The 57671-nt window shown below is 42.8% G+C and carries 47 protein-coding genes and 1 pseudogene (1 of these 48 running past the window's edge); 26 read left to right on the top strand and 22 right to left on the bottom strand.

The features are described 5' to 3' along the window. A protein-coding gene (locus H7844_07410) for an Rrf2 family transcriptional regulator (GenBank protein ID MEO5357108.1) crosses the window boundary here: on the bottom strand, nucleotides 1–257 show its 5' portion. It extends 235 nt beyond the left edge of the window; 257 of the gene's 492 nt are visible here — the first part of the coding sequence; the start codon lies at nucleotides 255–257; its stop codon lies off the left edge, out of view. Nucleotides 258–510: 253 nt separating this feature from the next. Here H7844_07410 and H7844_07405 point away from each other — a divergent pair, with 253 nt between their 5' ends. Then, nucleotides 511–1518 carry a PstS family phosphate ABC transporter substrate-binding protein gene (locus H7844_07405; GenBank protein ID MEO5357107.1) on the top strand — a complete coding sequence of 336 codons (1008 nt, stop codon included), beginning with the start codon at nucleotides 511–513 and terminating at the stop codon, nucleotides 1516–1518. 71 nt (nucleotides 1519–1589) lie between these two features. Here the strand turns inward: H7844_07405 and H7844_07400 are convergent, their stop codons facing one another. From H7844_07400 to H7844_07375, 6 genes are all read right to left on the bottom strand, one after another. Next, nucleotides 1590–4076, bottom strand: a complete 2487-nt coding sequence (locus H7844_07400; GenBank protein MEO5357106.1) for a molybdopterin-dependent oxidoreductase — start codon at nucleotides 4074–4076, stop codon at nucleotides 1590–1592. A gap of 2 nt (nucleotides 4077–4078) precedes the next feature. Then, on the bottom strand, nucleotides 4079–5869 hold the full coding sequence (locus H7844_07395; GenBank protein MEO5357105.1) for a 4Fe-4S binding protein: 1791 nt from the start codon (nucleotides 5867–5869) through the stop codon (nucleotides 4079–4081). Nucleotides 5870–5967: 98 nt separating this feature from the next. Further along, a complete protein-coding gene (locus H7844_07390) occupies nucleotides 5968–6837 on the bottom strand; it encodes an NAD(P)H-dependent oxidoreductase subunit E (protein ID MEO5357104.1) in 870 nt (289 codons plus the stop codon). A gap of 22 nt (nucleotides 6838–6859) precedes the next feature. Beyond that, a complete protein-coding gene (locus H7844_07385; GenBank protein ID MEO5357103.1) occupies nucleotides 6860–7621 on the bottom strand; it encodes a response regulator in 762 nt (253 codons plus the stop codon). A 53-nt stretch (nucleotides 7622–7674) separates the two neighbouring features. Next, nucleotides 7675–8079 carry a response regulator gene (locus tag H7844_07380; protein ID MEO5357102.1) on the bottom strand — a complete coding sequence of 135 codons (405 nt, stop codon included), beginning with the start codon at nucleotides 8077–8079 and terminating at the stop codon, nucleotides 7675–7677. A gap of 285 nt (nucleotides 8080–8364) precedes the next feature. Next, nucleotides 8365–9783: a radical SAM protein gene (locus tag H7844_07375; protein ID MEO5357101.1), complete on the bottom strand. Its 1419-nt coding sequence runs from the start codon at nucleotides 9781–9783 to the stop codon at nucleotides 8365–8367. 91 nt (nucleotides 9784–9874) lie between these two features. Between H7844_07375 and typA the strand changes: the two genes are divergently transcribed. Further along, nucleotides 9875–11698, top strand: coding sequence for a translational GTPase TypA (gene typA / locus H7844_07370; protein ID MEO5357100.1), 1824 nt, complete (start codon nucleotides 9875–9877; stop codon nucleotides 11696–11698). Between the two features lie 54 nt (nucleotides 11699–11752). Here typA and H7844_07365 read toward each other — a convergent pair whose 3' ends face one another. From H7844_07365 to murQ, 13 genes are all read right to left on the bottom strand, one after another. Further along, nucleotides 11753–12655 (bottom strand): alpha-1,2-fucosyltransferase, encoded by a 903-nt coding sequence (locus H7844_07365; GenBank protein MEO5357099.1) that lies wholly within the window; start codon nucleotides 12653–12655, stop codon nucleotides 11753–11755. Further along, nucleotides 12652–13659 (bottom strand): hypothetical protein, encoded by a 1008-nt coding sequence (locus tag H7844_07360; protein ID MEO5357098.1) that lies wholly within the window; start codon nucleotides 13657–13659, stop codon nucleotides 12652–12654. The genes H7844_07365 and H7844_07360 overlap by 4 nt, the downstream gene beginning before the upstream one ends. Beyond that, entirely contained in the window at nucleotides 13638–15524 is a 1887-nt protein-coding gene (locus H7844_07355) for a glycosyltransferase family 4 protein (protein MEO5357097.1), read from the bottom strand. The genes H7844_07360 and H7844_07355 overlap by 22 nt, the downstream gene beginning before the upstream one ends. Continuing rightward, nucleotides 15521–16495, bottom strand: a complete 975-nt coding sequence (locus tag H7844_07350) for a hypothetical protein (protein ID MEO5357096.1) — start codon at nucleotides 16493–16495, stop codon at nucleotides 15521–15523. The genes H7844_07355 and H7844_07350 overlap by 4 nt, the downstream gene beginning before the upstream one ends. Next, nucleotides 16492–17445: a glycosyltransferase gene (locus tag H7844_07345; GenBank protein ID MEO5357095.1), complete on the bottom strand. Its 954-nt coding sequence runs from the start codon at nucleotides 17443–17445 to the stop codon at nucleotides 16492–16494. The genes H7844_07350 and H7844_07345 overlap by 4 nt, the downstream gene beginning before the upstream one ends. A 33-nt stretch (nucleotides 17446–17478) precedes the next feature. Further along, nucleotides 17479–18738: an ABC transporter ATP-binding protein gene (locus H7844_07340; protein ID MEO5357094.1), complete on the bottom strand. Its 1260-nt coding sequence runs from the start codon at nucleotides 18736–18738 to the stop codon at nucleotides 17479–17481. Beyond that, nucleotides 18735–19562, bottom strand: coding sequence for an ABC transporter permease (locus H7844_07335; protein ID MEO5357093.1), 828 nt, complete (start codon nucleotides 19560–19562; stop codon nucleotides 18735–18737). The genes H7844_07340 and H7844_07335 overlap by 4 nt, the downstream gene beginning before the upstream one ends. Before the next feature lie 326 nt (nucleotides 19563–19888). Further along, nucleotides 19889–20695: a molybdopterin-synthase adenylyltransferase MoeB gene (gene moeB, locus H7844_07330; GenBank protein MEO5357092.1), complete on the bottom strand. Its 807-nt coding sequence runs from the start codon at nucleotides 20693–20695 to the stop codon at nucleotides 19889–19891. Nucleotides 20696–20727: 32 nt separating this feature from the next. Beyond that, nucleotides 20728–20973, bottom strand: coding sequence for a sulfurtransferase TusA family protein (locus H7844_07325; GenBank protein ID MEO5357091.1), 246 nt, complete (start codon nucleotides 20971–20973; stop codon nucleotides 20728–20730). A gap of 22 nt (nucleotides 20974–20995) precedes the next feature. Next, a complete protein-coding gene (locus H7844_07320; protein MEO5357090.1) occupies nucleotides 20996–22285 on the bottom strand; it encodes a homoserine dehydrogenase in 1290 nt (429 codons plus the stop codon). Then, nucleotides 22282–23457, bottom strand: coding sequence for an aminotransferase class I/II-fold pyridoxal phosphate-dependent enzyme (locus H7844_07315; GenBank protein ID MEO5357089.1), 1176 nt, complete (start codon nucleotides 23455–23457; stop codon nucleotides 22282–22284). The genes H7844_07320 and H7844_07315 overlap by 4 nt, the downstream gene beginning before the upstream one ends. Before the next feature lie 220 nt (nucleotides 23458–23677). Beyond that, nucleotides 23678–24826 carry an anhydro-N-acetylmuramic acid kinase gene (locus H7844_07310; protein MEO5357088.1) on the bottom strand — a complete coding sequence of 383 codons (1149 nt, stop codon included), beginning with the start codon at nucleotides 24824–24826 and terminating at the stop codon, nucleotides 23678–23680. After that, the gene (murQ, locus tag H7844_07305; GenBank protein ID MEO5357087.1) at nucleotides 24820–25686 is read right to left on the bottom strand and encodes an N-acetylmuramic acid 6-phosphate etherase; all 867 of its coding nucleotides are present in this window, start codon (nucleotides 25684–25686) and stop codon (nucleotides 24820–24822) included. The genes H7844_07310 and murQ overlap by 7 nt, the downstream gene beginning before the upstream one ends. 144 nt (nucleotides 25687–25830) lie before the next feature. On the opposite strand from murQ, the gene H7844_07300 reads away from it, so the two are divergent. Next, a complete protein-coding gene (locus H7844_07300; GenBank protein ID MEO5357086.1) occupies nucleotides 25831–27069 on the top strand; it encodes an MltA domain-containing protein in 1239 nt (412 codons plus the stop codon). Between the two features lie 65 nt (nucleotides 27070–27134). Here H7844_07300 and H7844_07295 read toward each other — a convergent pair whose 3' ends face one another. Together H7844_07295 and H7844_07290 are read right to left on the bottom strand one after the other, a co-directional pair. Further along, complete coding sequence (locus H7844_07295; protein MEO5357085.1) at nucleotides 27135–27899, bottom strand: hypothetical protein; 765 nt, start codon at nucleotides 27897–27899, stop codon at nucleotides 27135–27137. A 148-nt stretch (nucleotides 27900–28047) separates the two neighbouring features. Beyond that, nucleotides 28048–28755 (bottom strand): class I SAM-dependent methyltransferase, encoded by a 708-nt coding sequence (locus H7844_07290; GenBank protein MEO5357084.1) that lies wholly within the window; start codon nucleotides 28753–28755, stop codon nucleotides 28048–28050. Nucleotides 28756–28869: 114 nt separating this feature from the next. On the opposite strand from H7844_07290, the gene H7844_07285 reads away from it, so the two are divergent. The 23 genes and pseudogenes from H7844_07285 to H7844_07175 all read left to right on the top strand — a co-directional run bounded on the left by H7844_07285 (nucleotide 28870) and on the right by H7844_07175 (nucleotide 57192). Beyond that, nucleotides 28870–30720, top strand: a complete 1851-nt coding sequence (locus H7844_07285; GenBank protein MEO5357083.1) for a HEAT repeat domain-containing protein — start codon at nucleotides 28870–28872, stop codon at nucleotides 30718–30720. Further along, nucleotides 30717–31538, top strand: a complete 822-nt coding sequence (locus H7844_07280; protein ID MEO5357082.1) for a protein-glutamate O-methyltransferase CheR — start codon at nucleotides 30717–30719, stop codon at nucleotides 31536–31538. The genes H7844_07285 and H7844_07280 overlap by 4 nt, the downstream gene beginning before the upstream one ends. A 15-nt stretch (nucleotides 31539–31553) precedes the next feature. Further along, on the top strand, nucleotides 31554–31919 hold the full coding sequence (locus H7844_07275) for a response regulator (protein ID MEO5357081.1): 366 nt from the start codon (nucleotides 31554–31556) through the stop codon (nucleotides 31917–31919). 18 nt (nucleotides 31920–31937) lie between these two features. Beyond that, nucleotides 31938–32330 carry a chemotaxis response regulator CheY gene (gene cheY / locus H7844_07270; protein ID MEO5357080.1) on the top strand — a complete coding sequence of 131 codons (393 nt, stop codon included), beginning with the start codon at nucleotides 31938–31940 and terminating at the stop codon, nucleotides 32328–32330. Nucleotides 32331–32349: 19 nt separating this feature from the next. Continuing rightward, entirely contained in the window at nucleotides 32350–33618 is a 1269-nt protein-coding gene (locus H7844_07265) for a protein phosphatase CheZ (protein ID MEO5357079.1), read from the top strand. 52 nt (nucleotides 33619–33670) lie between these two features. Beyond that, nucleotides 33671–35596, top strand: coding sequence for a chemotaxis protein CheA (locus H7844_07260; protein ID MEO5357078.1), 1926 nt, complete (start codon nucleotides 33671–33673; stop codon nucleotides 35594–35596). Nucleotides 35597–35606: 10 nt separating this feature from the next. Then, nucleotides 35607–36701 (top strand): chemotaxis response regulator protein-glutamate methylesterase, encoded by a 1095-nt coding sequence (locus H7844_07255; GenBank protein ID MEO5357077.1) that lies wholly within the window; start codon nucleotides 35607–35609, stop codon nucleotides 36699–36701. A gap of 121 nt (nucleotides 36702–36822) precedes the next feature. Continuing rightward, nucleotides 36823–37287, top strand: a complete 465-nt coding sequence (locus H7844_07250; protein MEO5357076.1) for a chemotaxis protein CheW — start codon at nucleotides 36823–36825, stop codon at nucleotides 37285–37287. A 9-nt stretch (nucleotides 37288–37296) separates the two neighbouring features. Next, nucleotides 37297–37389: pseudogene (locus H7844_07245) on the top strand (NADH peroxidase). An 8-nt stretch (nucleotides 37390–37397) separates the two neighbouring features. Further along, complete coding sequence (locus H7844_07240; GenBank protein MEO5357075.1) at nucleotides 37398–40079, top strand: ATP-binding protein; 2682 nt, start codon at nucleotides 37398–37400, stop codon at nucleotides 40077–40079. Then, nucleotides 40076–41188 (top strand): response regulator, encoded by a 1113-nt coding sequence (locus tag H7844_07235; GenBank protein MEO5357074.1) that lies wholly within the window; start codon nucleotides 40076–40078, stop codon nucleotides 41186–41188. The genes H7844_07240 and H7844_07235 overlap by 4 nt, the downstream gene beginning before the upstream one ends. 282 nt (nucleotides 41189–41470) lie before the next feature. After that, on the top strand, nucleotides 41471–43243 hold the full coding sequence (gene ftsH / locus H7844_07230) for an ATP-dependent zinc metalloprotease FtsH (GenBank protein ID MEO5357073.1): 1773 nt from the start codon (nucleotides 41471–41473) through the stop codon (nucleotides 43241–43243). Further along, nucleotides 43227–44069 (top strand): dihydropteroate synthase, encoded by an 843-nt coding sequence (gene folP, locus H7844_07225; GenBank protein ID MEO5357072.1) that lies wholly within the window; start codon nucleotides 43227–43229, stop codon nucleotides 44067–44069. Before ftsH ends, folP begins: the two co-directional genes overlap by 17 nt. After that, on the top strand, nucleotides 44066–44977 hold the full coding sequence (gene miaA, locus H7844_07220) for a tRNA (adenosine(37)-N6)-dimethylallyltransferase MiaA (protein MEO5357071.1): 912 nt from the start codon (nucleotides 44066–44068) through the stop codon (nucleotides 44975–44977). Before folP ends, miaA begins: the two co-directional genes overlap by 4 nt. Before the next feature lie 75 nt (nucleotides 44978–45052). After that, nucleotides 45053–45298, top strand: a complete 246-nt coding sequence (hfq, locus tag H7844_07215; GenBank protein MEO5357070.1) for an RNA chaperone Hfq — start codon at nucleotides 45053–45055, stop codon at nucleotides 45296–45298. Then, the gene (locus H7844_07210; protein ID MEO5357069.1) at nucleotides 45255–45683 is read left to right on the top strand and encodes an NUDIX hydrolase; all 429 of its coding nucleotides are present in this window, start codon (nucleotides 45255–45257) and stop codon (nucleotides 45681–45683) included. Before hfq ends, H7844_07210 begins: the two co-directional genes overlap by 44 nt. Nucleotides 45684–45704: 21 nt before the next feature. Then, nucleotides 45705–46376: a SurA N-terminal domain-containing protein gene (locus H7844_07205; GenBank protein ID MEO5357068.1), complete on the top strand. Its 672-nt coding sequence runs from the start codon at nucleotides 45705–45707 to the stop codon at nucleotides 46374–46376. A gap of 1138 nt (nucleotides 46377–47514) precedes the next feature. Then, nucleotides 47515–47985 (top strand): hypothetical protein, encoded by a 471-nt coding sequence (locus H7844_07200; protein MEO5357067.1) that lies wholly within the window; start codon nucleotides 47515–47517, stop codon nucleotides 47983–47985. Beyond that, nucleotides 47982–48155, top strand: a complete 174-nt coding sequence (locus H7844_07195; protein ID MEO5357066.1) for a hypothetical protein — start codon at nucleotides 47982–47984, stop codon at nucleotides 48153–48155. The genes H7844_07200 and H7844_07195 overlap by 4 nt, the downstream gene beginning before the upstream one ends. Next, on the top strand, nucleotides 48152–50569 hold the full coding sequence (locus H7844_07190; GenBank protein ID MEO5357065.1) for an AAA family ATPase: 2418 nt from the start codon (nucleotides 48152–48154) through the stop codon (nucleotides 50567–50569). Before H7844_07195 ends, H7844_07190 begins: the two co-directional genes overlap by 4 nt. A 67-nt stretch (nucleotides 50570–50636) precedes the next feature. Then, nucleotides 50637–52949: a site-specific DNA-methyltransferase gene (locus H7844_07185; GenBank protein ID MEO5357064.1), complete on the top strand. Its 2313-nt coding sequence runs from the start codon at nucleotides 50637–50639 to the stop codon at nucleotides 52947–52949. Then, entirely contained in the window at nucleotides 52946–54355 is a 1410-nt protein-coding gene (locus tag H7844_07180) for a putative DNA binding domain-containing protein (GenBank protein MEO5357063.1), read from the top strand. Before H7844_07185 ends, H7844_07180 begins: the two co-directional genes overlap by 4 nt. 158 nt (nucleotides 54356–54513) lie before the next feature. Then, the gene (locus tag H7844_07175; GenBank protein MEO5357062.1) at nucleotides 54514–57192 is read left to right on the top strand and encodes a DEAD/DEAH box helicase family protein; all 2679 of its coding nucleotides are present in this window, start codon (nucleotides 54514–54516) and stop codon (nucleotides 57190–57192) included. Nucleotides 57193–57671 lie beyond the last annotated feature (479 nt).

The raw sequence follows: 57671 nt of genomic DNA, 5'->3' as shown, positions 1-57671 counted from the left end.
GGGTCTTCTGAATTGGATGCGCACAGTGTGATAGCAAACGGCCCCTCCAGTGTTGTTAATATTTCGGCTATGGTAATATCCCCCGGTGTTTTTGTTAGCAAATAACCGCCCCCGGGGCCCTTTACACTCTTGATTAAACCCACCTTTCGCAGCCTGCCCAGGATTTGCTCTAAAAACGGCACTGATACATCCTGCCGCTCGGAAATTACACGTATAGTTATCGGATTATCGGGGTATCCGCGGGCTATCTCATACATTGCCCTTACGCCGTATTGGCATTTTGTTGACAATCTCAACATTATGTTATAATTTTAAAATACCATACTATTTTTGTCAAGTATTTTTTTGTTTATACCGGTTGATTTTCTTTCATAGACATATTTAATTGAAATGTAATATAAAGTTCATTTTGGTGTAACAATAGAAATGTTAGAATTTTTTAAAGCGAAAAAATTGATGCGGAAAAACCATATTAATGGTAAAACTAAAGCGGCAAAGGAGAGTATGAGAATGAAAGGGAAATCGGCAATTTTTTTAATTTTCATTTTTTTAGTTGTTTTAAGCGGGAAGGTATATGGTGAGACAGCGATAGTAAAGGTGGACGGCTCATCAACAGTGTTTCCTATAACAGAGGCGGTGGCTGAGGAATTTCAAAAAGCGGAGAAAGGTAAGATAAAAGTGACAGTTGGAATATCCGGCACAGGAGGAGGTTTTAAGAAGTTATGCAGGGGAGAGATAGACATCAGTGACGCCTCAAGACCGATTAAAACTTCTGAGGTGGAGCTCTGCAAAACCAACAATGTAAGTTACATAGAGATACCGGTAGGATATGATGGGATAGCGGTTTTGGTAAATCCTAAAAACACATGGGCCAAAGATATGACGGTAAAAGAGCTTAAGAAACTCTGGGAGCCGGAGGCTCAGAAAAAAATTATAAAATGGAGTCAAATAAGGGCGGGCTGGCCGGATAAAGAAATTCATCTTTTCGGCCCTGGTGTGGATTCAGGCACATTTGATTATTTCACTGAAGCGGTTGTCGGGAAAGAGCATTCCAGCAGAGGGGATTACACATCAAGTGAGGACGATAATGTCTTAGTGCAGGGTATTGCATCGGACCAGTACGCACTTGGGTATTTCGGTGTTGCTTATTATGAGCACAACACGGATAAAATGAAGGTTGTTGGGATAGATGACGAAAAGGATGACAATGGTAAAGGCCCCGTGCACCCAACCTATGACAACATAGTCAAAGGAGTGTATCAACCGCTTGCAAGACCAATTTTTATTTACGTAAGCATAAAGTCTTCAAATAAACCGGAGATTCAGAAATTTGTGGAATTTTACTTAAAAAATGCTGAAAAACTTGTAAAAGAGGTCGGCTATATTTCACTTCCGGCAGCGGCGTACCCTTTAGGGCTCAACAGATTTTCAAAAAAGATGGAAGGCTCTGTTTTCGGAGGCCACGGCTCACAGGTTGGCGTAAAAATAGAGGAACTGCTTAAGAAAGAGGCTAAATAGCAGGAGAGATTAGTAAGTGAGGGGTAGGGGAAGGACTCTGTCCTTCCCCTTTTGTTGATTGCAGCTTGGTATTACCCCACAGGCATTACTTTTACCGGTGTAAGCGGAGGTGAGTCATCTTCCGTTTCAAATGTAAGGGTATTAACCATTGCCCTTGAAAAGTGTATTGGAGCAAAGACCATTCCTTGGGGAATTTCATCAGTTATACGCACTTTTACAATCGTTTGCCCGTTTCTGGATTCCACACGTGCCTGTGCATCGTCTTTGAGACTGTACCTGATAGCATCTATTTGGTTTACCTGAATAAAGGCATCCGAGACAACATGACTGAGGCTCTTTGACATTGAGGAAAGTGCTCCCGAGTGCTGCATCAGGTTGCCCGTTACCATATAAAGCGGGTAATTGTTATCTGTCTCTGTCACTACTTTAAACGGCACACTTATGAATTTCCATTTTTGAGACTGCTCTTGCACCTTTATTGACGATATCTCATCCTGATAGGAATACAGACTGTCTGCGCCTACATTTTTGTGCATATATCTAGCTAAATTTCTCAGCACCTGCCAGTCGGGCATAGACTCGCCGGTTTGTGGAACCACCTTTCTGACCCTCTGGTCCAGCCCCATGAAGTTTGTAAATGTTCCATCCTTTTCAGACCAGCTTGATGCAGGCAGCACCACATCGGCCATAAGTGCCGTCTCAGAAAGCCGTATGTCCTGTACTATCAGAAAGTCTAGCCCTGAGAGCACCTCCTTTATCTTATTTGTATCGGGATATGTAACAATGGGGTCCTCACCCATCAGGTAAAGAAACTTAATTGTGCCCTTTTTGTAGAGCATTTCAAACAAATTCTTACCCGGTGTGCCGGTTATTTTCTTAAATCCGGGGAGATAATACGGAGAGACGCCCATTTTCAACATTCCAAGGGTGTTTGCCAAAAGAGGAGGCACCTGTAGTGAGGAGGGCCCGTCACCCAAAAACATAACAAGATTGGCTGCTGAAATAACGGTGTTTACACTCTTGGAGTTCTCACCGGCACCCGCTGTCATTGCAATCATGCGGCTTTCAGCATTCAGATAGTCGTCTGATATTTTGACAAAATCATCCCTGTCCATGCCCGTTATTTCACACACTTTCTCTGTTGTAAAGGAGCTCACCGCATCAACCAAAGCCTCAAAACCATCTATCCCCTGTGTCATTTCATTTTTTAAATGGAACCCGTCATCGTATGCCCGTTTAATTATTCCATAAAGGAGCGCTTGTGAGGTGCCTGGATTTATTTTTACCCACGTTGTGGCATGTCGTGAGAGTTTTGTCTCCCGCGGGTCCGCCACTATAAGCTTTTTACCCTTTCTTACAGCCTCTATGAATTTAAGTCCCCATATAGGATGTGTTGAGGTTATGTCAGACTCAAGAACAAGCGCTACAGCACTTTTAAGTGGAGCATCCATATCTACTGGATTGTACGTTATCCCAAATGTCCGCTCAAATGCCTTTTGCACCTTTGTAAAGCCAAAGCGTGATGATGAATCTAAGTTATCTGTCCCTACCACGGTTCTCATAAATTTCTGCAGCATGTGGTTGTCTTCATTTGTGCACCGTGGTGAGCCGATTGCACCTATTGCCTCAGGGCCGCCGTCAGCGAGCACAGACCTGATTTGTTTCGATATCAGTGCCATTACCTCTTCCCATGCCGCCTCTTTGAGACGCCCGTCTTTTCTTATTAACGGGGTTTTCAGCCTGTTATCGCTGTATATATAATCGTAGCCGTAACGGCCTTTTGTACACAGGTCACCTTTGTTGACGCCCTGGAAGTCAACTCCCCTGACATTTAGAATTCTACCCTCCGAAATATCAAGAGAAAGTGTGCAGCCCACGCTGCAGTACGGGCAGATGTTCTCCCTGTGCTCCAAAAACCATGCTCTTGAGCGGTGTTTGAATGTTTTGCTGCCAAGGGCCCCTACCGGACAGGCATCAACACACTGGCCGCAAAACTCACAGTTTAAACTCTCCTCAAACGGCGGGCTTACCTCAGTCCTAAAGCCCCGTCCTATAAAGTTAATCGCTCCCACCCCCTGATGTTCCCAGCAGACTCTCACACAGCGTCCGCATAAAATACACCTGTTGGGGTTTATTTCGATCAACGGATTTTCAAGGTCTTCTATTTCATGTTTTTTCTCCCCTCTGAATTTACTCTCCGAAGGGCCGTACTGATAAGCCAAATCCTGAAGTTTACACTCCCCTGCTTTGTCACACACGGGGCAGTCCAGCGGATGATGCACAAGCAGCAGATCCATAACCATCTGCCTTGCCTTAAGCACATTGGGAGTTTCCGTATGCACTACCATTGCATTTTCAGCAGGTGTTGAACAGGAGGTGAAGAGCCTCTCTCCGTGTCCCTCTATCTCAACCACGCATATACGGCAGCCGCCAAAGGGCGTTAACCTTCTGTCCCAGCACAAATGCGGTATGTATATGTCGTTTGCCATTGCGGCCTCAAGAATGGTTTTTCCGTTTTCCACAGTTACTTTAAGATCGTTTATCGTGAGCTCTATCATGGTTACGATGCCTCCCTGATACCGGTTTGTCGCCCCTGAATGCGGATGGAGCCAAAGGTGCATGTCTCAAAACAGGTTCTGCATTTAATGCATATAGACTGGTCTATCTGATGAGGTTTTTTCTTCTCTCCCGATATGGCATTAACAGGGCATTTGCGGGCACAAGATGTGCAACCTGTACAGATGCTTTCATCTATACTAAATGAGGAAAGAGCCTTACAGCGGCCTGTTGGACACCACTTCTCATTGATATGTTTTTCATACTCATCCCTGAAGTACTTTATCGTAGTGAGCACGGCAAGCGGGGAGGTCTGTCCCAGACCACACAATGTAGTGCGCTTTACCTCTGTTGCGATTTCCTGTAAAATCTCTATATCGCCCGGCTTCCCTCTACCCTCGGTTATATCCACAAACTTTTCGTACATTACAGTTGTCCCAATGCGGCATGGTGAACACTTGCCGCAAGACTCGCCCTTGCCAAATTCCATGGAAAACATTGCGGCATTTACCATGCACGTGTTGGTATCCATAACTATGATATTACCGGAGCCCATAATTGCACCGGTACTTACTATGCCCTCGTATGTGGCTGGAGTTTCGATAAGAGATTCAGGAATGAATCCGCCTGTGGGGCCGCCTATGTGAAGGGCTTTGAATTTCCGTTTTTTCTTCATCCCTCCCCCCAGGTCGTTTACGATATTTTTGAGGGGGGTGCCCATCGGCACCTCTATGAGGCCGTTGTTGATAACCTCTCCGGTTAACGTAAAAATCTTTGTCCCGGGGGATTTCTCCGTACCCACTGACCTGAACCAGTCGGCTCCGTTTAATATTATCAGGGGAACATTGGCAAATGTCTCGGCATTGTCAACAATTGTTGGCTTACCCCAGAGTCCCCTGACGGCAGGATAGGGCGGTTTAGGCCGTGGAAAGCCCCTTGTGCCCTCAAGAGAGCTTATCAGGGCTGTTTCCTCACCACAGATAAATGTGCCTGCCCCGGTTGCAACCTCCATGTCAAACTCAAAGCCGGTGCCTAAAATATTATTGCCGATGAGGCCGTATTCTTTAGCTTTTGCCACTGCATGATTCATTCTGGAGATTATAAATTTGTGCTCAGGCTCTCTTATGTAAATGTAGCCCTTTGATGCGCCGGCCGCTTTGGCCGCTATGAGCATTCCCTCTATGATGGAGTGAGGATCGGTGTCGGAGATGCTTCTTGATATGGGGCCTGCGTTACAAATCACGTATTTATCACGGCTGTCGGTGCCGCTGCCGGCTTTCCTGCAAATTTCCCACTTTAGCCCTGTGGGAAAGCCCCCCCCTCCGCGCCCTCTCAATCCGGAAGCCTTTAACTCGTTTATTACCATTGATGGGGTGGGACTGGTCAAAGCCTTAAGCAGGGCAAAGTAGCCGTCACTACCTATATAATCATCAATGCTGTTGGGGTCTGTAAGTCCTCTGTTTTTCAGCACTCTGGGGGTTTGAAACTTAAAAAAGGGGATATCCGAAAATGCGGGTATCGAGTCCTTTCCCAATGTGTAGAGACGTTTAGAGTGAAGTTCTCCTTTAAGTAAATGTTGCTCTATAATAGGAATAACATCATCCGGCGTTAGTGATTCGTAGAAAATACCGCCCGGGTAGAGGGTAAGAAGCGGGGCCTGGGTACAAAACCCGTTACAGCCGGTTACATAGATGGATACCTCAGAATCGAGATTCCTTTGTTTTAACTCCTGCTCAAAGGCCTCCTTTATCTTTAAACTTCCCCGTGCAGTGCAACTTGCGCCGCCACAGAGCATAATGGAGGCACGTGCTGCCCGTGCGGTAGGGTTTTTATGGGCAGCTTTGATGTTTTTTAGGTCATCTGCTGTTATCTGTGGCATTAGAAAAGCCCCCCTTAGTTATAATCTTTCAGAATTTCTGTTATTTTATCAGGATCCACTGTGCCGTGGCTGTCATGGTCAATCTCTATCACAGGGGCTGAGGCGCAGGCGCCAAGGCAGCGCACCTTTTCATATGAAAACTTCTTATCCCCGGTTATGTTGTCCTCGTTAAACTGGAGGTGCTCACAGAGCTTTTGAACTATTACATCAGCCCTTTTAGCGTAACAGGCGGCCCCTATACATACGCGTATGTTGTGCTTGCCGCGTGCTTTCATCGTGTAGCAGGGATAAAACGACACTACAGAGTGTACCTCACTTACGGGAATTCTGAGTCCCTTTGCTATTAATCTCTGGATGGCGGGAGGCAGATAGCCTATGATTTCCTGTGTCTTACTAAGCACTGTGATAAGAGAGCCCGGCACAGTTTTGTATTGTTTTATAAGGGCATTTACCGCATCTATCTTATAGCTTCCCTGTACGTCGTCCTCCTCGGTAATGGCAACTTGTGATTTCAGCTTCCTGACCAGGTTATTAACTCTTTCCACCGTATCTGTAAGGAGATTAGGTGAAAACGGCTTCTGCAGATAATCCAGAATGCCGTATTCAAGGGTATCCTTTATGGTCCCCTTTATAGAATATCCGGTCATGGCAATTATGCCGGTCTCCGGCTTTAGTTCCTTTGTGCGTTTTATGAGCTCAAAGCCATCAATTCCCGGCATTATCATGTCGGTTATTACAACGTCGTAGTTGTTAGCCTTGATCATTTCTACTGCTTCCCTGGGGTTGGTTGTACCGCTTACGTTATACTCCAGAGGCTCCAGGACACCTCTGCAACTTCTAATAATTATACTGTCATCATCAACAACCAGAATGTTACCTTTCATTATTATGCCTCCGGGATGATTTCTATACTTCCATAGGGATTACTCTGACAAGCCACAGCATCCAGCCCTCCGACAGATGTTCTTTGGCAAGAGAGGTTAACACGTCGTTGGCTTTGAGATTGAACTCCCTGATTTCACCGCTCATGGGGGATAACAACTCAACGACTCCTCCTGAGCTTGAAATAAGTCTTACAAATGGTTCGCCGCTTTTGACGGCATCGAGGTCCTGAATAAAATCCACATACATCATCTCCCCTGTGGCCATCTGGTCTCTGAGGTCACATCCCATCTCCCATAGTGTATCACCGACAGGGCGTGCCCATAGTCCTTCCTTATAATATACGTGCGGGTTTTCACCCCTCAGTGGCACTACGTACTCTTTAAACTCACTGATAAAAGACTGTCTCAGTACCCAACCCCTCTTGTCAAAAATCTTTTTAGCGATGTTTACCATAAACTCCGGTGTAAAGGGCTTTTCTATGTACTCAAAGGCTCCAAGCTTGATAGATTCCCTTGCATCCTGCATAGTAGGATAGCCGGTAATCATAACAACATCGGTTTTGGGCTGAATTATTTTGGACTCTTTAAGCACGGTAATCCCGTTTATGTCTGGAAGGCGGACGTCTGAGACAAAGAGGTCGAATTCATCTTTGCCGAGCTGGTTTAGTGCCTCTTTACCGGTGTTTGAAACCACAACGTCATAGCCCTCAGCGCCTAAGATTCTCTTACACGCCATTGTTATTACTGAGTCGTCATCTAAAACCAGAATTCGGCCTCTTTCCATGGCTTAAAACCTCCCTTCTTTTAAAAAAAAGTATGTGCATGAAATTAACAATACTACATATCCATAAAGTCATCGTTAAGGTAGAACTCCGTCTCGGCGTTACAGGCCGACAGGGTCGCACTTATGAGTTCCTCCGGTATAAAGGGCTTTTTTAAAAACTCTTTAGCGCCTAATTCCAGTGATTTCTGTGTTATCTCGACAGTGCCGTAACCGGTCATAACTACCACCCTTAATGACGGCCATCTGTTTTTTATTATTCCAAGAAACTCAAATCCGTCTGTGTCGGGCATTAATAAGTCAGTTATTACAACAGTGTAGTCTTCCAGCTCAAGGAGTTTTATCGCCTCAGTGACTGAGGAGGCAGTGCTGACGTCATATCCCTCGCCCTCTAAAACCCTCTTACAGCTTATACGGACTATTTCCTCATCGTCCAGCACAAGTATCTTGCTTTTTATCATAAATCAACTCATTCCCCTTAGTCCTGTTTTCAATACGCACTATTATATAAAGTTTGGGCGCTATTATGCCAATTATTTTTTTTAGAATGAAATATAATGTAATCCGCTTAAGGGGAGACGTCAAGGAGCTTTCGAGAAAGCCGACAAAGTTAGACGATTGAATGCTGCTTGGTATTAATCAGCCGGGGATGGGTTATGCGCTTTCTCAGCATCAACATCCAGGTTCAGGAGGATATTTCCAAGATAAATTGAGATATGAGCTTTCAGCGTGCCTCTGAGGCCGACTTATCGAATCGAGACATTTGGTTCGGAGAGGTTATTAGTTTCCAACATTTGGGTAATGAAATTAAGGTACTCTTTTGCTTCCACCAAAGCTTGTTTTACAGCCTGTTTTCCATAGAGCCCTACTGCAACATGGAAAAAGTCTAAATGTGCTATATGCCGGAAAATGTATTTCCATGAATAGAACTTTCCCATCGCTTTCAGCGTTTCCATGTGCAATGTTTGCGGGTTCATTATTTTTGGTTTAAAGACGACGTGGTGTGCGTCAAACCGTGCCCAGTCCTGATGAATCAACCTGCCGCTTGACAGCATATCATTGTAAAACGGCGTACCGGGCAACGGCGTTAATACCATCAACTGAATGGTATCTATTCCCTGCTCAATGGCAAAGTCAGCAGTTTGCCTTATCGTTGAAACGTCATCATTGTCCGCACCCATGACAAACATTCCGTGAATTAGTATCCCGTGCTCTTTTACCGCTTTTATACACTCTTTGATTTCCTGCAAACCCTGTCCCTTGTTGTATTCAACAAGTGTTTTAGGATTTATTGACTCAAATCCAATATATACGGTCTTACAATCGGACCTTGCCATCAGGTCAAGTAATTCGCGGTCCTTTGCTACATCTGTTCGTACCTGGGCATTGTAGCCGGTTTTCATGTTTTCATTTATCATTTCCTGCATTAGAATTTTAGATCTTTTCTTGCTTGCCGTAAAGTTATCATCAACGAAAAAAATATTTTTCTTTGGATGGCTGCTTGCTGAACGTATCTCCGCCAGAGAATTCTCTATTGATTTTGAACGGTAGCGTCTGCCAAAGACTCTTATTACCGAACAGAAGTTGCAGTTAAACGGGCAGCCTCTGGAGAGCGACACCGGATATATGCTGGATCTCTCGAAATCCTGAACCAGCGATACGTCAGGAATAGGCAACTCATCGAGAGAAGCAAGCAGTGGCCTGGATTCATTGTTTATGACAGTTCCGTCTTTATCTCTGTAAGAGAGCCCCTTAATGGTTTTAATGTCAGGAGAGCCTTTTTCGAGGTAGTTAAAAAGCTCCACTATTGCTTCATCACCCTCGCCCCTGATGACATAGTCACAATAGGACAGCGCCTCTTCCTGCATAAAAGAAACGTGCGCCCCGCCCATTACAACAGGTATTCCCAGGCTCTTTACTCTCTTAGCGTGTTTGTACGCCCTCGTTGCTGTGGGGGTTATTGTGGATATGCACACTATATCAGACTGCTCAACATACTGCCAGTCTATTTTGGCAAGGTCCTCTATGAATACCCTCACCTCATACCCTTGAGCCGTAAGGATGGTTGAAAGCAACACAGCCCCTACCCTGGGAACCGGATAACGTGTGTATATGTGGTTACCAGGCGCTTTGGACTCGATGAATGCTGCTTTTCTGATTTCCATCCTATATAAGTATATAACAAATTATTTTTTTTTGCAAGGGGGGAAAATATTTTTTTTACATTATTAATTAAAGTTTGTTATTATCCATGCTATGAAAAGAGATGATTTAAGAAATATAGCAATCATAGCCCATGTAGATCATGGGAAAACCACTTTGGTAGATGCGATGTTTAAACAGTCGGGGACCTTTCGTTTAACGGAGAGGCTTCAGGAGCGCATGATGGACAGCATAGACCTTGAGCGTGAGCGCGGCATAACCATAATGGCTAAAAACACGGCTGTCCATTTTAACGCAATTAAGATAAACATAGTGGACACACCGGGGCATGCCGACTTCGGGGGCGAGGTTGAGAGGACTCTTAAGATGGTCGATGGTGTTCTTCTGCTGGTTGACGCCTCAGAGGGGCCGCTTCCTCAGACAAGGTTTGTTCTGAAAAAAGCCCTCGACTTGAACCTGCCTCCAATAATCGTAATAAACAAGATAGACAGACAGGATGCCAGAATATCAGAGGTTCTCGATGAAATATACGACCTGTTTATAGACCTTGACGCAAAAGAGGAACAACTCGATTTCCCGATTATTTACACTAATGCCAAAAAAGGAGTGGCAAAGACTGATATCAACGACGATAGCACTGATCTGAAGGCACTTTTTGAGGCTATCGTCACAAGGATATCCCCCCCGGATGACAAAAGAACTGAAACGCTGCAAATACTCGTAACCAACATTGACTACAACGATTACGTCGGGAGGCTTGCAATCGGCCGTATTTTTTCCGGCACAATAAGAGTTGGAGATACTGTCTCAGTAATAAGAGCCCATGATGAGACGATGAAGACAAAAATAGTAACACTTTACACCTTTGACGGACTTAAGAGGGTGGATGCTGTAGAGTCCTGTTCGGGGGATATAATAGCGCTTTCCGGCATAGACGGTATTACCATAGGGGATACCGTAACGAGTGTTGACAACCCTAAGCCGCTGCCCCGTATAAAGGTGGATGAGCCTACGATTTCCATGTTGTTTTCCATAAACACGTCACCGTTTGCCGGTAAAGAGGGCAAGTTTGTAACATCGAGAAATCTCAGGGAGAGGCTCGAAAAAGAGCTTCTTTACAATGTCTCTATACGGGTAAATTTCTCGGCAATGGAGACGTTTGAGGTTATGGGCAGGGGGGAGCTGCAACTAGCCATTCTTATAGAGATGATGCGCCGCGAGGGGTATGAGCTTTCTGTGGCCATGCCCACGACAATTACAAAAGAAATAGACGGTAAGCTTCACGAGCCTATGGAAGTGCTGGTCATAGATGTGCCGGAGGACTATGTAGGCGTTATTACCAAACAAATAGGAATCCGTAAGGGGCGGATGCTTAAGATGCACAACAAGGGCTTTGGACGCGTGCGCCTTGAGTATAAAATACCCTCAAGGGGCCTTATCGGTTTTCGCTCGCAGTTCCTTACAGACACAAGAGGAACGGGTCTTTTAAATCACATTTTTGACGGCTATGAGCCATGGCAGGGGCCTATAAGCAAAAGACAAACAGGGGCCCTTGTTGCAGATAGACCCGGGCGCACAACCGGTTATGCTTTGTTTCATCTGCAGCCCAGGGGAACTCTCTTTATAACAGAAAATACTCAGGTCTATGAGGGAATGGTTATCGGGGAAAACTCCAGGGAAAACGATATAGACGTTAACATTACAAAAGAGAAAAAACTAACAAATATGCGGGCAAGCGGTTCCGATGATGCACTGTTGCTTGTGCCCCCTAAGATTATGAATCTTGACAATGCCCTTGAGTTTATCAAAGAGGACGAGCTTGTGGAAATTACTCCGCAGTCTATAAGGATTAGAAAAATGATACTGCAAGCCAATAAACGGCCTAAGAGAAAAACCGACTCAACAGAAGAGAAATAAAACAGACAGCCTCCGGCCTCTCCTGTAAGGAGCTTTCGACGATACCGGGCAAAGTTAATCGAATGAATGCAGCTTGGTATAAATAAGTTTCCATTTTGCGGGAATCAGGTCCCTTGTGTCATATTTGGTACTGCGAAACCAGCGGGCCGGGGCAATCACTTTTTTTTCAGCGTAATTACCCAGCCATGCGCCCCACCAGCTAAATGAACTGTTGGCTATAATGTGATGTTTACATGCCGACATCAGACGGAGGTCCTCGTAAGCACAATCAGGTGAATTTGCTTCTATAAAATGTACGGCGACATTAATTTTAAAATTCTCTTTGCACCACACAGGGTCATCACTGAATAAGAAAATATGCGGCTTTACTCCTTCACTTTCAAGGATTTCAACTCCCTTGCGGTAGTAATCCAGAGGAAGCACTCCAAACTCATTGTTAACTGATTTGCTTGTAACATAGTCTCCGCGTCTTATATGAACACTAACAGAGCCGGTCTCTGTTATCAGCGCATGAAGCTCTTTGTTTATGTTACTAAGCGGTGCTTTTACAGTAAAATCGTTTCTGATTACAGCCTCTATATCAGTGAAGTATTTTTCACTTTGAAAATATCCGTCAAGGTATAGCGGCACAGAATGCGTAAAGACCTCAGGGTCAAAGTGAAACGGTTGTTTCTCACAAAAATAAGAGGCCGGCATTTGTGCTTTTTTGCCCTGCAACCGGTTAAAGACTTTTTTAAAAATTCCCTTGTCTGAGAGGCTTAGACGTTTGATTTCATGAGCTGTGGCAAAGTGCTCTTCAATGGCAAATGCACCCAAAGAGTACTTCCTGCCGATATCGGTTTTGTAGATTTCGATATCAAACTTAAGGGGCACCTTATTGAGTAAAGAAAGCCGCCTCCCTATGGCATACTGAAACATTTGGTTGCCAATGCCGCCCCTTAATTTAACAACAATCACGCCTGCTCTCCACCATGAATTAACTTTGTCAGCTTTGCCGCACAAAGCTCATCCGACATGTTCTCTATCACCCACCTGCGGGCGTTAAAAGCGCCCGGGGAACTCTCCCACTCTGAGAAGACCTCTTTGAAACTTTCAAAATCCCTGAAAAACAACCCTGTCTCTGCGGTTAAATACGGTGCCGAGGAGACATTTACAGTTTTTGCCCTGCCGGTGTTCTCATATAACGTATAAACTCCCGGATTCCATACCAGTGTTGGAACATCGGAGGCCCATGCCTCGGCAAGTGCTATCCCCTGGCTCTCAGACCGGCTGAAAAAAACAGAGACTTTTGAATTTTGCAAATTCTCTGAGAACTCCCTGACGCTGTAACTTCCAAACCTAACCGTTAAGGTGCTGTACCCCGATGATCTTAAAAAGTCCTTACACTGCGCAATTAAATCCCCCGGCCCGTTTTTTTCATAAATCATTACGTACTTTCTCTCATCGGCAGGCTTTTTTGGGTTAAAGTACCCTGTATCCACTCCTGCCGGCCATATAGCGGTTTTTCCGGTTAACTCAGGACTGTCCTCTATGTAAACCTTTTCGTTCCACAGGCTGTTGACTATGCAAATATCCACTGCCGGGTCGGTTATCAGTTCCTTGCAATCGGAGGGCAGAATAAACAGATTAGGGCCGGCAAGAAGTTTTTTGATTTTCTGCTGATTCTTTAAAGTAATACACTGTTTTAGCGCCTCAGTGTTACTTAGCACCACAACATTTTCGTTTATACCACTAACACGTTTTGGGTTATAGTTGAAATCTGCGCCAAGTTTTTTCAACCCCTCCGTCAAACTTCGTGTAACTGCAAAATGACCGCCGTAGGGTTGCTTTTTGGGGGGAAGTACAAACGATGACTGCCCGCTTATCAGTCGCTTTAAGATAAATAATATGTGCTTTATATTTTTTATAAGCAGTTCTTTTTTAGTTAAAACCGGTTCGGTTAAAATCGTAATTTTGTCCATATTGGGTATAACCTCTCTTTTAAATCCCGTGATATGGGTATTTTTAATAACTTTTCAGCCAGATTCTTTATCGTTAATTTTGTATTTCTTATGGTTTTCTCTTTAAATGCCCGGAGATGAAGCTCACGCATTAAGCCGCTTTGCTTGTTTATACACATAATTGTATTTGAAAGGCTGTGAATATTTGTACAGTTGAATTTTCTATAAGACAACGACCGCTCGTCTGCTTCATATATATTATAACCAAAATCTTGTATTTTTATTAATGTACTTATAAGCACATCCATCAGTGGTTCAAAAGATGGTTCTATAAAAAATACCGGCTTGTGTTTCATTAAAATCACCTCCGCCTTGTCAATAACCATAAGGCCGGCTTTGTCATTTTTAACTTTCATAAATCCAATGTTACTAATATCGGTAAGGTCATCGGTAGAGCCATGCACTTGTACCGTGTCTTCCCAGTTATTTAAGCGAATTGTTTCATTTAAACAAGACAGCGCCTTTGCATTGGTTTCAAAGACATGCACTTTTTTGTTTTTGCTTGCAGCCAGTGCAAAATAGAAACTTCCCTCCGCTGCGACATCTACAACAGTGTCAACTTCTTTTAGCAGAAACACGGCTGCCATAAGTGGGAATTCATCGGAAATATTATCTGCTAAAATGTGTTTAAAACTGTTGGTTTTTTCAGGCTCTGTGGTGCTGTAGAGAAAACCGTACCGGCTGTAGTAATAAGGGATTTGGTTTTTTTTACTTTTCTTACTTTCCAGACCAAGGACTTTTTTATAAACACCTGTGAGATTTCTCACGGCGGATTGCAGGTTAAAGTAAGTTTCTGCATGAGGGAGTGCTTTAGCGGCAAGTTTTTTTCTGTATTGTTTGTCCTCAACGAGAGTTTGAAGTTTTTCGGTATAATCATCCACATCCATAGCAAAGAGACCCGAGGGACCCATAGTTTCAGGTTGGGCGTTTGCCCCAAAGGTGCTTAGATGTGAAATGCAGGGCTTGCCGTGAATTAAGGCCTCGGCAAGCACGGTGCCATATGTCTCGCCGTCTGCTCTGCCGTGGGCAAAGATGTCCAGAGTGTTGAGAAATTTGGATATTCTGAGTGAGTCACCGCTATGGCCTAAAAAATGGATATTTTCAATGCTGAGCCTCCCTGCCAGCTTTCTGTAGAAATCCCCGCCGCCCATTATAATAAACCAGCAGTCCTTTATATTGCGCAGACGGGAAAACGCTGTTAACGGAACAGGGCTTGCAATGTTGTTGTCAACCCTTTGGTGAAATCCCATAACAACAGCCCCTGGAGGGATGCCGAGCTCCTCCCTTAGGTTTTCCTCAGAGGCCGGTGGATATGATGGGATAGGAATCACGGAGCTCTTGCTCAGATTCCCACCCCACTTTGCCCACCTGATGCGCTGCCACTGTGACAGGTGTATGCTCCAGGCGATGTTTGGGCTCAGATCAACGCCTGCTAAAAGAGTTACGTATTCCACTACCGGTTTGTTAATTAAATAAAAAGGGTATTCCATGGGGCCGGCCTTAGCGCATTGGATTAAATCGTACAGGGTTTCATCAAAAATCTCCCGGAAATCAGTGTCAACCCACTGATGTGTTTCCGTTGTGAGGTCTTTAAAGCCTACGTGGAATTTACGTAAGTTTACCCCATGATCGAGCATAAATTTCAGCCTTTGCGGGTCAGTGTCCGGGTGAGTCCAATCAGAGCCGATATAAGGCGCACTATCGCAGTAGTAGAAATCTACAACAAAACGTTTGCGGGGCAGATTTGCAGCCATCATCTGAAGCCACCTCTCCGTGCCGCCTGTGGAAAGCCCCCCAAACTTTATAAAAGCCACCCGTATTTTCATATCTGCTTTCGAAAAATGCTTCTGACTTTTTTTAATTCATACCGTAACTTATCCTTCACAATTGTCGGGATATTGTGTGAGGTCACTGGTTTGGGTTCTCTGCCTGTATGTTTTATAAACTCGTTTTTCAATTCACTGATATGCCATATTTCAAGAGGTTCAAAAAACCTTATTCCATATGTTTCAAAAAAATTAAATATTTCATCAAGGTACCACCCTCCATGCAGGTTATTCATGTTTTCCGGTATATCCAGACAATCCAGCCAATCAGGAGGAACTGCCGTCAATTTTGCGTTGGGGTCATCTTTAGTTATTGCATAAACAGAATTAATTCTTACCGCCTCTTTAGGGCTCTCTATCAATTCCGAACATCTGTACCACGCCTGCTTTATCTGAAACCTTTCCCATGGTACAAACTGAAAATGAAATACAGCTCCCTCAGAGGGTGATATCTTTATCGTGTTTTCAGGTGTACACTTGCCGACAGTACGTCCTACTCCTAAGAATGCATAATCATGCTCTGATTTACGGTCATCACAAAACATAAAATCCTTAAAATTATTACTCCACACGCTTGTATCGTCCCTATAAAAAAAGGGGAATTTCCACAGTGCCAGCCACTGCATTAAAAACTTTTGTCCGGGATTTAGCATTTTTAGATAATATGGGATTTTTGCAGCAAAATTTCCGGTAAATGCCTCATCAGCATCAAGACATATAAAGTGAGTACCTCCTCTTTGTCTCCCATAGTGCAACAATTTGACTCTTATTGAATGCTCAGCCCATCCGGTTTTAACCTTTTCCTCGTTATCAAAGACCACTGCTCCGGCAGACAAAAGCATTTCCCTTGAACTATCAGTTGAATTATCGTCTATTGCAATTATTTCATCTACCACCGGTTTTATTGATGACAAATACGTTGGCAGTATCCATGCCTCATTTTTTACAGGCAGCAGGGCTATGATTTTCATTTAAATACGGCACCTCTATTATTAATTTTTGACCACATGCTTATGGCATACTGTTTAGCCTGCAGAGGCATACTCAGCAGTCTGTTTTTTTTACGGCAATGGTTTCTTATTCCTTTTTCAAACCATTTTTGACGCCTGTTATTTATGAAATTATCATAGTCGGGGACGAACTCTCCGGCATCTCTCCATACCCCTGCAATTAACAAGTGTTGTGTATCATATTTTAACGCCTCAGGCAGGTAATCGTAAAGAATTTTATCAAAAATTCCGTAACGCAAATCAATCACGGTTCGCTCTGTGGGCTGTATTATGCCGTCAGTGCTTAAGCCCCCCCCGCCGTCATAGTAGTATCCGAGGTTTTCTTTCACTCTTACTCCGGGGCCGCACAGTGCCAGGCGGATAGCAAAATCGAAATCCCCTCCACTTTTAAACTGTTCATCAAAGTACAGCCGGGCCGATGTGCCTCTGTCCGCCCTCCAGATAAAAAACGGTCCCAGTATCATACTTCTTGTAAACTCCTCCCTGTCATAGTCCATGGGTATGATAATTTTACCCTTGTTTGACGGAAATTTTCTGACAATCGTGAATGTCCCATAACAAAACAATGCTTCAGGGGAGCTCTCAAGCGCCCTCAGCTGCAGGTTGATACTCTCGGGAGTACGAATGTCATCAGCGTTGGCTATCCCGATATAATTACCTGTGGCTTCCCTGATTGCCCGGTTCCACGAACAGTACAGCGTCTCGCGCTCAACAAAAAGCACTTTCAGGCCGGATTTAAATCTACCGGCGTATTCGGAAATTATTTCTTTTTCTGTCTCACCGGCGTCGTTTAAGACAGTTATCAGCTCTATCTCATCCGGTGCACTTTGTGCTAATATGGAGTCCATAAATAATCTGAGATATGCCTCACTTTTATATGTTGAGAGTATGAGAGAAATTTTATTTTTCATAGATATTTGCTTGAAGCTCTGTAGCTTCCCTGTTTACTCCACTCCCATGCCTCTCCACCTCTGGTTGATAAACAGTGGCACATCAACGGCATTAATATCAAATCCTGTCTTGTACGGGTCACAGTGTGTAATAGTAAAGGAGACGGCGTGTGGCCAGATATCCCAGTGTTGCATACCCCATATTCCGGTAGTCAGCGTAATAAAATACTTGCCGGTTGTCAGAGGAAGCGCTCCTATGGTACAAACAAAGTACCGGTCTGTTTTGTTAAAAAAACAGCCGCACATGGGATTAGCCGTGCCGTAAGCCAACTTTTCACCGCCCTCTCCAAAGATATCAAACCCCACCGTGAAGTTATCTATCGGAGGTTCGCCCTCCGCCCATATGTGAAGCTCCATGCTCTGTCCCGTCTCAAATCTGTTGCCGGTATTGTTATCCATATCTCTTAACTGTACTCTTGAAATATAAAACAGGCTCTTTTGCGGTTTTCTCAGCACATCGGCAGGGGAGACCTCTGAGCCGTAGAGAGCATTTTGCTCATAAAACACTGTGGTTTCATTGACATTGCCATCTTTTAGAATTTTTCCCTCCGATATGACTATTGCTCTTTGGCATATTTGCCTCACACTGGACATATCGTGGCTGACAAATAAAATCGTCCGTCCGGTCTCAGTATTTATTTCCCTCATCCGCTGCATACACTTTTTTCTAAAGTTAATGTCTCCAACGGCCAAAACCTCATCAACAAGCAGGATGTCCGTGTCCATATGCGCCGATACTGCAAAGGCCAGCCGCACATACATCCCCGATGAGTATCTTTTAACAGGTGTATCGAGAAATTGCTCGATGCCTGCAAATTCCACAATTTTATCAAAATTTGCTTTTATCTCCTGTTTCTTCATTCCCAACACTGCACCGTTTAAGTAGATATTCTCACGGCCGGTTAATTCCTGATGAAATCCGGTTCCTACCTCAAGGAGACTGCCTACACGTCCTCTGAGAATTGCACGGCCCTGTGTAGGGGCAGTGATACGGCTTAAGATTTTAAGCAATGTGCTTTTCCCTGCGCCGTTTCGTCCTATAACACCTAACCTCTCACCGGCATTTACCTCTAAATTAATATCCCTTAGTGCCCATAACTCGGTGTCAGATTGACTATCGTCCTTTGATTTTTTGAAAATCCCCTTTATTGCATCAGAGGCCGACTCACGCAGGGTCTTATAGTTGCCTGCACCACGGTGTTTTATTATGTACCTTTTACCAAGATTTTCAACTGTAATTATTTGTGCCATCAGATTATATCTGCAAAGGACGATTCATTTTTATTAAAAAACCAAATGCCTGTCAGCAATATCAAAAAAGTGCAGGAAACCGACAGATAGATTCCCCCCGTGTATAGTTCAATGGAATTGCCCAATAACACCCACCTGAAACCGTCAACAATGCCAACCATTGGGTTTAGTGCGTATAGAAACTTCCACTTATCCGGCACAACGGCACTTGAAAACCCCACAGGGGTAACATAGAGGCCAACCTGCAGTGCAAATGGCACTATATATCGAAAGTCCCTGTATTTCACATTCAGGGCGGATATCCAGTAACCGATTCCCAGAGATAAAAAAACTAACAGCAAGAGATAAAGAGGAAAAAAGAGAAACCTTGAATTAAACCACATTTTATAATAGAGCATCATAGTGATTAAGATTGCAAAAGAAATAAAAAAGTCCAGCAAACTAACCATCATAGAGGAGGTAGGTATGATTATTTTTGGGAAATAGACCTTTGAGACCATGTTTTCATTTGCGATAAGGGAGTTACTGCTTTCAGCCACTGTGTTGGCGAAAAACTGCCACGGAAGCATGGCGGCAAAAACCAGTACAGGGTATGGTATGCCGTGTGAGGGCATATGAGCCAGGTTACCGAATATAAAAGTGAAAATCGCCATAGTCAGAACCGGTCTCATCACTGCCCATGCCACACCGAAGACGGTCTGTTTGTAGCGTACGAGGATATCCCTCAAAGAGAGAAATACCAAAAGCTCACGGTATTCATAGAGTTCATGAAAGAAGTTAGCCGTTCCTTTTTCCGGCTCTATTATTATTTGAACGGGTTTTTCCACTGCTGTGGTCAGTCTTCCCCTCTCTCAATTGAAGCTCCAACAAGGGGGCTTTTTTTATCTGTCATTGCAGCCTTTGAGCGACAATCCAGTTTTTTCCCCATTTTAAATATCTCTTCCGTTTGAGCAATCTTGTAGATTGCTCCACAACAGTTGGTAATAACGATAATCTATGTATTTCATGGGCATGTGGAGCGAGTGCATTAGGTTGGCGTTATCGAATAATTCCGGGCATTTTCTATATCCAAAACTGTACAAAGCAGTCTTGCAGATTGCTCCAACAGGGTAGTAATACAACACTTTAAGGCGGAGATTATGTCTTGCCCCGTCTAAATGTGGCAATAATCCCCGCCATAGGCCGCCCCGTCTAAAGAGGTAATCGTCGGATTTTTTCCACAAACCGCACAGTCCGGGTTTCTGGGTACTTTTACTTTCCTGAAAGTAGTCTTCAGAGCGTCAAAAATAAGTAGAGATTCCTTTAACACGTCTCCCTTGCCAAGTATTATCTTAAGAACCTCCATAGCTTGAAGACCGCCGATAATACCGGGCAGCACTCCCAGCACCCCAGCCTCCTGACATGAAGGCACAAGGCCCGGCGGGGGCATCTCTTCAAACAGGCAGCGGTAGCAGTGTCCCTCTCCTGGAATTATCGTTGTCACCTGCCCCTCAAATCTTAATATTGCAGCACTTGCCAGTGGTTTTCCCATCAACACGCAAGCATCATTTATAAGGTATCTGGTAGGAAAGTTGTCACTTCCATCCACCACGATGTCATAGTCTCCAATTAGTTCCATTATATTTTCAGCGGTAATTCTCTGCTTAAGCGCAATGAAATCAATATCAGGGTTGAGGGCCTCAAAGGTAGCCCTTGCGGAGTCCACCTTAGGCATTCCGATGGTGCGGGTGCTGTGGGCAATCTGTCTTTGCAGGTTACTTAACTCCACGTAGTCGTCATCAATCATTGCTATAGTGCCAACCCCTGCCGCAGTTAAAAAAAAGCCGACCGGACAGCCTAACCCGCCAGCTCCGATTATGAAGACCTTTGCTTTAGCTATTTTTGCCTGTCCTTTGCCACCTATCTCAGGCAGGATTATGTGTCTGCTGTAGCGAAGAATTTGCTCTTCTGTAAAATCCATTGCATCTCCTTAAATAACCTGTATATAAAAAACTATTCTTTTTCTTTTCGTATAAGAATTATCCAGTCTTTGTCGCTTATTTTTTCAACTCTTAAAACCTTATGGCCGTGGTCTTCCATAGACTTGGGGATGCTGTTTGAGGCCTCCTGATAATCAAGCAATATCTCCAGCACCTGTCCCAACTCCATTGCCTCTATGGTGAGTTTTGATCTGACAAAAGTATATGGGCACTTAAGCCCTCTTATATCTATTTTCTTATCCGGAAGGATTTCTTCCATTTTGATGCCTCCCCGGGGGGGATTATTCTCTACCCTCTACCCGTATAAATTTTGTTTTAGCGCAGACTATCGGCATAGTGTCTATTTCACTTATCGCTTTTGTAACATTACTCTCGATGGCCTTATGGGTTAAAACCACAAGAGGGACTGCCTCACCTGCACGACGTTCTTTTTGAATCACGGCGGAAATGCTGATGTTGTGTTGCCCTAATGTGCCGGATATTTTAGAGAGTACGCCGGGCTTGTCAAGAGCGGTAAAGCGAAAATAGTACATCGTCTCGGTGTCTTTTATGTCTTTTATTTTAAATTCCGTTCTTTGCGAACCTATAACCTGTGTAAGCGGGGCATTTGGGTTTTTGGCAATGTCCATTATGTCGCTTACAACGGCGCTTCCTGTGGGCATATCACCTGCGCCGCGCCCATAATACATAGTCTCACCGACAGCATCTCCGGTTACATAGACGGCATTTAGAACATCATCCACCTTGGATATCATAAAACTATCCGGTATCATGGTCGGATGCACGCGGAGTTCTATTTCACCTCCGGCAACTTTAGCTATGGCAAGCAGTTTTATTTTATATCCGAGCTCGGCGGCATATTGAATGTCCTCGGGGGTTATGGCGGTAATACCCTCTTTGTAAATACTGTCAAACGAAAGGGGGATACCATATGAGAGCGATGCTAAAAGTGTCAGCTTATGGGCGGTATCAATACCCTCTATGTCAAAAGTGGGGTCGGCCTCGGCATACCCAAGGCGTTGGGCCTCAGCAAGGGTTTTGGCAAACTCTGCACCCTCTTTAGTCATCTTTGTTAAAATGTAGTTGGATGTGCCGTTTATTATGCCGTATATGGATAGAATGTTATTAGCGGCAAGCCCTTCCCTTATCACCTTTATAATGGGGATGCCTCCGGCTACGGCGGCTTCAAATCCGACAATGCGTTTGTTTTCAGTAGCAGCTTCAAATATATCGGTTCCATGGGTCGCTAAAAGCGCTTTATTTGCTGTAACTACGTGCTTTCCATTTTTCAGCGCATCTATGATGAATTTTTTTGCGGGATTTATACCGCCTATGAGTTCCACTACAACGGATATTTCGGGGTCGTTGATTATTTCGTAGGCGTCTTTGGTCAGTATGCCCTCGGGAATGCTAAATCCGCGGTCTCTTTCGATATCCAGATCGGATATTTTCTTAAGGCGGATGTTTAAACCTAAGCGGCTTTGTATTAAAGCAGTATTGTTGAGGAGAATTTTAGCAGTGCCGCCTCCCACTGTACCAAGCCCGATAATGCCGACATTGAGGGTCATCATTTTGACAGAAACTTTTTAATTCCCTTTACGGCTTGCTTGATTCTCTGCTCATTTTCGACAAGGGCAAAACGTACGTAATCGTCCCCACCCTCTCCAAAACCAATTCCCGGTGACACCGCCACCTTAGCCTCCATCATTATCAGTTTTGAAAATTCAAGGGAACCAAGTTTTCTGAACTCTTCCGGTATCTGTGCCCAGACAAACATTGTAGCCTTCGGTGCGGGGATGTCCCAGCCGGCACGTTTAAGGCCGTCAATGAGTACGTTTCTGCGTTTTTCGTAGGTTTCCGCAATTTTATTAACACAGTCCTGTTTGCCTCTGAGGGCGACAATGGAGGCTATCTGAATCGGCTGAAATGTTCCGTAATCGAGATAACTTTTAATTTTAGTAAGTGCCCCCACAACTTCCTTGTTGCCGGAGCAAAAACCCATTCTCCAGCCGGCCATGGAGTAACTTTTTGTCATAGAGAAAAACTCAACTCCGACATCAAGTGCTCCCTTAACCTGTAAAAAGCTGGGAGCCTTATACCCGTCAAACACAAGGTCGGCATATGCAAGATCGTGTACCACAAGCAGTTTATTTTCTTTGGCAAAATCCACGACTTTTTCAAAGAAATCCAGTCCATCCACGACCTCAGTGGTGGGATTATGCGGGAAATTAATAATAAGCAGTTTAGGGCGGGGCCACGAATTTCTGTAGGCATTTTCCATCTCTTCAAAGAAATCGATTCCGGGGCCGATAGGTATATTTCTAACCTGCCCTCCGGCAATTATCACAGCGTAAGGATGGATAGGATATGCCGGTGTGGGAGTAAGAGCAACATCCCCGGGCTCTATTACAGCCAGAGCCAAATGGCTTAAGCCCTCTTTTGAGCCTATTGTAACAACAGTGTTTACATCAGGGTCGAGATAAACGTTATATCTTCTTTCATACCACTCGCAAATAGCCATTCTGAGTTGAGTTATGCCGCGTGAGGCCGAGTAACGGTGGTTTTTAGGGTTCTTGGATGACTCCCGCAGTTTGCTTACAATGTGGTCAGGGGTCGGCAAGTCGGGGTTGCCCATACCGAGGTCTATTATGTCCTCTCCGCGCCGTCTTGCTTCATATTTGAGGTTATTTACGATTGCAAAAACATACGGTGGCAGCCGTTTTATTCTTTTAAATTCAAACATCGTGCTATTATACAAAAATTAAAAAAATAAATCTATACTTTATATCGTTAAATTATTTACAAATAAATCTTTTTTTAAGTTCCGTCTCATCCACTATAATCTTTGTTTGCTAAGCTGCATTCAATCATCTAACTTCGTTGGCTTTAGGGGAGACGTCAAGGAGCTTGCGGCAAAGCCAACAAAGTTAATCGAATGAATGCAACTTGGTATCAAGTATTTCTTACGGCAGTGTAAGTTTACCAAGTATTGTACCACTCAGAGCGCCCGTTGCCGACGGTACGTTACCCGGCAGACCTTTGAGGGTTCTGTAGCCGATAATTGCAAAACTTACCGCCTCTTTAGCCTCCGGTGGTATCCCGTATTCAGATATGTTTTTAACATCCGCGCCCTCCGGCAAAAACATACTGCTTATTAGTTCCATCAGAAACTCGTTTCTAACGCCCCCTCCTGTCACTATAACCTCCACGGGCCGGTAGGGCTTGATGGAATTAAATATCGTTTTAGCTGTAAAATGGGTAAGAGTGGAGATGAGGTCATCGTACCGCAGGTCTCTGTAGCGGTTGCAAATATTCTCAGAAAGTGCTCTGCCGAAAGTTTCCCTGCCTGTGGATTTCGGAGGCTTTTTTCTTAAATACGGATGGCTCAAAAGTTCACTCAAAAGGCGTTTATCCGGAGTTCCATTTCTTGCAATGCCGCCGCCGTTATCAAAGCTGAGCTTACCGTTGGTTTTGAGCACTATCATCTCATCAATCAGGGAATTACCCGGCCCTGTGTCAAATGCTACCGTGTTTTCGATATTCCCATTTAAGATTGTGGCATTTGCCATTCCGCCGATATTTACCACAGCCCTCACAACACCCGGCTTACTAAAGAGCAGATAGTCAGCAATGGGCACAAGCGGGGCGCCCTGTCCCCCATAGGCCATGTCCTTTGGCCGGAAATCGGACACGACGGCTAAGCCCGTGCGTGCGGCGATTATTGAGGACTCTCCGATTTGAAGAGTGCTGCCGCCCTTTCCCCCAATGGGCGGTATATGATAGATGGTCTGCCCGTGTGAGGCAACAACGGCAATATCATCTTTTTTAATTCCACAGCCGGCAATCAACTGATTCACACAAAGCGCAAAGAACTCACCAAGCTCAAAGTTAAGCCTGCATATGGTTTCCGTATTGCCGCTAAAGGCGGCACGTATTTTTATCCGCAATTTTTCAGGATACTTTTTATGTATATGATAAAGCAAATCAGTTTTGAGTGCGTTGTCACCGGCGGTATCTGTAATCTCAACCACAGCGGCGTCCACCCCGTCATGGGAAGTGCCGGACATTAGGCCGATGATTTTTTTGCTCCCTGAGCCGCCCATATTCAGCATTTCAGTGCGGCTCTCAGTGATCCGCCGGAGTTTTGCAAGGCAATTGCGGCCTCTTCTTTGCTTAGCTTCCTGAGTTCCATTAAAACAGCGGTCTTAGGGTTTCCACCACTTTCTGAAATCAACCCGGCAGCCCGTTCTTTTGAGCAGCCCGTAATCTCCGAGATTATTCTTGCAGCCCGTTTTTTAAGCTTTTTGTTGGAGGGTATTACATCAACCATGTAACCGTCATACACTCTTCCCAGCTTAATCATAGTTATTGTTGAAATCATATTGAGTGCCATTTTAGTGGCAGTGCCTGCTTTAAGGCGGGTTGAGCCTGCGATAAGCTCAGGGCCGGTTACAATATTAATTACATCGGGGCAAAAATCACAGGTGCAATCGTTACAGGTCAGAAGCCATATTTTAGCGCCCCTGTGTTTTGCCTCTTTCAGGGCGGCAATGACATACGGCGCAGTGCCTGAGGCGGTTATTCCCAAAACCATATCATTTGCTGTGATCATTTTAACAGCCTCTGTGCCGGCCTCTGCGCTGTCCTCGGCTCCCTCAATGGGCATGGTCAGAGCATCGGCACCGCCGGCTATCACAGCCTGTATCATAGAGGGTGGGGCGCTAAATGTGGGAAACATCTCGGAGGCATCCAGCACACCAAGCCGCCCGCTGGTGCCTGCCCCGACATAGAGCAGCGTTCCTCCTGCCCTTATCGTATTATACGCATCCTCGATAGCTCTGCAAATTGGCTCCCTTGCCGCCTCTACCGCCCTTACCACAGCTGCATTGTCAGCACTCATCAAATCAAAAATGCCTGCAACCGGCTGACAGTCAAGCCCTTTGCACTTTTGATGTAAACTTTCCGTAATCACAGCAATATTCTAACATTTTTTACAGTTTGGTGCTCTCATTCACAACCGTACGATTTTTTCGTACACATCACTTACTTCTTTATTCAATCAGTTAGCTTAGTTTATAATATATGCAAGTAGAAAAATAGTATGGAGGGTACCTTTATGAAACTACTCAAGTTTAAATATAAACCGGTTATTTTAAGTTGTCTTTTTTTAACAGCGTTGTTTGGTTGTGTGGTTACTATGAGACCCCCTTATGAGGGGCCTCCTCAATTCCCTGTGGAGGGGGATGCGTTGATGCGTCTGGGACCGGAGCGTTTTCCGGGCTTTTCCGATGACTACTCCATGCAGTCCCTGAAAGAAGCCATAACCCGCTCCATCAAGTACCTGAGCAAGCTAAATGAAAACGACACGGTCAGGTATGCAAGGGATGTCTATACAATCAGGGAATTAAAAGAATCCCTGTCGTATTTTCTTACTTTGATAAATGAGACGGAAGGTGATTTTAATCTTCTAAACCGGCGTATAAAGGAGCACTTCGCCGTCTATGCAGCCACAGGGTCAGACGCCGGAGGTAGTATTTTTTTTACCGGATACTACTTGCCGGCATTAAAAGGCAGCAAGGTAAAAACCGCCCGCTACCGATACCCTCTCTATGCCACCCCGCCTGACCGTATAACAGCAGAGCTTAGTTCTTTTAAAGAACACTTCAAAGGAGAGACCATTGTCGGACGTGTTATCGGCACCAAAATGCTGCCCTACTATACAAACGGTGAAATAATGAAAGGCGCACTTGAGGGCAGAGGGTTAGAGCTGTTTTGGGTGGATGACAAGGTGGATTTGTTCTTTTTACAGGTTCAGGGTTCAGGAATAATAGAGTTTGAAGACGGCAAAAGTGTAAACGTTGGTTACAGCGGAGGAAACGGCCACGCATACAAAAGCATTGGAAAACTTCTTGCCGATGAGGGTAAGATTCCTTTAAGTGAGGTGACCGCTCAAGCCATCAAGAAGTATCTGAGGGAACATCCAGAAGAGACAGACCGCGTGATTTCCTATAATCCCAGCTATGTGTTTTTTAAGGAATCAAAAGAGCCTGCTGTTGGGGCTGCCGCAATGCCCCTTGTTGCAGGCAGAAACATAGCAGTTGATAAGTCGGTCTTTCCTCTTGGCTCTCTTGTCTTTGTATCATCTTATAAGGCACAATTCAGCTCAGACGGTAAAACAGCTACCGCAGTCCCGCTTATGCGGTTTGCCCTTTGTATGGACACAGGCGGGGCAATCAAAGGCCCGGGCAGGGCTGACTTTTTCTGGGGTGGGGGCAAAGAAGCCGAGGCACAAGCCGGTGTTATGAAAGACCACGGGATAATGTATGTTATCGTTAAGAAAAAAGCCGGAGATTAAACGGCAAACAATATCGCAAAGGCACCGTTAGAAGATTTTAAAGTACTTTATAATTATGTGTAGGTTTACTTAATCAGGAATTTGAAAATAGCAGCCATTGCTGCAAGCTGGCCGATCCAGAATAAAAACATCCATTTTATGTTTTCCCTGCCGGATTTTTCAATGTCTATACGCAGATTTCCCTCTAACTTTGCTATAGCCTCGCTTTGCCTGCCCTCTAACTGTGCCATGTCTTCTCTGACTTTACTTATAGCCTCAGTTTGCCTGCCCTCTGACTTTGTTATAGCCGCAAGAAGTCTGCCTTCCAACTGTGCCATATCCTCTCTGACTTTACTTATAGCCTCGTTTTGCCTAACCTCTAATTTTAATATAGCTTCAGTTTGCTTGCCTTCAAACAGTGCCATGTCCTCTCTCAACTTTGCCATAGCTTCAGTTTGCTTGCCTTCAAACAGTGCCATGTCCTCTCTCAACTTTGCCATAGCTTCAGTTTGCTTGCCTTCAAACTTTGCCATGTCTTCTCTGACTTTACTTATAGCCTCAGTTTGCCTGCCCTCCAATTTTAACAAAGCTTCATTCTGCCTGCCCTCTAATTTTAATAAAGCCTCAGTTTGCCTGCCCTCCAATTTTAACAAAGCTTCATTCTGCCTGCCCTCAAAACGCGCCATATCCTCTCTGACTTTCCCTATCTCTATGGTAAGTCTTCGTTCAAGGCGCTCTTCCGCTAAGGCCAGTGCATCTTTACGCGCTTCTATATTTACTTCATTGATTAATTCAGCCAGAGCTTTGCTTGCTTCATCTCCAAGCGTTCCTCTTAAAACTTCCGGCACCATCGTAACAGGCATAATTTAATTATAGCAAAATCATAAAAAAAAATCTACCGGACACCATGGCAGATAAAACAGAGTGCAATTTTTTCTGCAGAAGCCATAGAGAGGCTTATAGAAGGTGGTAATACGCTTGCGGTAACATAAGTGACCATCAGCACGTTGCTACTAATAAAACAAGCGGGGCATAACACTGCGGCACGCTTTCAACTGTAAAACCACAGAGCCTTAACATCTCTACCCATGTTTCAATCTCAGGCCTCGTTTTTGAAATCCTGTAAAAATCAGTGTTCAAGCGCTTTGTGATTATATCCGGCAGAAATTTTATGAAATAACTTATGATTTTTTTATTATAGAATTTTACTTTCTTTTTCTCTTTTATTCTTTCCGTGTGTCTGTTGTCAGGGACGGTTAAAATAAAAAATCCACCGGGTTTTAACAAACGAAATATCTCTTTGAAATAACTAACAGGGTCTTCTATGTACTCAAATACGCTTGAGGCTGTTACAGCGTCAAAGGTGCCGTCATCATATGGCAGCTTTTGTGTAAAGTCAGCGCCTGAGCATGTAAATATTATACCGGAAGATTCATATCTCTCACGTGCTCTTTTTATCATCATCTCTGAGAGATCATAGCCGTGCATCTGAAACCCCGCCTCCAGCAGGCAATTAGTCAAATCCCCGCTTCCACAACCAAAATCAAGCACAAGAGAGCCTGATGGCAGTCTTTCTGTGAGTGCTCCGGTAAATCTTCCTGCTCTTTCGGCCATTATTCCGTCCGCTTCATAGTTTCTCTCCCACTCCATAGAAAGACTGTTAAAGAAACTCTCTACTTTTTCTGCATGTCCTTTCTTATTTTTCATTTATATTGCCGATACATCCAAATTATTTTTGTAGATAAAGAGTAAAACAAAATAAACACAAAACAGCTATTTGATTTTACCACATATTGCATTATATAATACACAGGTATAAAAATGAACAAGGCGAAATTAGATAAATTAAAAGAACATCTCAACCATGCCGATGTATCCAAAAGGCGGCAGGCGGCCTCGATGCTTGGTGAGGGTGGTGAGTGTGCAATTTATCCGTTAATAAAGGCACTCTTTGACTCAAGCCTTGCAGTGCAAGACTCTGCAGCCCAGTCTTTAATAAAAATAGGCACTGAGGCAGTAGCTTATATGACCATACCGGTTTTACGAAAAGAGGCTTCTCAGAGAAATGCCGCTCTGTTAATTCTTAAAGACCTTGGCGAGATATCTGTACCGTTTCTATACGACCTCTTAACCGACAGTGACGACGACATGCGGAAGTTTGCCGTGGATTTGCTAGGTGATATAAGAACTGGAGTTGATTACAAGCTGTTAGTCCCTATGCTTAAAGATGAAAACGCAAATGTAAGAGCTGCCACGTGCCGCTCATTAGGCCTTTTAAACATAAAAGAGACGGTGAGGTATCTCGAGGAGGCGCTTTCAGATGAGGAGGAATGGGTAGCCTTCACCGCCCTTGAAGCCCTTGGCACTATGGAGCGTGAGGAAGCAGTGGCCTCTATCAGTAATCTCTGCAACAGCCCGTCTCAGGTGCTGAAGTTTGCAGCCTTTGAAACTCTCGGTAGAATTCCCTCAAAACAATCCAGGGAAGCCATTATTGAATGTACCCTCAATACCGACCCCATTACTAAATCAGTCGCTGTAAAAAGCCTGGTTAAGCTGGGGATAGAGCCTGAAATGGGTTTCCTTGCTCAAGACCTAAGAGAAATGCTGAGCAGTGATGACTGGGAGGATAAACTTGCCGCCATCTCAGGCCTCACTATAATAAAAGATAAAGACTCTTTGTATAATCTTTTGGATTTAGCCGGCTCTCTGGACACTTCCAATCCTGAAAATGAAGAACATGTTGCAATCATAAAAGATGCTGTTGTAAAGATAGCCGACTGCCCCACCCTGCTTTGTCTTCTTGATTACAATGGTTTTAAGTTCAGAGGCATGGCTATTTTATTGGAAACACTGGGGAAATTAAAATGTGTCGAGGCCGTTGCTCCCCTGGTGACACTACTTAGGAGAAGCTCTCTCAGAGATATTCGCAGGGAGGCGGCTCAGTCGCTGGTTGAAATAGCAGACGAGAGCTGTGTGGAACCGCTGATAGAGGCACTTTCCGATGATGACGGCCACGTCAGAAAACAGAGCATCTATGCACTGAGAAAACTGAAAGCCAAAAAAGCATTTTTACCTATACTTGAGCTGATAAGCAGGGAGACTTACGAGGACGTTGTTGACGAGGGCGTTAAGGCACTGTTGTCTATGGATTCATCCAAGTTTCTGCACAAAGCCTCCTCTTACCCTGACAATTTTAAAATTTATATCGCAAAATATACGCAGGAGCTGGAGCTGCTCCTTGACCTCTCTAAAGACAACAGTAAAAATGTTAAAATAGCGGCGGTTTCACGGCTTGGCTCGTTTAATCTAAGCGGCGCATTTGACAGGCTTGGTGAGCTGTTGGAGGACCCTGATGTGGAATTAAGGCGTTCGGCGGCAATGACTTTAAACCAGAACGCTGTTTTTATTGAAGGGCTGCTGAGGGCTGTTAAAGATAATGATATGTGGGTGAGGTTTTATGCGTTAAAGAGTCTTGCCGCTTCAAAGGGTGATGAGTTTACCGGTGTACTAACGGAGGCACTTAATGATCACGAAAATCTCGTTATAATGGGGGCAATTGACGCACTGGCCTCTTTGGGCGGCCATGTTGCTTATGAGGCACTTTATCCGTTAAAAGACCATACGGATGATGCTCTCAGGCAGCGTATTGAAGAGGTACTATCAGCTTTATGATTGCCCTTAAGGATGAAACTTTTAGAAACTTCAGAGACTTCATATATGAAAAAAGTGGCATATATATACCGGATACGAAGAAGTACTTTATAGAAAACAGATTAAGCAAGAGGGTTGAGGAAAATAAGCTGGCCAGTTTTGACGATTACCTGTATATGCTGAAATATAATAACAGCATCAGTGAACTTAATGTTCTTTTTGATAAAATAACAACAAATGAGACATTTTTTTTTAGAGAGCTGCAACAATTGGAGGTTTTAACGGGACAGATAATACCCAAAATACGGTCTGAGTCAAAGTCTGCAACTTTAAAAATCTGGTCGGCGGCCAGCTCTACCGGAGAGGAGCCCTATACAATAGCAATGATGCTGATGGAAAATCCTAAAACAGCCGGCATTAAATTTGAGGTATTGGCCTCAGATTTAAGTGAATCTGTGCTGCAAAAGGCCAGAGAGGCCACCTACGGACAGTACTCAACCAGAAATATTCCACCGAACTATTTAAAAAAATACTTTAAACAAGCAGATGGAAACGCTTATGCTTTAAATGCAGATGTCCGCTCAAAGGTGAAATTTGTCCAGATAAACCTTCTTGACGCATCTAAAATGAGAACCATACGGGATATAGATGTAGTTCTGTGTAGAAATGTGCTAATATATTTCGATAAAAAAGCGAAGGTCTCTGTAGTGACAAGTATCTATGAATCGCTGAAAAACGGCGGTTATTTTTTTATAGGAATGGCTGAGTCTCTGCATGATGTGACAAGGGCGTTTAAACCTGCAATTATAGATAAAACCGTGGTGTATCAAAAGGCATAGGAGGGAGGGCAGGGTATGAGGATAATGGTAGTGGATGACGATAAGACTACACGCAAGATACTAGGCCTCTATCTTAAAGGCGGCGGCCATCAATCCGTATTTGCTGAAAACGGCCTTGACGCTATAGAAAAACTCGCTGTCAATGAAGTGGATTTAATCCTGACTGACCTCAATATGCCGTTTATGGATGGGATAGAGCTGATAAAAACGCTTAAAGCGGATACTTCTTTTAGAGAGATTCCGGTTATAATGATAACCACGGAAAATGATGAGGTTGAAAAGAATAAAGCTGTGGCAGCAGGTGCAAACGGTTATATGGTAAAGCCGGTATCAGCGGATTCACTTAATAGAGCTGTCAAAAACTTTGTAAAAAAAACTTAATTTCTGGAGGTAATTTTAATGCCTTATGACAAAAACATGAGAATTCTGGTAGTGGATGATTTCTCAACAATGAGAAGAATTATTAAAAACATTTTAAAGCAGCTCGGGTACGAAAAAATTGAAGAGGCGGAGGACGGTGAACAGGCATTTACTAAACTCAAAAATGGAGATTTTGATTTTCTGATAACCGACTGGAATATGCCTAATGTTACAGGACTGGAATTACTGAAAAGAGTCAGGGCGGATGCTAAATTAAAAGCGCTCCCCGTGCTTCTGGTAACTGCCGAGGCGGAAAAAGAGCAGGTTATTGAGGCAGTCAAGGCCGGTGTAAATAATTACGTCATCAAACCTTTCACCTCGGATGTGCTTAAGGAAAAATTGGATAAAATATTTGAGAAGTTGAAAAAGTAATTCCGCCGCCGGAGGAGATATGGGTCAATACATAGGTTTTAACATTGGCAGGGAAGAGTATGTTATTCCCATACTGATTGTACAGGAAATAATGAAACCGGCGCAGACCACGGTTTTGCCCCACTGCAGGGACTTCGTGCTTGGTATAATCAGTTTGCGCGGTAAGACGATTACCATTATAGATTTAAGGCAAAAGCTGGGGCTCTTTGACACCGGCTCACATGGTGAGGGCAATGTAATAGTGGTAAACCTGGGACGCATTATCTTCGGCGTTAAGGTGGATTCCATAACCGGAGTAATGAACATAGATGAAGGGACTATCGTCAATGACGTGGGTTTTGTTGGAACAAACTCCGACGGATGCTTAAAGGGGGTGGCAAACCTTGGTGCCGGCAGAATGGTTCTGATGCTTGACCTTACTAAGTTATTAAGCTTAGAGGAGATTTCTCTGATTGGCGAGGACATAGTAAACTCCGAGTGTACCGCAGACGGTGATATTGTTGTCACAAAGAGAGTAACAACAATGGGTGGAGACTTTTTTGTAAAAGAGGTTCGTGATGCCATCCACAAGAGTACTGCAAACAAAGGACTTGATGAGGATTTGACTCTCAGATTGATGGAAAATGTCAATAAGCTGCTGGAATCGTTTGCCGGTGGAGATATAGAGTCTGCCGAGAAAGCGATTGAGGAACTTTCAAGCTTCGGAGATCGTGAAATGTTTTCAGAGATTGGAAAGATGACCCGCCGCCTGCATGATTCCATCAAAGAATTTAAATATTTACTAAATCCTAAGTTAAAAAATCTGGCTGAGGGTGAGATGTCGGAAGCCAGTGACAACCTTGAATGGGTAATAACCAAAACTGAAGACTCTGCAAACAGGACTATAAGTATCGCAGAGAAGAATCAGGCTAAAATAACAGAATTGCTTGCTGAGATAGATAGTTTTCAAAAATTACATCAAACAACCAACGTTAAAGATGAGAATAATGGTTTTCCTGCTTTTTTAAAACAGGAACTAAATGATATGAATAGTGATTTTCTTGAGATAATGCTGGCTCAGGAGTTTCAGGATTTGACGGGACAGATACTAAGAAAAGTTATAAGGCTTGTCAGAGACTTAGAGGATCAGTTGGTAAAGCTCGTTATGATGTTTGGGGTGAGGGTGGATGCAAAACAACCGGCGGCATCGCCTGTGGACAAACCTCACGGGCCGCACATAAAACCATCGGAAAGCATAGTGTCGGACCAGAGCGATGTGGATGCACTGCTTGCCGAGTTTGGGTTCTGATAAATATAATGCTCTTCAAAAATAAAAATAACACAAGGGGAGGGAATCTGGCTTGTCTGACGAAATGGATGAAATAATAAATGATTTTTTGATAGAGACAACGGAGCTTGTTGATGATTTAAATCAGAAATTTGTAGAACTTGAGTCTGCCAGAGACAATCAGGATTTGGTCAACAGTATATTCCGCTCCGTTCACACTATAAAGGGAGCTTCCGGGTTTTTAGGTTTTAACCAAATGGTGGATGTAACACACATAACGGAAAGCGTACTGAAAAAAATAAAAGACGGAGAGTTGCTCTTAGAACCCGACATTATGGATGTGATTCTTGAGTCTATAGACATGGTAAAGGTGCTTTTAGAGCATATCAAGCAAAAGGATGGAATGGAGGAGGATATAACCGATCTGGTCAGCCGTCTTAGCGTAATAAATGACGGAGCAGCTCATGGAGCGCCTGTGTCCTCTCAGTCAGGCCGTGATATACCCGATTCTGATGAGCCGGTGGTAATGGATGAGGATCTGCTGGCAGAGCTTGAATCAGAGCGCGCTGCCTCTTCAAGTGTTAAACAAGTGGGTGAAATCCTTATCGAACAGGGCATGATTACAGAGGATGACGTTGATGAGGCGCTCAAAATTCAGGAGCTGATCAAAGAGTCGGTAGATATTGGTGAGGTACCCAAAGTGGGAGAAATTTTAACTGCTACAGAGAGGACCTCTAAAGAGCAGGTAACGAGAGCTCTCAACAAACAAGCCCCGCCGCCGTCACCGGAGAGGTCAGACAAACCCCAACAGGTGGAGCAAACAATCAGGGTGGATGTTGAGCGGCTGGATAATGTGCTTAACCTTGTCGGTGAATTGGTTTTAGCAAGAAACAGGCTTATGAAAATATCAACCACGCTTGAACTAAAATATCAGGACAGCGAGGACTTTGCTCCTCTTACAGAGTTGACCTCTTTTATAAACCTTATAACTACCGACCTTCAGATAGCAGTAATGAAGACAAGGATGCAGCCCATAAAGAAGGTCTTTAACAGGTTTCCGCGTATGGTCAGGGACCTTGCCCGGCAGCTTAACAAAGATGTTGAGTTAAAGCTCTTTGGAGAGGACACTGAACTTGACAAGTCAATAATTGAGGAAATAGGCGACCCCCTTGTACATTTAATAAGAAACTCTGTAGATCACGGAATAGAGATGCCAAAAGTCAGAGAAGCCGCAGGAAAGCCAAAATCCGGCACTGTAATGCTTTCAGCATATCAGGAAGGCAATAACATAGTGCTGGCTATTGAGGACGATGGCAAGGGGATAGACCATGAAATGCTGAAAGAAAAAATTGTGGAAAAAGGCCTCTCAACGTACGATGAACTCGATAAACTCTCTATCAAGGAGATTTTGGATTTTATTCTTTTGCCGGGTTTTTCCACAGCCAAAGAGGTCTCAGACGTCTCCGGCAGAGGGGTCGGCATGGATGTGGTCAAGACCAATATAGATAAGTTAAACGGCGTAATCACAATAGATACGGAAAAAGGCAGGGGGTCACGCTTCTTAATACGGCTGCCCCTTACGCTTGCCATAATACAGGCACTTATGGTAGGAGTCGGCAAGGAGGTCTTTGCAATTCCGCTTGCCTCTGTTGTTGAAACGGTACGTTTAGCCGACAAGGATATTAAGACTATCAGAGGGCAGGAGACTGTCATTCTCAGGGATGAGATAGTGCCGGTGCATAGGCTTGCAGATAAGTTTTTCATAGAGCGCTCCTCTGATACTGAGGGAAAGATGTATCTGGTAGTCATATTAATCGGAGAGAGGAAGTATGGACTAATGGTGGATAAGCTTTATGGACAGGAAGAGGTGGTTATTAAATCAATAGAGGGATTTTCAGGAAGCGCAGATGGTGTAGCCGGGGCTACAATAACAGGAGATGGAAAGGTCGTTTTGATTTTGGACCCATCTGTGATGTTTAGCGGCGTTAAGCACGGTTAACAGTTTAAATATGATACAGGCCCCGGATAAAAAAATAAAAGTATTGATAGTGGATGATTCCGCCTTTATGCGAAACACCATAAAGAGCTTGATAGCCAGGGACCCGGAAATCCAGGTGGTAGGGACAGCTTCAGACGGCATAGAGGCGCTGGAAAAAATTGCCCTGTTGAAACCCGATATCATCACACTGGATGTAGAGATGCCGCGTATGAACGGCCTTGAGGCACTTAAAGCCATCATGGAGAGCAACCCTCTGCCTGTAATAATGGTAAGCTCTCTTACAACTGAGGGAGCTAAGACTACATTAGAGGCACTTGAGCTGGGTGCGGTGGATTTTATTCCAAAGAACCTCTCCGAACTTTCCGTCAACATAGTAAACATAAAAGACATGCTGCTGGATAAACTTAAGCAGATTGGCAGCAAAAAATTCAAAATACCGAGGAGATTACCACCTCTAAGGGCTGGAATTCCTGCATCGGGCAGAGCGGCTGCCACAGTGTCGGAGCCGGCAACCCATTCTGTGCAGTTTACGTCATCCAAACGTATCCAATTGGTTGCAATAGGTACCTCTACGGGAGGACCAAAGGCGCTTCAGACTATAGTGCCGCTTCTGCCCAAAAACTTCTCAGTGCCCGTGATAATATCTCAGCACATGCCGGCTAATTTCACAGGTCCTTTTGCCGAGCGGCTTTGTCAACTGAGCCGGCTGCCGGTAAAAGAAGCAAAGCACGGTGAAAAGATAGAAAACGGCGTAGTTTATGTAGCCCCCGGCACCGGCCACATGAGTATCACTAAGAGAGGATTTGACAAATTTGTCAGCATTGGGGAGGACCCTGCATATATTTATAAACCATCTGTTGACGTTATGATGTTAACCGCTAATGCTGCAATACCCGGGGCTTGTCTCGGTGTAATATTGACAGGCATGGGTAATGATGGATTTAAGGGTATGAAGGCTATCAAGGACTCAGGGGGAAGAACTCTGGCTCAGGATGAGGACACTTGTGTTGTCTTTGGTATGCCGAAATTTGTAGTTGAATCGGGGCTTGCCGATAAAGTAGTGCCTCTTTCAGAGATAGCAGGGGAGATTATTAATTCGATTTAAGCTTTTTCCCTTTTATTATTACAACCGGTTAATGTATAATGTTCAATATGGCGTGATTATATCTGTTTGGAATTTTGTGTTTTTTTGGTAAGATAATTAATCATACAGGGAGGCATAAATTATGGAGCCCTTTACAGCAACAGAAAACGTACTTCAGCTTGTCACCTTTACTCTGGGCACAGAGGAGTATGCGGTGGATATTTTGACGGTACAGGAAATCAACAGGATGACGTCAATAACGATGGTACCAAATGCCCCGCCGTTTGTGGAGGGAGTTATAAACCTGCGCGGCAAGGTTATACCGGTGGTGAATCTCCGTAAGAAATTCAGTATTCCTGACTTAGAAGACAGTGAAAACGCTAAAATAATGATTGTTGACTTAAAGGGAGTTACGATGGGATTGATAGTGGATGCTGTATCGGAGGTTCTGAGAGTGCCTGCAAACATTGTGGAACCCACGCCTCCAATGGCTACAGATATCAGCACCGAGTTTATTTATGGAATAGCAAAGCTGCAGGACAGGCTTATAATTATGCTGGACCTTGATAAGATGATAGACAGCTCTACCGAGTCGTTTAGTTTTTAGCTCCCGGCACGAGTCGATGCTGGATATGGCGCATGTAAAGGCAAAAAAGAGCTTGCAGCAAAAGCAAAACAATTAAATCTTGACGCTATTCATAACACCGTGTGACTAAAATGAGAATCAGCACAAAGATATTATTGTCACTTGCAGGGCTTTCACTGTTATCATTACTTCTTTTCAGCTATATAATATTGCACGGCATGGTTGAACTTAGTAATTTTACAAAGGCTGTAAATGCAGGTTTAGGGCAGCAGGCAGTACAGGACAGCATTGATAACCTCAGAAGTGAAGCGGAAAAACATCTCCTCCAAACGGCCCGTTACAGGGCACTCATAATAGACATGTTTCTGCAAAAGGTGGAGGATGGAGTAAATGTTATGTCTGGATATGCCACTGACCTATACAGCCTTAAGTCCCCAAAGGGCTGGAATATATCGTACTCTCAGTTTGAAAAACCGGTAGATATATACTCTGCATCGTCATATGCACTGTCGCCGGGTGTAAAACCGGAGGATGTAAACAGTGAGTTGAAGCTGACAAGCCATTTGGATGATATTTTTAAGTCTGTTTTTCCAACCAACCGCCATTTATTTTACATTTATATTGGAACAAAATCCGGGATAATACGTACATACCCCTGGGGTGACGGACTCCAACCGGCATATGACCACAGAGCCCGGTCGTGGTATCTGTCGGCGGCTGAGAAAAAAACAATCACATGGACCTTGCCCTACCTTGATGCCGGAACAAACGAGCTGATTATCACATGTGCTAAAGCGTTTTTTTACCCTGACGGCACCCTTGCAGGGGTGACAGGGGCTGACGTCACTATCCATGCACTAAATGATGATATAATAAACACCAGAGTCGGCGATGAGGGCTATTCGTTTCTCATAGACGGAAAGGACAAATTGGTCAGTTGGCCCGGCATGACGGTTACTAATAAGAAATGGAACGATGTGCTGATAAATGAGGATTTTACAAAAAATGGTGATGAGATTATAAAAACAATTATGAAGGAAATTAAAACGGAGGGTTCAGGGATAATCACTGCAATAATAGATTCAGAGGAGAAATACATTGCTTACTCCACGCTGAAAACCACAGGCTGGATACTGTGTGTGGTAATGCCGGTGGATGAGATAACCTCTGTAGCGTCAAAAACACGTGTTAAACTCTCAACCGGTATAGAGAAGGCGGCCACAGAGGTAAATATCCAGATGAAACATCTTCAGAGGATGATAGCCGCCGCAATTCCATTAATTCTGCTTATAGTGACACTTGCAGCATTGATTATATCAAGAAGAACAACAAAGCCGATAAAGTCCCTTATTGAGGGTATAAAGAGTGTCGCAGCCGGAAATCTTGACTACAGAATGAACATTGCAACCGGTGATGAAATCGAGGACCTTGCCGTAGCTTATAATAAAATGGCTGAAGAACTGCGAAAATATGATTCAAAACTTAAGGAGCAAACACAACAGCTCACAAACACAAACGAGGACCTTGTGAAAGAAATCTGGATTCGCATGGAAAAGGAAGACATTGCACTAAAAAGAAATACCGAGCAATTGCACTACAGGGATGCCCTGCTTTATTTGAGCCGTAAAGACCTTTCAGACTCTGACTCAGCATTTAAAACAATAACCCGACTTGTATCTGAGACTATCGGTGTTGCGCGTGTAAGTATATGGCTATTTGACAAGGATAAAACAGCAATACACTGCCACTGTCTTTATAAAGCGGATGAGGAAGCGTATGAGTCGGATTTCATCCTGAAATCTGTGGATTATCCTATTTATTTTAATGCGCTAAAGAACAACCGTATTATAAATGCCTCATATGCCCTCACAGACCCCCGTACCGCGGAATTCACAGAGAGTTACCTCAAACCCCTTAACATAGTGTCCATGATGGATGCCGGCATAAACCACAAGGGAGACATTGCCGGCGTTATCTGTTGCGAGCAAACAGAGACCCCTTTGGTGTGGAGCATGGAGGCACAGGAGTTTGTCTCATCGGTTTCGGATATGATCTCATTTGTTTTGGAGTCGGCACAGCGCACACAGACTGAACGTATGCTGATTCAACAGTCAAAACTTGCAGCCATGGGAGAGATGCTCTCTATGATAGCACACCAGTGGAGACAGCCCCTTTCCTCTATAAGCACCATTGTGGCCGACATGCAGGTGGCTTGTGCCATTGGGCGGCCTGATATAAACGAATTCAATGAATCCCTGGACAGAGTTAATGAACAGGCACAGTATCTGTCAAGCACGATTAATGATTTTAAAAATTTTTTCAGTCCGACAAAAAAGATGGAAACCGTTATGCCTGACTACATAATAGAGCAGGCTTTGAAAATTATTGGAAAATCCATCGAGTATAAAACCATAGAGGTACGCAGGGAGTACTCTTATAAAACCGCTATACTCACTTATCCTAACGAACTTATTCAGGTCATCTTAAATATTCTGAAAAATGCTCAGGACATTTTGATGGAGAAAGAGATACCAACTCCGACTATTGTAATAGGAGGGTATGAGGACAACGGCAACATTTTTATTGAGCTTTCCAACAATGCCGGCGGCATACCGGAGGATTTAACAGATAAGATATTCGAGCCGTACTTTACTACAAAAGAAGACTCAGGGGGCACGGGGCTAGGGCTTTATATGTCAAAAACGATTATAGAAAAACACTGCAGGGGCACTCTGACTGTGAAAAATATCAGAGACGGCGCATGTTTTACCATAAAACTTCCGTTAGAAAGAGAGGAGACTGATGACATATGATAGATGCAGAAAAGGTTAAAGAATTATCAGCACATGCAAAGGGCTTATCGGTACTGTATGTGGAGGATGACGTCCATCTTCAGAAGAACACAGTAAGACTACTGTCCAGATTTTTCGGAAAAATAGACACGGCGTCAAACGGCAGGGAAGGGTTGGACAAATTCGCCGCCGGTTCCTACGACCTTGTTATAACGGATATCAGAATGCCTGTTATGAACGGCATAGAAATGGCAACACGGATAAAGAAAATTCAAAGTACACAACCCATAATGGTTACCTCAGCCCATGATGAGTCACAGTTTCTTATAGACCTAATAAACATAAATATAAGCAACTTTGTTTTAAAACCCATTGACGCCGGCAAAATCATAGATGTTCTCAAAGACATTGTTGATAAGATTTGGGTTAGAAGATATGAAAATGACTACAAGAGACTCCTTGAGGAAGCGGTAAAGGACAAGACAAGGGAGCTTTCCGATGTTATAGAGCTGGTTACAAGTTTAGGTAACGAGTTAATGCAGCGGCTTGTGGCGGCAAGTGAGCAAAAGGACACAGACACCGGCAGCCACATTGTCAGAATCGGGCTCTACGCCGAGTGCCTTGCAAGGGAAATGGGTATGCCGGAGGACTTTATAAGTTCCATTGCATTTGGCGCCCAGTTGCACGATATAGGGAAAATCGGAATAAAAGACAGCATTCTTTTAAAGTCCGGCCCGCTTACTCACGAGGAGTTTGAGACTATGAAGTCACACACCGAAATTGGAGCTAGAATTCTTGCCGGTTCAAAATACGCAAGAATCCAAATGGCTGAAGATATAGCCTACTGCCACCACGAAAAATGGGACGGTACCGGCTACCCCAGAGCTCTCAAAGGTACTGATATACCACTTGAGGCACGAATTGTCATCATCTGCGACCAGTACGACGCTTTGGCCATGAAACGCCCCTACAAACCACCCCTTGAGCATAATGAAGTTGTCAGAATAATCACGGAAGGTGACGGCAGAACACTCCCTCAGCACTTTGACCCCGATGTTCTGAATGTCTTTGCAAAGGTCTCTGATAATTTCAATCAAATATATGAGCTCAATAACTCCGCCGGTTTGTAGAAAGGGGGAAGGAGAGGCATATTACCGGACTGAGGTGATGTAAAATAGATTATCCTTATTAAACAAGAACTTGGAGAGAGTTTCTTAACAACAGTGCTGACAACGTGACGATTTCAGTCATAAAAAAGATCAACTGAATTTTGCACATTGCAGTAATATAAAAAAATTTTAAAAAATAAGATGAAATTAATTGATAAGTTGTGATAAACTCTCTATAACGGAGGATGATAATTGAACAATACCTATAAAAATATATTTGTTTGGCTTGTAATAGGGGCCCTGATGATAGTTCTGTTTAATATGTTGAGTTTTCAGAAGCCGCCACAGGAAGAGATGATTTTTTCGGAGTTTTTGGAGAAACTTGAGACCTCTGCGCTGGAAGAGGTCGTTATCAGGGAAAATGAGCTAAACGGCAAGTTAAAAGACGGCAAGGTTTTCCGTACGTATGCCATTGAGTACCCTGATCTGATAAAAGAATTAAGGGCTAAAGGAGTCAGGATAACAGTAAAGCCTCCAACTCAAAACCCGTGGTATGTGAATTTCTTTTTTTCGTGGGGGCCGATAATTTTCCTTGCCCTAATTTGGGTGTTTTTCATGAGGCAGATGCAGGTAGGGGGCAATAAAGCCATGTCATTTGGCAAGTCTCGTGCCCGCCTTGTTTCAGATAAGACCAACAAGGTGACATTTAAGGATGTTGCAGGGGTGGAGGAGGCAAAAAACGAGGTTCAGGAGATAATAGAATTTTTAAAGGATCCTCAGAAATTTACAAAACTGGGCGGTCGAATTCCCCGCGGCGTTTTGCTGGTGGGGCCGCCGGGTACGGGTAAGACCCTTCTTGCCAGAGCAATAGCCGGTGAGGCGGACGTTCCTTTTTACTCTATATCAGGCTCTGATTTTGTGGAAATGTTTGTAGGTGTGGGAGCATCGAGGGTAAGGGATTTATTTGAGCAGGCTAAGAAAAATGCGCCGTGTCTGATATTTATAGACGAAATAGATGCAGTGGGTCGTCACAGAGGAGCAGGGCTGGGTGGAGGGCACGATGAAAGAGAGCAGACTCTTAACCAGCTGCTTGTGGAGATGGACGGATTTGAAGGAAAAGAAGGCCGGATAGTGATAGCCGCAACAAACAGGCCGGACGTGCTTGACCCTGCGCTTTTAAGGCCTGGAAGATTTGACAGACAGGTGATTGTTTCGCACCCGGATGTAAAGGGACGTGAGGAGATACTTAAGGTGCATACAAAATCCATCCCCATATCGCCTGATGTGGTGTTGGCCGTTATCGCAAGGGGTACACCGGGATTTACCGGAGCAGACCTGGCAAACCTGGTAAACGAGGCTGCATTGCTTGCGGCAAGAGATTCAAAAGAAACAGTGGATATGACTGACTTTGACCACGCCAAGGATAAGGTGCTCATGGGGGTGGAAAGAAGAAGCATGATAATCAATGACGAGGAAAAGAGAAATACCGCCTATCATGAATCAGGCCATGCGCTTGTGGCAAAGCTTACCCCCGGGACCGACCCTGTGCACAAGGTCAGCATAATACCTAGGGGGCGCGCACTGGGTGTTACACAGCAGCTTCCCATTGATGACAGATACACGTACTCTAAGGAGTTTTTAGTAAACACACTGAAAGTGCTTCTGGGTGGAAGGGCGGCGGAGGAGCTTGCCCTCAATCACATGACTACAGGGGCCGGCAATGATCTGGAGCGGGCTACCGAGCTGTCAAGAAAAATGGTGACTGAATGGGGCATGTCGGACAAGCTGGGGCCGCTGACATTTGGTAAAAAAGAAGAGCAGATTTTCCTTGGCCGTGAAATAGCAAAACACAGAGACTACAGTGAAAGGACAGCCGAGTTGATAGATGAGGAGGTTCAGTCCCTTGTGTTTAATGCCTACCAGGAAAGCAAGGAAACACTAAGAACAAACTACGATATGCTTGAATCAATGGCAAAATTGCTCCTTGAGAAAGAAACTATCGAAAATACCGAAATAGAACAACTGATAGATGAGGTTAAGCGTCAGAGAAATCCTAACCTTGAAAGTAGTTCTTAAAAACCACATACTGGATTTATCGCAAAAAACACTCATAATGGGTGTGCTCAACGTAACCCCTGATTCATTTTCAGACGGCGGGGTTTATTTTGAGATAAATCGGGCAATAGAGGGCGCCCTTCAAATGACACAAGACGGTGCAGATATTATAGATGTCGGGGGGGAGTCAACCCGTCCCGGCTCTGAGCCGGTTACAGTCTATGATGAACTCAAACGTGTAATTCCAGTTATAGAGGCACTAAGTGAACAACTTACCGTGCCGGTCTCTGTTGATACGTATAAGGCTGAGGTGGCTGCGGAGGCACTAAACTCAGGGGCCGCTATGGTTAATGACATAAGCGGTCTCAGATTTGACAAGGATATGGCTAAAACTGTAGCCGCAGGCGGCGGAGCAATCTGTATTATGCACATAATGGGTACCCCAAAAGACATGCAAAACAACCCTGTGTATGATGATTTATTTGCACAGATAAGCGGATTTCTGAAAGAGGGAATAGATATGGCGGTAGCTGCCGGCATCAGGGAAGACAGCATTGTGGTTGATCCCGGCATTGGTTTTGGTAAGACCCTCAACCATAATCTTCAGATATTAAAAGGGCTAAGCAGATTTAAGCAACTGGGCAAACCTGTACTTATCGGCACTTCCCGTAAATCTTTTATCGGGCGGATTCTCGGCGGCCGGCCGGCCGGCGGCAGACTTATGGGCACAGCGGCAACCGTGGCTGTTGCCGTTTGTAACGGTGCATCCATAGTAAGAGTGCACGATGTTAAGGAGATGGCAGAGGTGGTGGCGGTAACAGATGCTATAGGACACGCATTGGTTTGAAAGCATATGTTGTCATGGGCCCTACGTGTGTAGGTAAAAGCGACTCCTCGGCATTGCTTGCGGGTACGCTGGGCAGTGAAATCATAAGTGCTGATTCTATGCAAGTCTATAAGTATATGAATATCGGTACGGCTAAACCCTCAGCCGAGACATTAAAAAGCGTGCCACACCACATGATAGACATAGTTTTACCAACGTCAGAGTTTAGCGCCGGCAGGTTTGTTACAGAGGCGGCTCCTATAGTGGAGGGGCTTTGCAGCTTAGGTAAAACTCCGGTTATAACTGGAGGCACAGGGCTGTACATCAGGGCACTGTCAGAAGGACTTTTTAACGGCCCTGAGGCTAATTGGCAATTACGGCAGCAACTAATAAATGCTGAGAACGAATCTGAGGGCTGTTTGTATGATCTGCTTAGCCATTTTGACCCCGTCACTGCAGTAAAGACTAAACGAGGTGATAAGAGGCGTATAGTACGGGCTCTTGAGGTGACTCTAACGCTTGGGCTGCCTATATCTGAGGCTCATCAGAGGACAGCCGGTGCTGTAAATTGCAGCTTTGTAAAAGTCTGCCTGAGCAGGGAGCGTACAGAGCTCTACGCAATGATAGAACAGAGGGTGGATACGATGATAAAGGACGGGCTTTTTGAGGAGGCGAGGGCACTTTTTGATATGCCTCTTTCACGAACGCCGCTTCAGGCAATAGGGTATAAGGAGGCCTTTTCCCATTTCAGAGCTGAAGTGAGCTTTGATGAGGCTGTATCAAATATAAAACAGGCCACAAGGCGTTATGCAAAACGCCAACTGACGTGGTTTAGGGCGGAAAAAGACATTAAATGGCTTGACGTAACAGGTATTTTTGATCCTAAAAAAATCCACGATAAAATAATTTCGTTATTAAGCATTAATTAGCTTGAATTATTAGCCGGAATTCTTTATTGTATAGAGGACAGCCTGTTATTTTAAACCACGTAAAGGAGACTAAGGATGGGTGGCGTAAAAACGACAAGCCTGCAGGATGCTTTCCTTAATCAGTTAAGGAAAGATAAGATGCCAGTTGTGGTGTATTTGACAAACGGCGTGAGGCTAAAGGGAACAGTTAAGGCGTTTGATAACTTTGTTATAATATTGAAAGACGCCAGGCAGCAGTTGATCTATAAACATTCCATCTCATCTATAGTACCGGAAGATGACGTCAGCGTTAAGTATGACGAACCTCAGCAAGACCAATAAGTCCCCTGTACCAACGGTTGACATAATCATAAGGTATCAGGGAGGGATTGTGCTGATTAAAAGAAAGAACGAACCCCATGGGTGGGCACTGCCCGGAGGGTTCGTAGATTACGGGGAATCTCTTGAGAGTGCTGCACAGAGAGAGGCTAAGGAGGAAACAGGTCTTGATGTAAGTCTCCTCAGCCAGTTTCATACGTATTCCGGCCCGGAAAGAGACAAGAGACTGCACACCATAACCACAGTGTATGTGGCTGAGGCTCAGGGGCAGGCTAAGGCCGGTGATGACGCCGCCGATTATGGCGTATTTACTCAATCATCACTGCCCTTCCCGATAGTGTTTGACCACAAGGGAATTATTGAGGACTATTTCAATCAGAGATATTAGATTAACCACCGGAGGGTTTTGATGATAAAATTTATGCACAAACATGCCAAATTCTTTTATGTATTTTTCTTTTTGATTATTATATCTTTTATATTTTTCTATGTGGGACCGATAGATAAATCAAGCTCTGTGGCACTTATTGAAATCGGTAATAAGAAAATCTATTCTGAAGAGTACTGGAGGGTTTACGACAATATAAGAAACTATTATTCAAGCGTTCTCAAAGAGAAATTCAACTCTGAGATGGAAAAAACGTTAAATCTTAAGAAGATAGCGCTTGATGCCATAGTTGAGCACGAATTTATGCTTGAGGCTGCAAGGATGCTTGGAATCAGCGTATCGGACGGCGAGTTAAGCCAGGGGATATTAAATGACCCGACTTTTTCACGGGATGGGGCTTTCAGACAGGATATTTACATGAGATACATTGAACTAAACCGTATGACGCCTGCGTATTTTGAAGCTAAGAAGAGAGAGGATATCATAGTCTCTAAGGTAAGAGCACTTATTGAGCTCTCGGCAGGTAAACTTGAGGAACCCTCGATAGACATAAAATCAGAAGACAAGGCGAAACTTCTTGAGCAGATATTTGCCAACATGGACAGGGAAAGAAAAGCAAAGCTCGTAAAATCATACATTGACGGATTAAAGAAAGTGGTTCATTTCAAAGTCAGAGAAGATTTAATCGGATAATTCAGCGGTAATTCAAATTCTAATTCAAAAGTAAACGCAGGCGGCTGGGAACAAGCAACGCCTCCCCTCACAGGGGAATTCCCTGTGAGGCATAAGCGCTAACATAAGGATATATTTTGTAAATTGCAGAAGTAAGAACCGCATAGATACGCCATTTATGTTTAGCGTAAAACGTATTTTTATGGTAATTTTAAGCGTAAGTTAGCGCTTATGCCCCTAAAGCAACCGTGATGTCAAGTAAAATTTTTAAAAAATGGTTCTTTAACGTCTTGAGTGGGTAAAAGAAAGAATAAGCTCCTGTGGCCTACACTATACATAGCCGCAAGGTAGGGGATGTCAGGGTGTAACGTAGTGGAGCAGGTTTGCGAAGGCAAAACTTGACCTCCCCGTTTACTGTAGGCTACTGTGTCTAAGGCCACAGGGATACTTCTTACTTTTCTACCCACTTATTCGGTAAAGAGCCTTTTTTGCGCTTAACCTCTCCGGTTATTTCTTAGTTCCTATTCTCTCCTTTAATTTCAACATCTTTACTCTTTTTTCTCTCCTCTATATCGGATTTCGGGTTTCGACATGTGTCTTACCTCCGTATGTGTTTATACTTATACAGCTCGGCCGGCCTGATTCTTTGTTAACTTTCTCATCTCCCATTGGGTGAGTGCTCCTTATGCTATTTTTTGACTATAACTCCCTGCTTTGTATAGTATTATACTCACTCCCTGTTTATGCAACTGCTTTTTTTAGGTTAAATAATGATGATGGATTCAGTAAATTTGTATAAAATTGTCAGAAATCAGATATAATAAATAAACTCACGAAAGTGGAGGTGATTTATGCGTAGCCAAATAGTTGAAGCTATACGCTTGATGAAAAAAATTGTATTAAATTATAAGGGCGAGGGTATTAGACTTGTGTGTCCTCACGCTCTATATGTTAGCTCAACGGGTAAGATTTTATGTGACTCATATCAGCTTTCAGGTTATTCGAACCACTCAGAAAATGTGCATGGGTGGAGGCCTTTTGACGTTTCAAAAGTTACAAACTTAAAAATATTGGATGAAACATTCAATATTGCTCCTGGTTATAACCCATACTCTGATAAATACTTTAACTCAATCGCCAAATTATGAGCATGTTATAAATGGATATCCTTAAAATCTATTTTGAGCAACAACAAGTCTTTGAATTAAATAATATTCAACATCTTATGGGGATAACAGGGTTATATTTTATATTTCTTAGATATACAGAAATACCATATCCTTATGGTAAATCAAGGCTTGTTTATATTGGCATGAGCGAAAAGAAAACAAATAGTATTGGAAAGAGGCTATTAGGCCATTACGATGGGACATCTGGTAATGAGGGGTTACTCAACTACCGTAAAGCTGAGGGGCTATACTTCACCTATATTAACTTTGAAATGTTTAAGACCATATGGAAGCTCAGAATAGAAGACTTAGAGAGTTATTTCATTCTCGATTTTTTAAAAGATTACGGGGTATATCCTATCTGTAATAATAAATCAGGTTTTGAAATTAAAAAGCATAACTTATCTGTATTTTTTGATATAGACTGGAAATACTTTAACAGTGAGGTGCCAGCAACATGAAAGAAATCAAAAGCGGAAACCAGATAGTTGAGGAATTCTTTGCCGATATTCAAAAGATTGATGGAGTAGATAATAAGATTGCATCAACATTGCTTCAGCTTTATACGTCCGGTAAGTTTACAAATACAAGTATTTCAAATGCTCTTTCAGGACTTCGAGAGGGTAAATGATGACTACTCTTCGAAACATCACAATAACAGGAATTCGTGGAATTCATGATACTATCTCTATAGATTTGAAGACGAACCAATCACTGTTAATTTATGGAGATAACGGAAGCGGTAAAAGCTCCATCGCCGATGCAATTGAATGGTTCTATCACGATAGAATTGACCATTTATCAAAAGAGGAAATTGGACTTAATGGTATCCCTGCATTAAGAAATAGATTTCTGTCTGATGATGAAACTGCAACGCTTGGAATTGAATATTCTGACAGTGCACTTAATTCAACCAAGTCACTTTCTACTAAAAATAATAAATTCAGCTCCTTATATTCTAATACTAACAAATCGTTTGACTCATATCGGGTCGCATCAAAAAATGAGAATTTAATCTTAAGATATAGGGACTTAGTGCGATTCATTTATCTGAGAAAAAAAGATAAACTGGATGAGCTTTCATCAATAATTGGCTTTGGTGAATTGGTAGAAATAAGAAGCGTTTTGCTTAAAGTATTAAATGATATCACGAAATTATTAAAAAACAGTAGATTTGATGATAAAATAAATCAAGGCCAATCTCAGCTACTTCAACAGGTTAATCAATCAATCCAAAATGATGCTCAATATTTTAGTGCTATTCAGAACCTTATCGAACCCTTGGGATTATCAATTAAGGTAACGGATAAAAAGAGCATAGATGATGCTCTTGGAAAAATAAGGCAACCGGAAAATAAGGACGATATCCTATTACAGGCATCGTATGAAAAAGCAATAACTCTAATATCAAATATTACATCTTCTTTAAAAAGTATTTCAGTACCTTACACTACGCTTTTGTCAAAACATCAATCAATTTCGGGTAGCATTGAAAATATCAAGAATTTAAGACTTGAAAACCTTCTTAATGAAGGGTTTAAGCTTATTAATGAGGCCTTCTTTGATGAAGATAGATGCCCTCTTTGCTTACAGAGTAAAAACAGATCAGAGCTACTGGATGAAATTAAATTTAGGATCAATGAACTTTCTGAATTAAAGAAAGCGAAAGAAGAATTAAAAGGGCTACAGCAAGATGTTGTTAATCTTGTCAATCATGTCCTGTCAGAAATATCCTCGCTTAAAGCTGAAAAATGTATACTCTTAAAGGAAAACACAAAACATATAGAAATGTTTAATCAAATCCATGAAGCGATAATATCTAATTTACAAGAAATTGAAGGAGATATCCTCGGAAAAGCTATTTCTAATAATTTATTTAAAGTTAATCTTGACACAATCGTTAAAGTATCAACCGACTTTGCTACACAAAAGAAACAAATATTTGAGAAAAGGAAGGACGATAAGAAATTTGAAATTACAACTAAGATAACTATTGCACGTCAGTTATATGATGGAATTGTAAAGTTAAGGGCTGAAGAAAAAATTCTTAAAGATCAACAACAAACTTTTGATGCTCTTTATAGAGAATTTATAAAACGCCAAAAGGAGGGATTTGTTGCCTTCCTGGATGCTATATCAAGGGAAATCAATGATCTGTATTTATTCATGAACAAGGATGAAAAAGTTGATGAAATCCAGCTTATTCCTATAGGTGTTGGAGATGATTTTGATGGAATAACATATCAATTTAAATTCCACGGGGATGTGGTTACGCCACCTGACAAGTATTTAAGCGAATCTCATTTGAACTGTCTTGGCATCTGTTTATTCTTGACTTCGGTCAAAGCCTTCAATAAGAGGAATAAGTTCTTTATTCTTGACGATGTGATTTCAAGCTTTGACAAAAATCATCGTATTCGATTCGCTAATTTATTAGTTGAAAAGTTCGCTGATTATCAAATACTGCTTTTAACACATGAGGAAGATTGGTTTGAATTTATTGCCCGTATGGTCAAAGGCAAGGGTTGGAAGATTCATAATATCAAGTGGGAGGTAAACCAAGGGGCTTCAATAGAAATTCCATTGACAGACGTTAAGGCTAAGATAGAACACAAATTAACAAATAAAGATAAAGATGGATTAGGTAACCTCATCAGAAAATACCTCGAAGGAATTCTGAAGGATATTTCCTATTCACTTGAGGTTAGTGTGAAATTTCGATTCAATGACAAAAATGAAAGCAGAATGTCAAATGAACTACTATCTGAAATTAGAAGCCATATCAATAAAAAGCTACCTGAAATTAAAGAACATCCAATATTTGGTAGGCTTGAGGCATCTAATTTTTTAGGAAATAAGACATCCCACGACAATGATTTTCAGGAATCCATTCCAGATTTACAAGCCTTTTATGATGATGTCATTGCACTTGAAGCCCTGTTTATATGTGATAAGTGTAAAAAACTCGTAGCCGTTACATACTTAGATACAGTTAATGGTAAAATCCGGTGTTCATGTGGAAATATTAATTATAATTGTAGATAGTTAAAAGATTTGGTTTGTTGTCAAACATCTAAAACATGTTTTTAAAGGTTATTATAATAAGACTAAGATGGAAAAACTAACTGAACAGGAAAAACAGGATATCATTCGATATTTGGATGCCGGAAAACCGTTACCGGATAAGTACCGCTTTCTGCTTTTTGATGAGAAACGTCAGGTGGAACTTGTTTGGAACGGTAAATCGAATGAAGTATGCAATATCGTACTGCCTTTTCAGGTAATAGAACAAGTTGATGAACCACGTACGGAAAACCACGTATCTACTCAATTGAAACTGGATTTCAATACTGATAGTCGTGGCAGACAGCTTAAAGGATGGACGAACAAACTTATCTGGGGTGACAACAAGCTAATACTATCAAGTCTTAAGAATGGGCCTATACGGGAAGAGATAGAGAGCCAAGGTGGTATAAAGCTCATCTACATAGACCCGCCATTTGATGTGGGTGCCGATTTCTCGATGGACATTGAAATAGGTGATGAGACTTTCACAAAAAAACCGAACATTCTTGAAGAAATAGCCTATCGTGATACATGGGGCAAAGGAGCAGATTCTTTCATCGCTATGATCTATGAACGACTGAAACTCATGCGTGATTTGCTGGCTGAAAATGGTAGTATCTATGTGCATTGCGATTGGAGAGTGAATAGCCTTATCAGATTAGTAATGGATGAAATATTTGGTTCAAAGATGTTTAAAAACGAGATTTCATGGAAGCGAAAAACAGGTAGTAGCAGTCAAATAGGATCAACAACGGATCGTTATGGACATGACGTTGACTCCATTCTTTTTTATGGAAAGGGCGAAAATTCAATTTATAATATGCAGTATACTGAGAGTGATCCTGACTATATTGCTAAATTTTATAGATTTAAAGATTCTAATGGAAGGGTATATCGGATAGCCGATTTAGCAAATCCTGCTCCACGGCCAACTCTTAGATATGAATATAAAGGTTATAAACCACCAAAAAATGGATGGGCTATTTCTCTTGATAAGATGCAACAATGGGATGAAGAAGGTCGTTTATACTTCCCAAAAGATAAAAATGGACGTATCCAACGAAAAAGATATTTAGATGAATTAAAAGGTAAACCTGTCTCTGATTTTTGGGATGATATAGGACAGGTGGCTTCACAAGCAAACGAGAGAATTGGTTATCCAACCCAAAAACCCGAAGCCCTTTTAGAACGTATAATTAAAGCCTCATCTAACGAAGATAATATAGTTGCCGATTTCTTTTGTGGTTCAGGCACTACAGCAGCAGTTGCCGAGAAGCTTGGCAGAAAATGGATAGTTACAGACCTCGGTAAATTCGCTATTCATACTACTCGTAAAAGGATGATAGGCGTACAACGCCAACTAAAGACGGAGGGTAAAAATTATCGAGCTTTTGAGCTTTTGAACCTCGGCAAGTATGAAAGGCAGCATTATATCGGGGTAAATCCGAACCTTCGGGATAGAGAGAAACAGAAGCAGATTGATGAAAAAGCGCAGGCATTTGTAGCGCTAATTCTTCGAGCCTATTGTGCTGAGAAGTTAGAAGGATTTCAGACATTTCATGGCAAAAAAGCCGGAAGGCTTGTAACTGTCGGTCCTGTTAATTTGCCGGTAACCCGTCTTTTTGTTGAGGAAATCATACTTGAATGCCGTAAAAAACATGTTACAAAGGTGGACATTCTGGGCTTTGAATTTGAGATGGGATTATTCCCAAATGTGTTAGATGAGGCAAAGACAAAGGGTATAGACATAGCACCTAAGTACATCCCTGCCGAGGTGTTTGACAAAAGAGCTGTTGAGAAAAATCAGGTAGTTTTTCATGATGTAGCGTTTATTGAAGTTACACCACACATAAATGGCAATAATGTAACGGTAGAACTTACGGATTTTTCAGTTTTTTACTCACAGGATTCAATTGTTCATGCGGAGGCTTCATTAAAAGACAAGGGGAGTAAGATAGTTGTCGAAAAGGGACAAATAGTCAAAGTTAGCAAGGATAGCTACGGTATTATAAAACGAGAGGTGCTAACACAAAAGTGGACTGATTGGGTTGACTATTGGGCTGTGGATTTTGATTTTGAGAACAAACGAGAGATTATTAGAGTAAAACGTAGCATGTTTGACCACAATTCACTTCCAGGGCTCGAGCCGCAACAGGCTGCTTTACATGAATGGGAAGAAGTATGGACAGGAGATTATATATTTGAGAATGAATGGCAATCATTCAGGACAAAGAAAGACCGTTCATTAGAACTTAAAAGTGCTACGATAGAGTGCCAACCCGGACGGCGGAAAATAGCTGTTAAAGTGGTTGATATATTCGGAAATGATACTATGAAGATTATAGAGATAAGAGTATGACTTTCACAGTTATGGATATAGACAATATGATTTCCGTACCAAGTGAGCATGAGCATTTGGAATTTAAAGAAGCTAAAAAACAATTCGATAGAGACAAGTTGTTGCGCTACTGTGTGGCACTTGCCAATGAGGGTGGGGGGAAGTTGCTGTTGGGTATAACAGACCGTCCGCCACGATGTGTTATTGGTACAAATGCCTTTAATGATCTTGGTAGTATAAAGTTATATATTGTAGAAAAACTTCGTATTCGTGTGGATATAGAGGAAGTTAAACATACAGGAGGGAGAGTTTTAGTTTTTATAATCCCTTCCCGACCGGTTGGTACGGCTCTATCATACGAAGGTGCTTACTTGATGCGAGCTGGAGATGCGTTGTTACCTATGACTGAAGATATGCTTCGTCGAATTTTTGATGAAGGTCGTCCGGATTTTTTATCTCGTCCGGCGATGAGTGATGTGAGTGCCGATGAAGTAGTAAGTCTACTCGATACACAGAGCTTATTTGACCTTTTAAAGATGCCTTATCCTGCTGAGCGCGAGGGAGTGCTTTCCAGATGTGAAAGCGAAAAATTAATTGAAAGAAAGACATCGGGGTGGGATATAACTAACTTTGGCGCTCTTTTATTAGCAAAAGATTTAAATCAGTTTGAGGGGTTGCGTCGCAAAGCACCACGTGTAATTATATTTAGTGGTGTTAATAAACTTGAAACCCTCAAAGACAAGATTGGAACTAGAGGCTATGCAGTAGGGTTTGATGGGCTTATTTCTTATATAAACGATCAGCTTCCTACAAACGAGGTGATTAAGCAGGCGTTACGAACTGACATCCGGATGTACCCTGAACTTGCAATTCGTGAACTTGTAGCTAACGCATTAATTCATCAGGATGTAGCTGATACCGGTTCATTTGTGATGATTGAAATTTACACTGATCGTATTGAGATTTCCAATCCCGGTAAACCCTTGATTCCACCTGACAGATTTATTGATGAGTATAAGTCACGAAATGAGCGCCTGGCAGACTTAATGCGCCGTTTTGGTATTTGTGAGGAAAAAAGTAGCGGAATTGATCGGGTTATTTCACTTGTCGAGGCGTATCAATTACCAGCACCTGATTTTAGAGTGGGGGAGAGAACCACAACTGTGGCACTATTTGCGCCTATTGATTTTGAAATAATGGACAGAAAGGAGAGGATTCGCGCTTGTTATCAGCACTGCTGTTTACGCTATGTCAATAATCAAAAGATGACAAATCAAAGCTTGAGAGAGCGTTTTCGCCTGCCAGAAAATAAGGCTGAAACGGTATCACGTATTATTTCTGATGCCGTCAACGATGGATTGGTGAAGTTCGATGATCCTAATAACAATTCCAGGCGATATGCAAAGTATGTTCCGTACTGGGCATAATATCTCATTTAGACGCAAAGCTGAAGGACACCGGGGTATTGTGAAAAAAACATGTAATATCAATGAGTTCTTATTTAGACGCAAAATTAATAGTATGTCTATTCAGATATCTAATGGATGCTGTCACTTAGTCTTTAGAAAAGTAAGAGAGGTTCAATATGGCACTTCATAAAGACTTCCCATCTTCCCCATATGAGATACTTGATCCATCTGTGAGATGGTTTCCCGCAGATGAGACGATAAGAACAACAAGTGCTGAAAAACTTATGCCTCCTCTTGTGCCGGAACTCCGAAAGAAAGTTATGTTATGGCGTAATAAGCATTATGAAGGTGCAACCAATACCAGCCGAAGTCTCCTAAACTGGTGGTTTAACACTCCACACATACTACCTAAATACGATGGGACTACTGCCGAGTTCCAATATTACTTTGCCCAGCGTGAAGCATTAGAGACAATTATTTATCTATATGACGTAGTAGGGGTAAAGGACAAGTATGACTTAATGCGCTTTGATAGTTCTGGGGTTGTTTCCACAGGGATGTTTGACGAAACATGGAGACGATTTGTGATTAAGATGGCAACTGGAACAGGTAAGACCAAAGTTATGAGCCTTGTACTTGCATGGAGCTATTTTCATAAGCTCTATGAACCCAATTCGGAGCTTGCCCGTAATTTTCTTGTAATAGCTCCTAATATAATTGTGTTAGACCGTATTTACAAGGATTTTAAGGGATTGCATATTTTCTATAATGACCCTGTGCTTCCGGATAATGGGTTTGATGGTATGAATTGGCGTGACGATTTCCAACTAACTCTTCAAGTACAGGACGATGTTAGAATTACAAATCCTATTGGCAACATTTTCCTGACAAATATCCACCGTGTTTATTCCGGTGATGATATCCCACCTTCGGTAGATGATGATAATACAATGGATTACTTTCTAGGCAAGCGTCCCACCGGAGCAACAATTGATTCAAAGGTTGATCTTGGCATGATAGTAAGGGATATTGATGAGCTTGTCATTTTAAACGATGAAGCACATCATATACATGATAGCCGTCTTGCGTGGTTTAAATCTATCGAGGATATACATAATAGATTGAAACAAAAAGGTGATGCCCTATCGCTTCAGGTTGATGTTAGTGCGACACCAAAACACAATAGCGGGGCTATTTTTGTTCAGACAGTATCTGACTATCCTCTTGTTGAGGCGATATTTCAAAATGTTGTAAAACATCCGGTACTCCCCGATTCCGCAAGTAGGGCTAAGCTTGTTGAGCAACAAAGTTCAAAATATACAGAAAAATATGCAGACTATATTCACCTCGGCGTTCTTGAATGGCGAAAATCATATGCTGAACATGAAAAGGTTGGGAAGAAGGCTATATTGTTCATAATGACAGATGATACTAAGAACTGTGACGAGGTTGCTTTATATCTTGAGGCAACATATCCTGAATTAAAAAATTCGGTTTTAGTGATACACACCAATGATAACGGTGAAATATCCGAATCTACTCAAAAGAAGAAAGAGGAAGAGTTGAAGAGATTAAGAAAACAAGCCAACGAGATTGATGATGAGGATAGCCAGTATAAAGCTATTGTATCTGTAATCATGCTTAAAGAGGGTTGGGATGTTCGTAATGTAACGACCATTGTTGGACTTCGTCCTTATTCAGCAAAAAGCAATATATTACCTGAGCAAACGCTTGGTCGTGGACTACGTAAAATGTACCCCGGTGGTATAGAAGAATATGTCAGCATAGTGGGGACAAACGCATTCATGGATTTTGTAGAATCCATACAATCCGAAGGTGTAGTTATAGATAGAAAACCGATGGGGGAGGGAACCAAACCTTTAGCCCCATTAGTAGTTGAGATTGACAAGGAAAATAAGAACAAAGACATTGATACTCTTGACATTGAGGTTCCAGTTCTTTCACCACGAATATATCGTGAGTATAAGAACCTTACTGAAATAGATATTAGTAGATTAAAAAACGAAAAGGTTCCTTATAAGAAGTTTTCGCCTGAGGAGCAGCGTGAAATAGTTTTTAGAGATATTACCTCAGGTGAAGTTACTCACACAACTATACTTGACACTGCTGGTATTGTTGATTACAGCAGCGTAATAGGATACTTTTCTCAGACCATAATGAGGGACCTTCGTCTGGTGAGTGGATATGATGTACTTTATGGTAAGGTTAAATACTTTATTCAGGATTACCTGTTTGATTGTAAGGTTGAACTTGATAACGCTAATACCCTCAGAAACTTGTCTGAGGTTGCTGCCACACGAACCATTGTCGATACGTTTAAGAAAGCAATAAATGATTTAACTATTCAAGATAAAGGTGGTGCTGAAATTCGTGATTTTATAAAGTTAAGGCATACTCGACCCTTTGTAGCAAAAGAACAGCAATATTTGATACCTAAAAAAAGTATTTTTAATCGAATCATAGCAGATAGTCATTTTGAACTTGTTTTTGCCGGATTTCTGGAAAATTGTAATGATGTATTATCCTACACAAAAAACTACTTTTCTGTACACTTTAAACTTGATTACGTAAATGCAAAGGGTGATATTTCAAACTACTACCCTGATTTCATTGTTAAGTTATCAAACAGACAGGTTTTCATCGTTGAAACAAAAGGACAGGAGGACATGGATGTACCTTTTAAAATACAACGTTTGAAACAGTGGTGCGAAGATGTCAATAAAGTAAATACGGAAATAAAGTATGATTACGTTTTTGTTGATATGGACATTTTTGAAAAATATAGACCTATAAACTTTCAAGAGTTAATTAGTGTTTGTAATGAATATAGGTAGAATATCAAGGTCTGTTTATATCAGCGAACCAAATCCCTTAGATTTCCAAAAATCACAAATAACCTCCCGTCTCTTGACTTCATCACTTGAGAGAGCTAACATGTTGAAATAAAAGGAAAAAGCGAAAAAGCAGGGCACTACATTTTCCGCCCAATCTATACACCCTATTTTTTCCCGTTTCTTACTCTCTTTTGTGCTCGAAGTGATGAAGTCGGGAGCACCAGGGCAAACACACTATATACTTATTGCCCTCATATCAAGTCCAGAGCATTGCAAAATTAGCGGTCAAATGTAATAAATCTGTCATTACCGCCAAAGCGTGACTCCATTTTTTGTGCCTTTATCCCATTATCACATATTGCACATCGTACAACATATCATCTCTCTTACATTTTACACTTTTAACGGAAGTTCAGCGTAAAAAATGGCGTGAAGTGGCTATAAGTGGCTAATAAATAAGAAAAAAACAATAATGGAGG

The sequence above is a fragment of the Nitrospirae bacterium YQR-1 genome (assembly GCA_039908095.1).
Classification (GTDB): Bacteria; Nitrospirota; Thermodesulfovibrionia; order Thermodesulfovibrionales; family Magnetobacteriaceae; genus Magnetomonas.
The sequence above is the reverse complement of the archived record's forward strand: the minus strand, read 5'-3'. Positions and strand labels throughout refer to the sequence as shown.

Coding starts and splice junctions, on each gene's coding strand:
- H7844_07405 (MEO5357107.1), top strand. CDS start 511: ATGAAAGGGAAATCGGCAATTTTTTTAATTTTCATTTTTTTAGTTGTT.
- H7844_07400 (MEO5357106.1), bottom strand. CDS start 4,076: ATGATAGAGCTCACGATAAACGATCTTAAAGTAACTGTGGAAAACGGA.
- H7844_07395 (MEO5357105.1), bottom strand. CDS start 5,869: ATGCTCTGTGGCGGCGCAAGTTGCACTGCACGGGGAAGTTTAAAGATA.
- H7844_07390 (MEO5357104.1), bottom strand. CDS start 6,837: ATGAAAGGTAACATTCTGGTTGTTGATGATGACAGTATAATTATTAGA.
- H7844_07385 (MEO5357103.1), bottom strand. CDS start 7,621: ATGGAAAGAGGCCGAATTCTGGTTTTAGATGACGACTCAGTAATAACA.
- H7844_07380 (MEO5357102.1), bottom strand. CDS start 8,079: ATGATAAAAAGCAAGATACTTGTGCTGGACGATGAGGAAATAGTCCGT.
- H7844_07375 (MEO5357101.1), bottom strand. CDS start 9,783: ATGGAAATCAGAAAAGCAGCATTCATCGAGTCCAAAGCGCCTGGTAAC.
- typA (MEO5357100.1), top strand. CDS start 9,875: ATGAAAAGAGATGATTTAAGAAATATAGCAATCATAGCCCATGTAGAT.
- H7844_07360 (MEO5357098.1), bottom strand. CDS start 13,659: ATGGACAAAATTACGATTTTAACCGAACCGGTTTTAACTAAAAAAGAA.
- H7844_07355 (MEO5357097.1), bottom strand. CDS start 15,524: ATGAAAATACGGGTGGCTTTTATAAAGTTTGGGGGGCTTTCCACAGGC.
- H7844_07350 (MEO5357096.1), bottom strand. CDS start 16,495: ATGAAAATCATAGCCCTGCTGCCTGTAAAAAATGAGGCATGGATACTG.
- H7844_07345 (MEO5357095.1), bottom strand. CDS start 17,445: ATGAAAAATAAAATTTCTCTCATACTCTCAACATATAAAAGTGAGGCA.
- moeB (MEO5357092.1), bottom strand. CDS start 20,695: ATGGATTTTACAGAAGAGCAAATTCTTCGCTACAGCAGACACATAATC.
- H7844_07325 (MEO5357091.1), bottom strand. CDS start 20,973: ATGGAAGAAATCCTTCCGGATAAGAAAATAGATATAAGAGGGCTTAAG.
- H7844_07320 (MEO5357090.1), bottom strand. CDS start 22,285: ATGATGACCCTCAATGTCGGCATTATCGGGCTTGGTACAGTGGGAGGC.
- H7844_07315 (MEO5357089.1), bottom strand. CDS start 23,457: ATGTTTGAATTTAAAAGAATAAAACGGCTGCCACCGTATGTTTTTGCA.
- H7844_07310 (MEO5357088.1), bottom strand. CDS start 24,826: ATGCTGAATATGGGCGGCTCAGGGAGCAAAAAAATCATCGGCCTAATG.
- H7844_07300 (MEO5357086.1), top strand. CDS start 25,831: ATGAAACTACTCAAGTTTAAATATAAACCGGTTATTTTAAGTTGTCTT.
- H7844_07295 (MEO5357085.1), bottom strand. CDS start 27,899: ATGGTGCCGGAAGTTTTAAGAGGAACGCTTGGAGATGAAGCAAGCAAA.
- H7844_07290 (MEO5357084.1), bottom strand. CDS start 28,755: ATGAAAAATAAGAAAGGACATGCAGAAAAAGTAGAGAGTTTCTTTAAC.
- H7844_07285 (MEO5357083.1), top strand. CDS start 28,870: ATGAACAAGGCGAAATTAGATAAATTAAAAGAACATCTCAACCATGCC.
- H7844_07280 (MEO5357082.1), top strand. CDS start 30,717: ATGATTGCCCTTAAGGATGAAACTTTTAGAAACTTCAGAGACTTCATA.
- H7844_07275 (MEO5357081.1), top strand. CDS start 31,554: ATGAGGATAATGGTAGTGGATGACGATAAGACTACACGCAAGATACTA.
- cheY (MEO5357080.1), top strand. CDS start 31,938: ATGCCTTATGACAAAAACATGAGAATTCTGGTAGTGGATGATTTCTCA.
- H7844_07265 (MEO5357079.1), top strand. CDS start 32,350: ATGGGTCAATACATAGGTTTTAACATTGGCAGGGAAGAGTATGTTATT.
- H7844_07255 (MEO5357077.1), top strand. CDS start 35,607: ATGATACAGGCCCCGGATAAAAAAATAAAAGTATTGATAGTGGATGAT.
- H7844_07250 (MEO5357076.1), top strand. CDS start 36,823: ATGGAGCCCTTTACAGCAACAGAAAACGTACTTCAGCTTGTCACCTTT.
- H7844_07240 (MEO5357075.1), top strand. CDS start 37,398: ATGAGAATCAGCACAAAGATATTATTGTCACTTGCAGGGCTTTCACTG.
- H7844_07235 (MEO5357074.1), top strand. CDS start 40,076: ATGATAGATGCAGAAAAGGTTAAAGAATTATCAGCACATGCAAAGGGC.
- ftsH (MEO5357073.1), top strand. CDS start 41,471: ATGATAGTTCTGTTTAATATGTTGAGTTTTCAGAAGCCGCCACAGGAA.
- hfq (MEO5357070.1), top strand. CDS start 45,053: ATGGGTGGCGTAAAAACGACAAGCCTGCAGGATGCTTTCCTTAATCAG.
- H7844_07210 (MEO5357069.1), top strand. CDS start 45,255: ATGACGTCAGCGTTAAGTATGACGAACCTCAGCAAGACCAATAAGTCC.
- H7844_07205 (MEO5357068.1), top strand. CDS start 45,705: ATGATAAAATTTATGCACAAACATGCCAAATTCTTTTATGTATTTTTC.
- H7844_07200 (MEO5357067.1), top strand. CDS start 47,515: ATGGATATCCTTAAAATCTATTTTGAGCAACAACAAGTCTTTGAATTA.
- H7844_07195 (MEO5357066.1), top strand. CDS start 47,982: ATGAAAGAAATCAAAAGCGGAAACCAGATAGTTGAGGAATTCTTTGCC.
- H7844_07190 (MEO5357065.1), top strand. CDS start 48,152: ATGATGACTACTCTTCGAAACATCACAATAACAGGAATTCGTGGAATT.
- H7844_07185 (MEO5357064.1), top strand. CDS start 50,637: ATGGAAAAACTAACTGAACAGGAAAAACAGGATATCATTCGATATTTG.
- H7844_07180 (MEO5357063.1), top strand. CDS start 52,946: ATGACTTTCACAGTTATGGATATAGACAATATGATTTCCGTACCAAGT.
- H7844_07175 (MEO5357062.1), top strand. CDS start 54,514: ATGGCACTTCATAAAGACTTCCCATCTTCCCCATATGAGATACTTGAT.